At 44.8% G+C, this 57,671-nt stretch carries 50 protein-coding genes (1 of these 50 running past the window's edge); 23 read left to right on the top strand and 27 right to left on the bottom strand.

Annotated features, from left to right (window positions below; translation table 11 throughout):
- From D0C36_RS12760 to D0C36_RS12740, 5 genes are all read left to right on the top strand, one after another.
- Window positions 1-868: the 3' portion of a CVNH domain-containing protein gene (locus tag D0C36_RS12760; protein WP_117392012.1), read on the top strand. Its footprint begins 275 nt before the window's first position; the window shows 868 of its 1,143 coding nt (coding positions 276-1,143); its start codon lies beyond the left edge, outside the window; it ends in the stop codon at window positions 866-868.
- 175 nt (window positions 869-1,043) lie between these two features.
- Window positions 1,044-1,412, top strand: a complete 369-nt coding sequence (locus D0C36_RS12755; RefSeq protein ID WP_117392011.1) for a hypothetical protein — start codon at window positions 1,044-1,046, stop codon at window positions 1,410-1,412.
- A 68-nt stretch (window positions 1,413-1,480) separates the two neighbouring features.
- Window positions 1,481-2,863, top strand: coding sequence for a TolC family protein (locus tag D0C36_RS12750; protein WP_117392010.1), 1,383 nt, complete (start codon window positions 1,481-1,483; stop codon window positions 2,861-2,863).
- 19 nt (window positions 2,864-2,882) lie between these two features.
- Window positions 2,883-6,134 carry an efflux RND transporter permease subunit gene (locus D0C36_RS12745; RefSeq protein ID WP_317126772.1) on the top strand — a complete coding sequence of 1,084 codons (3,252 nt, stop codon included), beginning with the start codon at window positions 2,883-2,885 and terminating at the stop codon, window positions 6,132-6,134.
- Entirely contained in the window at window positions 6,124-7,218 is a 1,095-nt protein-coding gene (locus D0C36_RS12740; protein ID WP_233524480.1) for an efflux RND transporter periplasmic adaptor subunit, read from the top strand. The genes D0C36_RS12745 and D0C36_RS12740 overlap by 11 nt, the downstream gene beginning before the upstream one ends.
- Window positions 7,219-7,380: 162 nt before the next feature.
- Here the strand turns inward: D0C36_RS12740 and D0C36_RS12735 are convergent, their stop codons facing one another.
- Both D0C36_RS12735 and D0C36_RS12730 read right to left on the bottom strand, forming a co-directional pair.
- The gene (locus D0C36_RS12735) at window positions 7,381-9,243 is read right to left on the bottom strand and encodes an MGH1-like glycoside hydrolase domain-containing protein (protein ID WP_199502014.1); all 1,863 of its coding nucleotides are present in this window, start codon (window positions 9,241-9,243) and stop codon (window positions 7,381-7,383) included.
- 143 nt (window positions 9,244-9,386) lie between these two features.
- Window positions 9,387-10,016: a hypothetical protein gene (locus D0C36_RS12730; RefSeq protein WP_117392008.1), complete on the bottom strand. Its 630-nt coding sequence runs from the start codon at window positions 10,014-10,016 to the stop codon at window positions 9,387-9,389.
- A 115-nt stretch (window positions 10,017-10,131) separates the two neighbouring features.
- Between D0C36_RS12730 and D0C36_RS12725 the strand changes: the two genes are divergently transcribed.
- Window positions 10,132-11,463, top strand: coding sequence for a sigma-54-dependent transcriptional regulator (locus D0C36_RS12725; protein WP_117392007.1), 1,332 nt, complete (start codon window positions 10,132-10,134; stop codon window positions 11,461-11,463).
- Window positions 11,464-11,659: 196 nt separating this feature from the next.
- Here the strand turns inward: D0C36_RS12725 and D0C36_RS24790 are convergent, their stop codons facing one another.
- Window positions 11,660-11,863: a hypothetical protein gene (locus tag D0C36_RS24790; RefSeq protein ID WP_233524479.1), complete on the bottom strand. Its 204-nt coding sequence runs from the start codon at window positions 11,861-11,863 to the stop codon at window positions 11,660-11,662.
- On the opposite strand from D0C36_RS24790, the gene D0C36_RS24950 reads away from it, so the two are divergent.
- The 10 genes from D0C36_RS24950 (at window position 11,850) to D0C36_RS12675 (ending at window position 25,215) form a co-directional block, all read left to right on the top strand.
- A complete protein-coding gene (locus tag D0C36_RS24950) occupies window positions 11,850-11,897 on the top strand; it encodes a potassium-transporting ATPase subunit F (protein ID WP_394339845.1) in 48 nt (15 codons plus the stop codon). The two genes, D0C36_RS24790 and D0C36_RS24950, sit on opposite strands and share 14 nt — an antisense overlap.
- 6 nt (window positions 11,898-11,903) lie before the next feature.
- Window positions 11,904-13,622, top strand: coding sequence for a potassium-transporting ATPase subunit KdpA (kdpA, locus tag D0C36_RS12715; protein WP_117392006.1), 1,719 nt, complete (start codon window positions 11,904-11,906; stop codon window positions 13,620-13,622).
- A 46-nt stretch (window positions 13,623-13,668) separates the two neighbouring features.
- On the top strand, window positions 13,669-15,762 hold the full coding sequence (gene kdpB, locus D0C36_RS12710) for a potassium-transporting ATPase subunit KdpB (protein WP_117392005.1): 2,094 nt from the start codon (window positions 13,669-13,671) through the stop codon (window positions 15,760-15,762).
- Between the two features lie 72 nt (window positions 15,763-15,834).
- Window positions 15,835-16,386, top strand: coding sequence for a K(+)-transporting ATPase subunit C (locus D0C36_RS12705; protein ID WP_117392004.1), 552 nt, complete (start codon window positions 15,835-15,837; stop codon window positions 16,384-16,386).
- A 117-nt stretch (window positions 16,387-16,503) separates the two neighbouring features.
- Entirely contained in the window at window positions 16,504-17,580 is a 1,077-nt protein-coding gene (locus D0C36_RS12700) for a porin (protein ID WP_117392003.1), read from the top strand.
- Between the two features lie 21 nt (window positions 17,581-17,601).
- Window positions 17,602-18,735, top strand: coding sequence for a sensor protein KdpD (locus D0C36_RS12695; protein WP_117392002.1), 1,134 nt, complete (start codon window positions 17,602-17,604; stop codon window positions 18,733-18,735).
- Window positions 18,732-20,486: an ATP-binding protein gene (locus D0C36_RS12690; protein ID WP_117392001.1), complete on the top strand. Its 1,755-nt coding sequence runs from the start codon at window positions 18,732-18,734 to the stop codon at window positions 20,484-20,486. Before D0C36_RS12695 ends, D0C36_RS12690 begins: the two co-directional genes overlap by 4 nt.
- A 102-nt stretch (window positions 20,487-20,588) precedes the next feature.
- Window positions 20,589-21,917 (top strand): S41 family peptidase, encoded by a 1,329-nt coding sequence (locus tag D0C36_RS12685; RefSeq protein WP_117392000.1) that lies wholly within the window; start codon window positions 20,589-20,591, stop codon window positions 21,915-21,917.
- 108 nt (window positions 21,918-22,025) lie between these two features.
- Complete coding sequence (locus D0C36_RS12680; protein WP_117391999.1) at window positions 22,026-23,561, top strand: serine hydrolase domain-containing protein; 1,536 nt, start codon at window positions 22,026-22,028, stop codon at window positions 23,559-23,561.
- A gap of 70 nt (window positions 23,562-23,631) precedes the next feature.
- Window positions 23,632-25,215: a Na+/H+ antiporter gene (locus D0C36_RS12675; RefSeq protein ID WP_117391998.1), complete on the top strand. Its 1,584-nt coding sequence runs from the start codon at window positions 23,632-23,634 to the stop codon at window positions 25,213-25,215.
- A 13-nt stretch (window positions 25,216-25,228) separates the two neighbouring features.
- Here the strand turns inward: D0C36_RS12675 and D0C36_RS12670 are convergent, their stop codons facing one another.
- The 19 genes from D0C36_RS12670 to tssO (D0C36_RS12575) all read right to left on the bottom strand — a co-directional run bounded on the left by D0C36_RS12670 (window position 25,229) and on the right by tssO (D0C36_RS12575) (window position 44,355).
- Window positions 25,229-25,696, bottom strand: a complete 468-nt coding sequence (locus D0C36_RS12670; RefSeq protein WP_117391997.1) for a hypothetical protein — start codon at window positions 25,694-25,696, stop codon at window positions 25,229-25,231.
- 25 nt (window positions 25,697-25,721) lie between these two features.
- The gene (comJ, locus tag D0C36_RS12665) at window positions 25,722-26,285 is read right to left on the bottom strand and encodes a competence protein ComJ (protein WP_117391996.1); all 564 of its coding nucleotides are present in this window, start codon (window positions 26,283-26,285) and stop codon (window positions 25,722-25,724) included.
- A 9-nt stretch (window positions 26,286-26,294) separates the two neighbouring features.
- Window positions 26,295-26,912, bottom strand: coding sequence for an SMI1/KNR4 family protein (locus D0C36_RS12660; protein WP_117391995.1), 618 nt, complete (start codon window positions 26,910-26,912; stop codon window positions 26,295-26,297).
- A gap of 15 nt (window positions 26,913-26,927) precedes the next feature.
- The gene (locus tag D0C36_RS12655) at window positions 26,928-27,590 is read right to left on the bottom strand and encodes an SMI1/KNR4 family protein (protein ID WP_117391994.1); all 663 of its coding nucleotides are present in this window, start codon (window positions 27,588-27,590) and stop codon (window positions 26,928-26,930) included.
- A gap of 1 nt (window position 27,591) precedes the next feature.
- Window positions 27,592-29,286, bottom strand: a complete 1,695-nt coding sequence (locus D0C36_RS12645) for a Hint domain-containing protein (RefSeq protein ID WP_199502013.1) — start codon at window positions 29,284-29,286, stop codon at window positions 27,592-27,594.
- Window positions 29,287-29,290: 4 nt separating this feature from the next.
- Window positions 29,291-30,100 carry a hypothetical protein gene (locus D0C36_RS12640; RefSeq protein ID WP_117391993.1) on the bottom strand — a complete coding sequence of 270 codons (810 nt, stop codon included), beginning with the start codon at window positions 30,098-30,100 and terminating at the stop codon, window positions 29,291-29,293.
- Window positions 30,101-30,104: 4 nt separating this feature from the next.
- On the bottom strand, window positions 30,105-31,904 hold the full coding sequence (locus tag D0C36_RS12635; protein WP_117391992.1) for a type VI secretion system Vgr family protein: 1,800 nt from the start codon (window positions 31,902-31,904) through the stop codon (window positions 30,105-30,107).
- Between the two features lie 16 nt (window positions 31,905-31,920).
- The gene (locus D0C36_RS12630; RefSeq protein ID WP_117391991.1) at window positions 31,921-32,526 is read right to left on the bottom strand and encodes a hypothetical protein; all 606 of its coding nucleotides are present in this window, start codon (window positions 32,524-32,526) and stop codon (window positions 31,921-31,923) included.
- Between the two features lie 3 nt (window positions 32,527-32,529).
- The gene (locus tag D0C36_RS12625) at window positions 32,530-33,432 is read right to left on the bottom strand and encodes a hypothetical protein (protein ID WP_117391990.1); all 903 of its coding nucleotides are present in this window, start codon (window positions 33,430-33,432) and stop codon (window positions 32,530-32,532) included.
- A gap of 90 nt (window positions 33,433-33,522) precedes the next feature.
- Window positions 33,523-33,915 carry a type VI secretion system tube protein TssD gene (gene tssD, locus D0C36_RS12620; RefSeq protein WP_117391989.1) on the bottom strand — a complete coding sequence of 131 codons (393 nt, stop codon included), beginning with the start codon at window positions 33,913-33,915 and terminating at the stop codon, window positions 33,523-33,525.
- An 82-nt stretch (window positions 33,916-33,997) separates the two neighbouring features.
- The gene (gene tssD / locus D0C36_RS12615) at window positions 33,998-34,399 is read right to left on the bottom strand and encodes a type VI secretion system tube protein TssD (RefSeq protein WP_117391988.1); all 402 of its coding nucleotides are present in this window, start codon (window positions 34,397-34,399) and stop codon (window positions 33,998-34,000) included.
- Between the two features lie 117 nt (window positions 34,400-34,516).
- Window positions 34,517-35,086: an NAD(P)H-dependent oxidoreductase gene (locus D0C36_RS12610; RefSeq protein ID WP_117391987.1), complete on the bottom strand. Its 570-nt coding sequence runs from the start codon at window positions 35,084-35,086 to the stop codon at window positions 34,517-34,519.
- Between the two features lie 421 nt (window positions 35,087-35,507).
- Entirely contained in the window at window positions 35,508-36,896 is a 1,389-nt protein-coding gene (locus D0C36_RS12605) for a DUF5458 family protein (protein ID WP_117391986.1), read from the bottom strand.
- 32 nt (window positions 36,897-36,928) lie between these two features.
- Entirely contained in the window at window positions 36,929-37,369 is a 441-nt protein-coding gene (locus D0C36_RS12600; protein ID WP_117391985.1) for a type VI secretion system contractile sheath small subunit, read from the bottom strand.
- A gap of 95 nt (window positions 37,370-37,464) precedes the next feature.
- A complete protein-coding gene (locus D0C36_RS12595) occupies window positions 37,465-39,936 on the bottom strand; it encodes an ATP-dependent Clp protease ATP-binding subunit (RefSeq protein WP_117391984.1) in 2,472 nt (823 codons plus the stop codon).
- A 12-nt stretch (window positions 39,937-39,948) separates the two neighbouring features.
- The gene (gene tssR / locus D0C36_RS12590; RefSeq protein WP_117391983.1) at window positions 39,949-42,318 is read right to left on the bottom strand and encodes a type VI secretion system protein TssR domain-containing protein; all 2,370 of its coding nucleotides are present in this window, start codon (window positions 42,316-42,318) and stop codon (window positions 39,949-39,951) included.
- A 22-nt stretch (window positions 42,319-42,340) separates the two neighbouring features.
- Window positions 42,341-43,303: a PKD domain-containing protein gene (locus D0C36_RS12585; RefSeq protein WP_117391982.1), complete on the bottom strand. Its 963-nt coding sequence runs from the start codon at window positions 43,301-43,303 to the stop codon at window positions 42,341-42,343.
- Between the two features lie 39 nt (window positions 43,304-43,342).
- Window positions 43,343-43,831, bottom strand: a complete 489-nt coding sequence (gene tssO, locus D0C36_RS12580; RefSeq protein WP_147321989.1) for a type VI secretion system TssO — start codon at window positions 43,829-43,831, stop codon at window positions 43,343-43,345.
- 5 nt (window positions 43,832-43,836) lie between these two features.
- Window positions 43,837-44,355, bottom strand: a complete 519-nt coding sequence (gene tssO / locus D0C36_RS12575; RefSeq protein ID WP_117391980.1) for a type VI secretion system TssO — start codon at window positions 44,353-44,355, stop codon at window positions 43,837-43,839.
- A 218-nt stretch (window positions 44,356-44,573) separates the two neighbouring features.
- Between tssO (D0C36_RS12575) and D0C36_RS12570 the strand changes: the two genes are divergently transcribed.
- Both D0C36_RS12570 and D0C36_RS12565 read left to right on the top strand, forming a co-directional pair.
- Window positions 44,574-45,008 carry a GPW/gp25 family protein gene (locus D0C36_RS12570; RefSeq protein WP_117392742.1) on the top strand — a complete coding sequence of 145 codons (435 nt, stop codon included), beginning with the start codon at window positions 44,574-44,576 and terminating at the stop codon, window positions 45,006-45,008.
- A 5-nt stretch (window positions 45,009-45,013) separates the two neighbouring features.
- On the top strand, window positions 45,014-46,864 hold the full coding sequence (locus D0C36_RS12565; protein ID WP_117391979.1) for a type VI secretion system baseplate subunit TssF: 1,851 nt from the start codon (window positions 45,014-45,016) through the stop codon (window positions 46,862-46,864).
- Between the two features lie 93 nt (window positions 46,865-46,957).
- On the opposite strand, the gene D0C36_RS12560 is transcribed toward D0C36_RS12565, so the two are convergent.
- Window positions 46,958-47,893, bottom strand: a complete 936-nt coding sequence (locus D0C36_RS12560; RefSeq protein ID WP_117391978.1) for a type VI secretion system baseplate subunit TssG — start codon at window positions 47,891-47,893, stop codon at window positions 46,958-46,960.
- Between the two features lie 114 nt (window positions 47,894-48,007).
- Here D0C36_RS12560 and D0C36_RS12555 point away from each other — a divergent pair, with 114 nt between their 5' ends.
- Window positions 48,008-48,898 carry a TssN family type VI secretion system protein gene (locus D0C36_RS12555; RefSeq protein ID WP_117391977.1) on the top strand — a complete coding sequence of 297 codons (891 nt, stop codon included), beginning with the start codon at window positions 48,008-48,010 and terminating at the stop codon, window positions 48,896-48,898.
- A 17-nt stretch (window positions 48,899-48,915) separates the two neighbouring features.
- Entirely contained in the window at window positions 48,916-50,061 is a 1,146-nt protein-coding gene (locus D0C36_RS12550) for a hypothetical protein (protein ID WP_117391976.1), read from the top strand.
- A gap of 322 nt (window positions 50,062-50,383) precedes the next feature.
- Here D0C36_RS12550 and D0C36_RS12545 read toward each other — a convergent pair whose 3' ends face one another.
- The 4 genes from D0C36_RS12545 to metK form a co-directional block, all read right to left on the bottom strand.
- On the bottom strand, window positions 50,384-51,241 hold the full coding sequence (locus D0C36_RS12545; protein ID WP_117391975.1) for an ROK family protein: 858 nt from the start codon (window positions 51,239-51,241) through the stop codon (window positions 50,384-50,386).
- A gap of 38 nt (window positions 51,242-51,279) precedes the next feature.
- Window positions 51,280-52,209: an EamA family transporter gene (locus D0C36_RS12540; protein WP_117391974.1), complete on the bottom strand. Its 930-nt coding sequence runs from the start codon at window positions 52,207-52,209 to the stop codon at window positions 51,280-51,282.
- 34 nt (window positions 52,210-52,243) lie between these two features.
- Window positions 52,244-52,810 (bottom strand): tetratricopeptide repeat protein, encoded by a 567-nt coding sequence (locus tag D0C36_RS12535; protein WP_117391973.1) that lies wholly within the window; start codon window positions 52,808-52,810, stop codon window positions 52,244-52,246.
- A gap of 90 nt (window positions 52,811-52,900) precedes the next feature.
- Window positions 52,901-54,151 carry a methionine adenosyltransferase gene (gene metK, locus D0C36_RS12530; protein WP_117391972.1) on the bottom strand — a complete coding sequence of 417 codons (1,251 nt, stop codon included), beginning with the start codon at window positions 54,149-54,151 and terminating at the stop codon, window positions 52,901-52,903.
- Window positions 54,152-54,364: 213 nt separating this feature from the next.
- On the opposite strand from metK, the gene D0C36_RS12525 reads away from it, so the two are divergent.
- The 3 genes from D0C36_RS12525 (at window position 54,365) to pckA (ending at window position 57,466) form a co-directional block, all read left to right on the top strand.
- Window positions 54,365-55,258, top strand: a complete 894-nt coding sequence (locus D0C36_RS12525) for a diacylglycerol/lipid kinase family protein (RefSeq protein WP_117391971.1) — start codon at window positions 54,365-54,367, stop codon at window positions 55,256-55,258.
- 108 nt (window positions 55,259-55,366) lie between these two features.
- Window positions 55,367-55,702, top strand: coding sequence for a translation initiation factor (locus tag D0C36_RS12520; RefSeq protein WP_117391970.1), 336 nt, complete (start codon window positions 55,367-55,369; stop codon window positions 55,700-55,702).
- 159 nt (window positions 55,703-55,861) lie between these two features.
- Entirely contained in the window at window positions 55,862-57,466 is a 1,605-nt protein-coding gene (gene pckA / locus D0C36_RS12515; protein WP_117391969.1) for a phosphoenolpyruvate carboxykinase (ATP), read from the top strand.
- The last annotated feature ends 205 nt before the right edge of the window (window positions 57,467-57,671 follow it).

Genomic DNA, 57,671 nt, shown 5'->3' with positions numbered 1-57,671 from the left:
AAGCGATGAAGAACTATTTGATATTACTAAACTTTATACACCGTGTACAAAGGCTGTTGGTAAAGCAATGCTAAGCTCGGGCTTGTTTGTATTAAGTATGGTGGGTATAAGAACAAGTGCAAGTGATAGGATGTATCATGCTTTTTTAGCCGAATTTGGGCCGGTTGCCGATAAGTTTACGCGCTTGTTTAACGATTTTGACAAGGCAAATACCGCTTACCAAAAAGGCAAATTAATGTTTAAAATAGGCGGTGGTTTATTGAAGGCATCGTGTTTTAAGGCGATCCTGAAATCGTGGGCCGAAGAAGCCAGCTGGTTTGATTGGGTAACTGCATCGGCATTTGCTATTGCGCAATTTACGGTATGGTTTGCTACAGAAGGGGTTGCTTTTATTGCCGAAGTTGTATTGTTATTAGCAAATGCAGGTTTCCTTATAAAAGATATTGCCAATGCGGTATCTGTTTGTACTAAAGAAGAGTGTGCGCCCCTGGCTGCGCCTTCGGTAACGTTTACCGCTGCAGGCTCTTTTATAAATACGGCAGATAATGTTAAGCTTATACTATCGGCACAATGCAAGAATATCGAAGGTAAGTACATAGATTCGTCGCTTGATATTTCAAAACTGGCGGCCAATACGCAGATAGATAACAATAATGGCGTTTTGGTTATATCAAAAGCGGCAGGTACGCAGGCAGATACTTTTAAGCCGGTAGGTTCTTATCGCAACTCATCGCAAAATATCAAAGTTACCCTGTCGGCGTCTTGTCTAAACATGAAGGGCAACAGGGTTGATACTGCACTTGATGTTACCGATTTGGATATTAAACATGAGATTGCCAACTCCAACGGTCAATTAAAAGCAGAATAAGGGTTTTATAGCTCCTAATTGTATATAAAGTAGATAGTGTAAAGCCTGTAAGCCATAAACTTACAGGCTTTTTTTGTTGATGTGTTTAACCAGGGTGATGCCACATTTGCAACATTCGTGTTACGCATACACATTCTGATAAATTCTTTGTTGAATTTTGCGTTAACTAAACAGTATGTACCGCAAGGCTTATTTTAAATTGATATTAGCGCTGGCAGCAATTTTATTTATTGCCAAGCCTTTTATTGGCTTTGTTTTACATGCCCGGCTATCAGCCATTGATGAGCACCCTACCATACTGGTAAAAAGCTTTACCAAATATCGTATTGACAGCCTTAACGATACCGAGTTCTGCAAAGATGCCTCGGGCGAGTTATTCCCTGCACCGGTTATCCCTTTTTTGATGGGGATAGGTGCCTTGCTGAGTTTATTGTTTAGCCGTTTTGCAGCTGCAGTTGCCTTTAAAGCCGGGGACGTTTTCGCCAAAAAGCTGTTTGTGCCGTCGCAACCGGTGTATCTTACTACCCTTCGTTTATCGATCTGAATAAGAACTTTTATCACTGCTTTTAACAGCAGCGGTTTATTGTTTCATTATTCATATCACGACTAAAAATGTTCAGTATAAGAAAATGCTGGCTGCTTGTTTTATTGCTGCCGGCTACCGTTAATGCACAAAACCCTAAGAGCATTGGCTTAAACACGCTCTTAGATAAAGTATCATCCAACGCCCCCGCTTTAATGACCGATGCGGCGGCTATCCAGATAAAACAGGCGCAGGCCAATGATGTAAAAAGCAATTGGCTACCCTCACTTAAATTAAATTACCAGGCCGATGTGGGTACCAACAACAACGTTGCCGGGCCTTATTTTGCCTATGGTATAGTTCCGTCAAATTCGCGCGGGGTACGTACGGAGAGTAACTCATCAGCAACGCTGGTAAATCTCGGTATTGCCGCCCTTGACTGGGAAGTGTACAACTTTGGCGCCTATGGTGCAGCAAACAAAGCTGCCGCCGCCGATGTGGATGTAGAGCAAAAGCAATTTGAGCAATCAAAATACACGCTTGAGGCTACCTCTATTGATAGCTACCTGCAATTAGGCCTGTTGCAGGACCTCATCACCATACAGGAGCGTAATATTAAGCGCAACCAGGAAATAAGACGATCTATCCAGGCACTTGCCCGCAGCGGTATCCGTGCTGGTGTGGATACCAGTATTGCCGAGGCAGAAATTTCAAAATCGAGGTTGACTTATATCGACCTGGTGAACCAGAAAAAGCAGATCCAGATAAGATTATCGGCCTTAAGTAATATCCCTGCTGACAGTATTATTGCCGATACCACCACCCAGCAAACTCTGGCAAAAAATACCGCCGAGTTTAGCTTGTTTAATGCCGATACGGTAAACCATCCGGTTATCAATTACTACCGCTCGCTTTACAACAGCAGTGTACAGAAAGAGAACCTGGTAAAGAAAAGCTACTCGCCAAAAATTATGTTAGAGGCCGCTGCCTGGGGCCGCGGATCGAGTATTGATGCCAACGATAAATTTGGCCCGCTGGGTACCGGTTGGGGTTTTGACCGTGGTAACTACCTGGTGGGCGTGGGTATCAGCTATAACCTGTTCGATATCAACAAACGCAAGCTTAAATTAAATACCCAAAAGGCAAGCACCGTTTACGCGCAGAAAAAGCTGAACGAGCAAAAAGCGCTGATTGCTGCGGGCAGTAGCCAGGCTGATGCCAACGTAGCTTCGGCGCTTGACCGTTTGCACGAAATACCGAAGCAATTAACTGCAGCCAATGCGGCTTACCGCCAAAAGTTCAGCCTTTATAAAAACGGGTTAACCGATATCATTGAACTAAACGCAGCGCTTAACCTGCTTTACCGTGCCGAGAACGATTACACATCGGCAAAATTCAGTTACTGCCGTGCGCTGTTCCAGAAAGCGGTGATAGAGAATCAGGTTAGTGCCATCTTAAATCTTTTAAAATAATCAGGATAACAATATGTCAATGGTTACATCAGCACTTAAGCGGCCGGTTACCACGGTAATTATCGTGGTGAGCTTGCTGATATTTTCAGTGCTAAGTGCAATAAAAATTCCAATAGATATTTTCCCTCAGCTAAACATGCCCACTATGTACGTAATAGAATCGTACGGGGGGATGTCGCCGCAACAGATGGAAGGTTTCTTCTCCACCCGTTTGCAGGATCAGTTCCTTTATGTAAACGGTATAAAAAGTATTACCAGTAAAAATATACAGGGCTTAACCCTGCTAAAACTCAGTTTTTACGAAGGTACCGATATGGCCGAGGCCTCGGCACAGGTAGCCCTGCAGGTAAACCGGGCAATGAAGTTTTTCCCGCCCGGTGCATTGCCACCACAGGTATTACGTTTCGATGCCTCATCATTACCTGTAGGCCAGCTGGTAATGTCTTCAAAAACGCGTAGTTTGAAAGATATATATGATCTGGCTACTACGCGCGTAAGGCCAACGTTCTCGTCGGTAGCAGGTTTATCAGCACCGCCACCGTTTGGGGCCAACTCGCGCTCTATCATTATCAGCGTTGATCCTAATAAACTGCGTAGTTACAGTTTAACACCCGATGAGGTGGTGGCTGCCATGGCCAAATACAACGTAATGTCGCCGTCAGGTAACCTGCGAATGGATAATACCATGTTTGTGACCACCATGAACACGCTCATCAAAAATGTAGATGAGTTTGGCAATATCCCGGTGGTTACCAAAAACGGTACACCTGTATTTATTAAAGATGTTGCCCGCGTTGCCGATGGTGCCGACGTTACCGTGAGTTATGCTTTGATCAATGGCAAACGTTCAGTATACATCCCTGTGGTAAAAACGGCCGATGCTTCTACCTGGTCGGTAGTGCAATCGCTTAAGGCTAAGCTTCCGGATATCCAGAGTTTATTGCCCGATGATGTGAAAGTATCATACGAGTTCGACCAATCGGTATTCGTGATCAACGCGGTAAAAAGCTTAATGACCGAGGGCGGCCTGGGTGCCTTGCTTACCGGTTTAATGGTATTGCTTTTCCTGCGCGACTGGCGGAGCAGTCTTATCGTGGTGATCACTATCCCGGTTTCTATCCTTATCGGTGTAATGCTGCTGAGTATATTCCACCAAACCATCAATATCATGACCTTGAGTGGTTTGGCACTGGCAATCGGAATCCTCGTCGACCAGGCAACGGTGACCATAGAGAATATTCACCAGCACCTCGAAATGGGTAAATCCAAGCGGCTGGCCATTTATGATGCCTGTGAGGAGATCTCGTTCCCGCTGTTGCTTATCCTTTTGTGTATCCTGGCGGTGTTTGCGCCATCATTTATGATGAATGGTGTACCAAAGGCCATGTTCCTGCCGCTGTCGCTGTCTATCGGTTTAACCATGATCGTGTCGTACATCATTGCCCAAACTTTGGTGCCGATACTCAGCAACTGGCTGATAAAAGCCGAACAATATCAACACTACCATCACGAAGAGGTGCACGCCCATGCAGGCGAGGGTTTAGACCACCAGGAACGCGGGCAGGTAAACTCTCATACCAAAGAAGAACAGGAGCATCCCGAAAAGAATGATCTGTTTGAGCGGGTAAAAATGCGTTTCATGAATATCATTAGCAATTGGATGCCGAAGAAGCGTGCTATTGTGCCGGTTTACCTGGTGGCGGTATTTGTGCTGGCGGGTATTTGCTACGTGGTGATAGGTAAGGATATGATGCCGAAGCTGAATAACGGCCAGTTCCAGATCCGCATAAAAGAACCGGATGGCACCCGCCTGGAGCGCACCGAGGCCAAGTTTAAACAGGTGCTGAGCATTATTGATAGTACATCAAACCACCACGTGGCCATCAGCTCGGGCTTTGTGGGATTGATACCCAGCAGCTACGGTGTGAGTAACCTTTACGTGTTTAACACCGGTACGCACGAAGCTGTGATACAGGTGAATTTGGACGAGGATTACCATGTAAACATGGATGACTTTAAAGAAGCCCTGCGCAAGAACATGGCCTACTCGCTTCCCGAGATGCGCATAACTTTTGAGCCGATAGACATGACCGAGAAGATCATGAGCCAGGGTGCATCAACACCTATTGAGGTGACGGTTGCGGGTAAGGATGTAAGCCAAATACAAAGCTACAGCACCAAACTGGTTGATAAGCTGAAGCAAGTAGATTATCTGCGCGATGTGCAGATCAACCAACCATTGCGCTTCCCTATCATCGCCATAAAGCTTGACCGTTTGAAGATAGCCCAGATGGGATTGAACATTACGGATATTGCCCGCTCGGTTACAGCCAGTACATCATCAAGCCGTTTTACCGAGAAAAACCAATGGCTGGATGAGAAAGGTGCCAACACCTACCAGGTGCAGGTGCAAGTGCCCGAGTTTGTAATGAACACTATGGACGAGCTGCGCGAGATCCCGCTGGTACGCGGCCAGAGCAGCCCGGTATTGGGCGATGTGGCCGAGTTTAAAACCAACTACGTCCCCGGTGAGTATGACCGCCGCGGGCCACGCCGTTACCTGACAGTTAGTGCCAACATCAACCATAAAGATCTGGGTACCGCAACCACAGCCGTGCAAAAAGCCATAGATGCGATGGGCACCCCGCCAAAAGGTGTGGTGGTACGCACCGAGGGTATGTCAAACCTGTTAACCGAAACATTGGACAGCTTACAGAACGGGTTGGCGTTCGCCGTATTGGTGATATTCCTGTTGCTGGCGGCTAACTATCAGTCGTTAAAAGTATCGCTTACGGTACTTTCAACTGTGCCTGCGGTAATACTGGGATCGTTGGTAATGTTGTTAATAACAGGCTCTACCCTCAATTTGCAATCGTACATGGGCATGATCATGTCTACCGGTGTATCGGTAGCCAACGCAATTTTGATCGTTACCAATGCGGAGAAATTAAGGCTGGAATATCGTGATGCTACCCGCGCATCGGTCACCAGTGCATCCATCCGTTTAAGGCCGATATTGATGACCAGTTTAGCCATGATAGCCGGTATGATCCCTATGGCATCGGGTTTGGGCGAAGCAGGTGAACAATCAGCGCCGCTTGGCCGTGCGGTGATAGGCGGGTTGATCGCATCTACCATAGCTGCGTTGTTCATTCTGCCGCTGGTGTTTGCCTGGGTGCAAAACAAAACTACCTACATATCGCCATCACTTATGCCCGATGATGCTGAAACCGAAATCCAACTTAAAGAACCTCAATACAATGAAATATAAGATAATAATGATAGCTGCCGTTGCAGCACTGGCAGCCGGTTGCGGCGGCGCACAAAAGCCCGTTGACATAACAAAAGCCGAAGGTAAAGAGACCGCTAAAGACGCAAGCAAATTTGAAACAGGCACGGTGGTAGAAAAAGCCCTGTCGAGCTATGTGCGCCTGCCCGGGCAATTAAAACCATTTAACGAGGTTAACATATTTGCCAAGATAAACAGCTTTGTGAAACAGATCTACGTTGACCGCGGCTCGGTAGTGCACAAAGGCCAGCTGATGGCCGTTTTGGAAGCACCGGAGATGGTATCGCAGTTACAGGCAGCCAATGCCCGTTTGCTGCAAGCCCAGGAAAGTGCCGGCGCGAGTCGCGAGAAATATCGCCGTTTGAAAGAGGCCGCGAAAGAGGCCGGTGCGGTTTCGCCTTTGGATTTGGATAATGCTTTGGCCAAAATGAAAGCCGACGAAGCCGTTGCGCAATCTGAGAGGTCAAACGTAACCTCGATGAAAGATGTACAAGATTATCTGAACATCCGTGCGCCGTTTGATGGTACTATTGTGCAACGTAATGTTTCGGCAGGCGCACTGGTTGGTCCGGGCAAATCTGGCGACCAGCCTATGCTGGTTCTGCAGGACAACCAAAAGCTGCGTTTAGAGGTAATGATCCCCGAGAACTATGTGGATAAAGTAGACCTGAAACAGCAGGTAAGCTTTGTTTTTAACGCCATCCCGGGCAAGCAGAACAGTGCCTACATCAGCCGCTCGGCAGATGCTTTGGGAACCATGCGCTCTGAAGCCATTGAGATAGATGTGATAAACAAAAGCGGCGCCCTTAAGCCAGGTATGTACAGCGAGGTAAAGATACCGCTGCGCTCTGGTGCTAAATCATTGTTAGTACCAAGCAGCGCCATCGTGCAATCAACAGAAAGGCAATATGTGGTGCGGGTGAAGGATGGCAAGGCTGTATTCTCTGATATTAAGGAAGGCATTAGCACCGGTGATTCAACCGAGGTATTCGGTAACGTAAAGGCCGGAGAGAAAGTGGTACTCCACGCGGGCGATGAGCTAAAAGAGGGAACAGATATTAAGTAGCTCCTGGCGGCTCAGCAAATGTAAATTAACGGGAATAATTACCACGTAAACAATAGCGCCCTTAATAACTAAGCCGCCTTACGAAAGTAAAGCGGCTTAGTTGATATTGCCTGACAGCGTGCTGCTTAGGTAAATTTAACTTAATGCTTGCTTAGCAAATACTTAATTAGGTAGCTTAACAAGCAGATTGCCGTTTAGCGAAGCGCTGCTTGCGATTAGTTTACCATCAACCCAAACACATAATTTGCTTTGATTGCCGGATTTTTTGGCATCCCAGTCTTTTTTCCAGATGATATCAACATCGTGGTTATGGTAGCGGATATTGCCAAGGTAAAAATAATCCCATTTGCCATTAGGTAGCAGCGGTGCTACGGTAAAGCTGTTGTTGTGCGATGCCTTAAAACCCAGCAGATCTTCAATAATGATATCCGGGAAGGTAGAGTGGAAATAATCCTGTTCGCCACCGAAGGTTTTGCCATCGCTTGGTATATACCACTCGCCTATATTAAGTTGTTTATCGCCGTGTAATTTGGCCAGTTTTTCAATATGATCTAACAGGAGTTCTTTCTCGGCCTGTGTACTGTTCTTTTTATAATCCCTAAGGTAATTTGCGTAGCCCTTATACACTACTGAGTTTTCAAAAGGCCATCCGCGGCCATTCCAGGCGTAGGCACGCTCGTTGTAGTAGGGGTGTTGCTGCTCTGCGGTGGTCATGCCGGATGTATTGTAGAAACCCTTGCGCGACGAGAACATTTCCCATGCTTTGCCGTACTCTGTATAATTTTTGCCGGGGATGAGATCAAAATACCAGGGCGTATAGCCCACCGATTCGCGCACTTTTGCTTCATAGTCATGAGCACCATATTCATTGTCGCCGGCACTTAGGGTATTAAAAAACTGTTCATCTTTATCCCAAAGCACATTAAGCACTTTTTGCTGTAGGCGCTCAGCCTTTTTAGCATACATACTTGCCTTTTGTGCTTTTTTATCCTGCGGGTATATAGCCTCATCAACCGCGTATAAAGTGGCTAATGATTGCAGGTTACCGTACATGTAGCTATTGATAGATGGCCTTGCCAGGTAAAAATCAGGATAGCCTTTGCGGAAAGCTTTAGGATACTCTTTAGCCTGTTCTGATTTTGCCGCATTGTTATCGGTGCCCCATCCCAGGTAGTAATTGCGCCAGTTATCGGCGGTGTAAAGGCTGTAAGCTCCATCGCTGTGGATCAATCCTAAAACTGCCGAAAGACTAAATTCCATACCATCATACAGGTCTAAGATCTTATACATACCTGCTGTTTTGGCCGCCGGGTTTTTAACAGTGAACAGGCTGTCCCATACCTGCTGATGCTTCTCCAGGTAGGGCAGCTCGCTATGCAGCCATTTGTTATCGGGATGGATCTTAAGGAAAGCATCAACCCCGTTTATCATCCAGCTCGAAAAATGGTGGCTTTCCGGGCGACTCATATAGGTTAGGAAGTTGCCGTTCTCGCGCTGGTTAAGCTTTGATGCCGAGCCTTTCATAAAATAATCGGCATAAGATCTCAGGAATTTGCCGTCGCGCAGCCATCGTACATCATAAAACTGCTGGCCTGCGGGGCAGGTAATTGCCCCGCTGAGCGATGCCCATGGGCGCGGGCCAAAAAATTCTGTTACTACCCAGTACTGTTTATTGTCGTAAGGGTCGTTATACTGTTTCAGATGCTTGCTTATCATCCACCAACGGTAGTTATATACCTTGTTAATAGTGCTGTCTGACGCAAGAAACAATGGCGTATTTTGAAGCAAGAAAGCTTTGTTGTTGGTTTTATTAAAAGGCCCGTCAGACTCGGGGCGGTCTGTGTAATTGTTAAACTCATCAACCTGGGCAGACAGCTTAAGCCTGGCCGCCGCTTTTAGTTTTAAAAGCTCCTTGTTATATACTTGTTGTTGCGCATAACAAACTGATGTAGAGCAGAACGTTACCAATAGAGCAATGGCGGTTAGCAAACGCAATTGGTTGCACAGTTTAAATGAGTTATTCATACGTACAACAAAAAAACTAATATATACTGATAATTACACACAATTAAACAACATCGTTAAGAAACAGGCATACTGAAATTTATAAAAAAATAAAGGCCGGTTATTTACTCCCGGCCTTTATTTTTGATGCTTTAAGCAGAAACCTATCGGGCTATGTTAAAGCCATAAGCAGCTCTTATACCTGTGAAAAAGTTAAAATCGCGGTTAACGCTCATACCTTCGTAACGAATGCTGAGGTCTAAATAATTTTTATTTTTTGATGGGATAAGGATACCGAACGATGGCGCAAAATTAAATAGGGCACCCTTTATCTGGTATGAGTCTCTTACAAAAAGGTTAACATCATCAATACCTTTTACACCAAGGCCAATGGTAGTACCTACTTCGCCTGCTAAATACACATAATCAGAAAGGCCAAATTTCATCCCAACTTTAATAGGAATAAAGTTTGCGCGTACGTTAACCGGGGCATTGTTGCCGGGTAAAGCCACTTCGCCTTTAAAGGTATTGTAACCGGCACTTACCAGAAGGCTTTTGTATTGTGCAACGCCAAACCTGTATCGTAACGCACCGCCAAAACCGTTCTTGTACACGTTTCCAAAATCGCCGCCACCCGGTAGTAGATACTCTGCGCCTACTTCAAATGCATTTGTGCGGGTTTCAACGCCGTATACGTTTGTGCGCTTATCCCAACCGCCGCCCTGGTCTTGTGCTGATGCTCTAAAACAAAAGAATGTTCCGAAAAGAATAATGAGGAGTAATTGTTTCTTCATATATTTTATATTGTGATAATTAACTTCAATGATACAAAATTAACGGGATATCTACCCTCTGCTATTTTGATGGATTAAATCAATTCTGAACAATAAATCATACTATTGCATAAGAATGCAGCACACCATCCTCATCATCGACGACGAAAAGAAACTGAACGATCTGCTCTCGCGCATTATCGGGCTGGAAGGTTTCAGGGTGTTGCAGGCTTTTACCGGTAAAGAAGGCCTTAAGCTGCTACAGCAGGAAGATGTTCTGCTGGTACTAAGCGATGTAAAGTTACCCGACGTAAATGGCGTTGACTTGGTGAAAACCATTAAAGAGAAGAGGCCTTACATAGAAGTAATTAACCTTACGGCCTATGGTACTATTGCCGATGGCGTAAAAGCTATCCAGAACGGTGCTTTCAACTACATCACTAAAGGTGATGATAACGATAAGATCATCCCGCTTGTAAGCCAGGCAATAGAAAAAGCTGTATTGCAGAAGCAGGCTTTTGATCAGCAAAGGAAAGCAGGCGCTAAAGTTAGTTTCGCCAATATCATTGGCAATTCAAAAGCTTTACAGGAAGCTGTCTCCCTTTCTCGCCGCGTTGCAGTAACCGATACCACTGTTTTGCTTTTGGGCGAGACAGGCACAGGTAAAGAGGTTTTTGCATCAGCCATCCATCACGAGAGCGAGCGCAGGCAGATGCCATTTGTGGCTATTAATTGCAGCAGTTTTACGGCTGAGCTTTTAGAAAGCGAATTATTTGGTTACAAAGCCGGCGCCTTTACAGGTGCCTTAAAAGATAAAAAAGGTTTGCTGGAAGAGGCACAGCACGGCACCGTTTTTTTGGATGAGATAGGCGAAATGAGCCTCGATCTGCAGGCCAAACTGCTGCGTGTGCTGGGAAGCAAAACCTATATCCGCGTTGGCGATACACAGTTAACCAAAGTGAACATCCGTATCATAGCTGCCACCAACCGCGATCTGCAAACGGAAGCCGAAGCAGGTCGTTTCAGGCTCGATCTGTTTTACCGCTTATCAGTCTTCACCATCACCCTGCCATCACTGAACGAGCGGAAGGCTGATATTGCACTGCTTGCGAATTACTTCCTCAAGGATTTCTCGGCCAAAGCCGGTAAGAAACAACCTAAAATGGATGAGGAGTTTGCGTCGCTTCTGAACAGCCACAACTGGAAAGGTAATATCCGCGAACTAAAGAACGTGATGGAGCGCGTAACCATACTGGCAGATAGCGATACCCTCACTGCCGACTTGCTCCCGCCCGATTTTAAATACTCCAACACCGACCCCAATGCCGTTAACCTGGCCACCATCGAGCGCCAGCACATCCAAAAGATCCTGGCCCGTACCCACGGCAACAAAGCGGAGACCGCCCGCCTGCTCGGCATTGGCGTAACCACACTTTACCGCAAGCTGGACGAGTACAAGATCAACTAAGAAATTCTAAAAGCCAAGCCCAGTGCGATTCCCCTCTCGAGAGGGGTGCAGGGGTGTGTTCTTTAAGCGATATAACACCCAACGCTTGCGGTAGCAATTAAAATCATTTCATCATCCCAAAATGATATTAAACCCTTCCAAAATGGAAGGGTTTTTTGTTGGTCGATATTTTGACTATATGTTATTTTATTGAAAATCAATTAGTTAAATAATTGACAATCCCGCTGGCATCCCCGTTGCCAATGGTGGTGAAAACAATAACAAAAATGATCACCATCGCCCTTTTGCTTGCATTGCTGGTTTGCTGCAGGTTCTTCTTTAAATCAATCGACTGGTTCGAAAAAATCTGACACATCATGATCGCACTATTTATCATTTCCATTGCAGTGTTTGCATACATGGTGTATGTACTGCTTAAACCCGAAAAATTTTAACACAAAATGAATACTGAACTATCGGGGATCTTAGTCTCCTTTACAATAACGCTGCTTATTGCCATACCGCTGGGTAAGTACCTGGCCAAAATGTTCGCCGGTGAAAAGGTGTGGACCGATTTTATGAAGCCCATAGAAAGCGGCATCTACAAACTATCAGGCATCAACCCTAACCAACCCATGAACTGGAAACAGTTTTTAAAAGGCATGATAACGCTCAACTCGCTGTGGCTCATCTATGGTTTCTTTATGTTGATGTACCAGGACAAGCTCCCGCTAAACCCGGATGGTAATCCCGGCATGTCGGCCGATTTGGCTTTTAACTCTATCGTCAGTTTTGTGGCCAATACCAACCTGCAGCACTACAGCGGCGAAACAGGTGCTACCTATCTTATACAACACTTTGTGCTGATGTTTTTACAATTCACAAGTGCAGCTACAGGTATAGCCTGTGCGGTGGCAGTATTTAAAGCCCTGCACGATAAAACCACTACCGACGTAGGCAACTTTTGGGTTTACCTGGTTCGCGCAATTACACGATTGCTATTGCCGCTATCAGTAGTTATTGCCTTGATATTGGCTTTTAACGGAACACCTGCAAGCTACGCGGGCAAAGATCAGTTCATCTCTATGCAAGGCGATACGGTAAATGTATCTCGCGGGCCGGCAGCGCAATTCATCGCTATCAAACACCTGGGTACAAATGGTGGCGGCTGGTTTGGTGCAAACTCGGCGCACCCGTTGGAGAACCCTAATTACATCACCAACATCACTGAGATCGTATCGCAAATGATCATCCCAATTGCAATGGTGTTGGCCTTCGGGTATTTCATCCGCAGGAAGAAGCTGGGCTGGGTGATATTCGGCGTGATGACGTTGGGTATGTTCATGCTGATGATCCCTACCATAAGCAGCGAGCTTGGCGGTAACCCTGCCATCGCTAAAATGGGCATCAGCCAAACCACCGGTGCTATGGAAGGTAAAGAGGTGCGCATTGGCCCTATGGCTACCGCTTACTGGAGCACGCTCACTACCATTGTATCAACCGGTTCTGTAAACGGTATGCATGACAGTACCATGCCTTTGACGGGCTTATGGCAAATGCTGGGCATGATGATCAACTCCTTTTATGGCGGTTGCGGTGTTGGGGTGTTGAACTACCTCATCTATCTCATCATTGCAGTATTTATCTCCGGCCTTATGGTTGGCCGTACGCCCGAGTTTTTAGGGCACAAGGTTGAGGCGCGCGAAGTAAAAATTGCTGCTTTGGTAACATTGCTTAGTCCGTTTTTAATATTGGCAGGCACGGCACTTTCCAGCTACGTGTTCACCAATCACGGTGCGGCCGACTGGGCGGTTAAGCCTTCGGCATGGTTAAATAACCCAGGCTACCATGGTTTTTCGGAGATGTTGTATGAGAACACTTCATCTAACGCTAACAACGGCTCCGGTTTTGAAGGCCTGGGCGATAACAATATTTTCTGGAACGTTTCAACTGGCTTGATCATCTTGCTGGGCCGCTTCCTGCCGATAGTCGGCCCGGTGGCTATAGCTGGTTTGCTTGGGCAAAAGAAATTCATCCCCGAATCTGCCGGTACGCTTAAAACCGATACCATAACCTTTGGTATGATGACCCTTGCGGTGATATTGGTGCTCAATGCATTATCATACTTCCCGGCGCTGGTTTTAGGCCCTATAGCCGAACACTTTTCAATGCTTAAATAATGCCTCACCTTAAATCTCTCCAAAAGAGAGGGACTAAAGAATTAAAATGAAAACTTCATCTAATAAATTATTTGAACCTGCTTTAGTGCAAACCGCGCTGAAGGAGTCGTTCATCAAACTTAACCCTAAAACCATGATGCGCAACCCCGTGATGTTCACGGTGGAGATTGGCACGCTCATCATGTTATATGTAACCTTTTACAGCTTTACACATGCAAGCCAGGGTTCGTTTGCATACAACTGCAGCATATTTATCATCCTGCTGCTCACCCTGTTATTTGCCAACTTTGCCGAGGCTATCGCCGAGGCGCGGGGTAAGGCACAGGCAGACAGCCTTCGCAAAACCCGCGAAGATACACCTGCAAAAGTGCTGCTCGAGGATGGATCGGTAACCACCCGCTCATCAAACCAGTTGCTTAAAGGAGATGTGTTTGTTTGCGAGGCCGGCGATACCATCCCTACCGATGGCGAGATCATCGAGGGTTTAGCTACTATCGACGAATCGGCCATTACCGGTGAATCCGCTCCTGTTATCCGCGAGGCTGGTGGTGATAAATCATCGGTAACAGGTGGTACAAAAGTACTGTCAGACAATATAAAGGTGGTGGTAACCACCCAGCCTGGCGAGAGCTTTTTGGATAAGATGATTGCCCTGGTAGAGGGTGCATCGCGCCAAAAGACACCTAACGAGATCGCCTTAACTATCCTGTTAGCAAGCTTTACACTGGTGTTCATTATTGTGTGTGTAACCCTGCAACCATTTGCAGCCTATGCTAATACCACCATCACTATTGCTGCGCTCATCTCGCTGTTTGTATGTCTGATCCCAACAACCATTGGCGGTTTATTATCTGCCATTGGTATAGCCGGTATGGACAGGGCGTTGCGGGCCAACGTGATCACCAAATCGGGCAAGGCAGTTGAAACTGCAGGCGATATCGACGTATTGTTGTTGGATAAAACAGGCACCATTACCATCGGTAACCGCAAGGCCACTCACTTTTGGCCGGCTCCGGGCATTGCCCAGGATGATTTTGTAAGAGCTTGCGTGCTATCATCATTAGCTGATGAAACACCTGAAGGAAAGTCTATTATAGAGTTAAGCCTCTCCCCGACCCTCTCCAAAGGAGAGGGGGTTGAAAGAGAACTCCATAAACTGGTTGATCAATATAAAGCCCTCTCCTTTGGAGAGGGTTTGGGTGAGGCATTTGAGTTCATCAAATTCTCTGCTGAGACCCGTGCCAGCGGTATCAATACGCCAGATGGTACGCGTATCCGCAAAGGTGCTTTCGACTCGATCAAAAACATGGCGATCAATGCCGGACACAAGTTTGATAATGAGATAGAAGAACGTGTGAAAGCCATTTCCTCAAAAGGTGGTACCCCGCTGGTAGTTGCCAAAAACGAAGAGGTGATGGGTGTGATAGAACTGCAGGATATCATTAAGCCGGATATTGCCGAACGTTTTGAGCGCCTGCGCAAAATGGGTATCAAAACCGTAATGGTAACCGGGGATAACCCGCTCACTGCAAAATTTATTGCTGAGAAGGCTGGTGTAGACGACTTTATAGCCGAAGCAAAACCTGAAGATAAAATGCGCTACATCAAAGCCGAGCAGGCCGCCGGTAAACTGGTAGCCATGATGGGCGACGGTACTAACGATGCCCCCGCCCTTGCCCAGGCCGATGTGGGTGTAGCCATGAACAGTGGCACCCAGGCAGCTAAAGAAGCCGGCAACATGGTCGACCTGGATAACGACCCTACCAAACTGATTGAGATCGTGGAGATAGGCAAGCAATTGTTGATCACCCGCGGCACGTTGACCACTTTCTCTATCGCGAACGATGTGGCTAAATACTTCGCCATTGTGCCCGCCTTGTTCATCGCATCTATACCGGCTTTGCAGGCTATTAATATCATGCACCTGCATAGTCCGGAGAGCGCCATCCTGTCGGCAGTGATATTCAATGCTATCATCATCCCGATGCTGATACCGCTGGCTTTAAAAGGCGTGGCTTATAAGCCGATAGGCGCAAGTGCCCTGTTACGCCGTAACCTGCTGATATACGGCTTGGGTGGCGTGTTGGCACCTTTCATCGGTATCAAATTAATTGACTTATTAATCTCTGTAATGATATAATTACCCCTACACCGTCACGAGCTGAAAGCTCGCGACGGTGTAGGATTTCTAAAACATAAAATCTAAAAAGCAATGAAAACGCTCATACAATCCATCAGATTAACCCTTGTGTTAACTGCATTATTGTGCATCATATACCCTGTATTTATCTCCTTCGCCAGCAAGCTGTCAAAAGGCAAAGGCGGTGGCGAAACCATTTCTGTAAATGGTAAAGTGGTTGGCTATGCCGCTATAGGCCAAAAGTTTGATCAGCCCAAATATTTCTGGAGCCGCCCGTCGGCAGTAGGTTACAATGCTGCCGGTTCAGCGGGCTCCAACAAAGGCCCTTCTAACCCCGATTATCTGAAAGAGGTTAGCAACCGTATTGATACCCTGTTGAAATACAACCCCGGCATTAAACGCAGCGATATCCCTGCCGATCTGGTAACCGCATCAGGTAGCGGTTTGGATCCGGATATCTCGCCGGATGCTGCCCGCGTACAGGTGAAGCGTGTGGCCGCCATCCGCAAACTGGATGAGCAGAAAGTTGCTGCCCTGGTAAAAAGCCATACCGAGGAGCCAATGTTCGGCCCGGCAAAAGTGAATGTGCTGAAGCTGAATGTGGCTTTAGATGAATTAAGGTAAACCCCTAACGTCATGCTGAACTTGTTTCAGCATCCCACAAGCCGAGTCGCGTGAAAAGCTTAGCAAATGAGATCCCGAAACAAGTTCGGGATGACGTGACTATTGAACTATATCATCATGAAAAAAATCATATCAACATATATCCTCTCCCTTTGCATAACCTCATTGTTTGCACAGGACACCGTGAAAAATAACTTAACCATTAGCGGTTATGCCGAGCTATATTATGGCTTTGATTTTAATAAACCGGCTAATAACACCCGCCCGGGCTTTGTGTATTCACACAACCACCATAACGAGGTGAATTTGAACCTGGGTTTTATAAAAGCCAATTATGATAACGGCAACATTCGCGCAAACCTGGCTTTAATGGCTGGTACCTACGCCAACGCTAACCTCGCTGCAGAACAGGGTGTATTTAAAAATGTGTTTGAGGCCAATGCAGGCATCAAATTATCTAAATCGGCTAATTTGTGGCTGGATGCCGGTACCTTCTCATCACACATTGGTTTTGAAAGCGCCATCTCTAAAGATTGCTGGGTACTTACCCGGAATATCGCATCAGAAAATACCCCTTATTATGAATCGGGTGCTAAGTTGACTTACGCGACCAATGATGGTAAGTTAACTTTAACGGGTTTATACCTTAACGGCTGGCAACGCATCAGCAGGCAGGATGGTAACAGTAGCCCCGCCGGTGGTGTGCAGGTTACCTATAAACCAACAAATAGCATCACGCTGAACTACAGTAACTACCTCGGTGCGGAAGGTGCGGATTCTGTCCGCGTGCGCCGTATCTATCATAACTTCTATGGCATATTTCAGTTGAGCAATAAATTCGGGATCACTGCCGGGTTTGATTATGGGGTGCAGCAGAAAGCTAAAGGAAGCGATGATTATAACCACATTATCTCGCCGGTTGCTATTGCCCGTTATCAGTTTGCCGCTCAATGGGCTTTGGCCGGCAGGTTTGAATATTACCAGGATAAGAACGGTGTTTTTATAGCCACCGGGACAACCAACGGGTTTGATACCAAGGGATACTCACTCAACATAGATTACGCGCCAATTAAAAATGCACTGATCCGACTTGAAGGAAAAGTGTATGATAGTAAGGACGAGATATTTGTAAAACAAACCGGTTTAAGCAACCATAGTCCGTTGGTTACAGCAAGTTTTGCCGTATCTTTTTAAGAGATAAACATCAGCCAGAAAATGCCAGAGGAAACAAGCAACGGTAATTCGGTAAAGGATTTTATTGATCTGGTGAAGAAGTCGCGCCGGGGTAAGCTCAAAGTTTATATTGGGATGAGTGCCGGCGTGGGCAAAACCTACCGTATGCTGCAGGAAGCGCATGCGCTGAAACGCAATGGCATAGGCGTACAGATAGGTTTTGTAGAAACACATAATCGTGCTGAGACCCACGCCCTGCTGGCGGGTCTCAGTGTTATCGAACGCCGTAAAATATTTTACAAAGGCAAAGAACTGGAAGAGATGGACCTGCAGGCCATCCTTAATAATCACCCAGAAGTAGTGGTGGTTGATGAGCTGGCCCACAGCAATATCGAGGGCAGCAAAAACGGCAAGCGCTGGCAGGATGTGTTCGATATCCTTGAGGCAGGCATCAGCGTAATTACCGCGGTGAACATTCAGCACCTCGAAAGTTTGAACGAGGAAATTGAACAGATCACGGGCATCCCTATTACCGAACGCATCCCTGATAAAATACTGGAAAGTGCAGATGAGATTGTAAACATCGACCTCACGGCCGATGAACTGATAGACCGGCTAAAGGATGGTAAGATCTACGATAGCTCTAAAATAAAACGCGCGCTGGAGAATTTTTTCCAGAACGATAAGATCTTGCAGCTACGCGAGATAGCTTTGAAAGAAGTTGCGCATTACCTGGAGCGGAAGATAGATATTGAAGTACCGAGGCAGATCAAACTCAGGCCCGAGCGCTTCCTCGCCTGTATCTCCACCAATGCCGAGACGGCCAAAATTGTGATCCGTAAAACTGCGCGACTGGCATCGTATTATCGCTCGCCGTGGATAGTTTTGTATGTGCAGCAAAGCAGCGAAAGTATGGAGCGCATAAAACTGGATAAACAACGACATTTGATCAATAACTTTAAGCTGGCCATTGAGTTGGGTGCCGAGGTGATCAAATTAAAAAGCGACCGCATTACCCAAACCATAATGCAGGTGGCCGAAGATCGGGATATCACCACCATTTGCATTGGCAAGCCGCATTTAAACCTGTGGCAGGTGATCCTGAAAACAACGGTATTTAATGAGCTGCTGAAGAACATAGCAGCCCGCGAAACTGATTTAGTGATACTATCATGAAAGTAAAAAATAAACTGCGCCTGGGCTTCGGCTTTTTGTTTGTGGTGGTGATGTTTTTCGGCGCATCGTCGCTTTATTACATTAACCAGATCTCAAACAGCGCAAAAGGCATCCTTAAGGATAACTACGAAAGTTTAAGCTATTGCCGCGAGATGCGCAGTATTCTGGATGATAACCAATTGCCGCTGAGTGCATCGCTCTCTGCAAAATTCAACTCGGCATTGGTTAAAGAGGAACATAACCTTACCGAAAAAGGTGAACGTGAGGCTGCTGACAGTCTGCGCAAAACGTACGAATTATTACAGGCCACACCGAATGTCATTGTTAACACTAATCTATCTGAGCGCCAAGTGCGCAAATACCTGAGGCAGGTTGAGGCCATCAACATGAAAGCCATTGTGCGCAAAAATGATATGGCACGCACATCTGTTGATGAATCGCTTACTATTCTCGGCTTTGCAAGCTTGCTGGCTTTTGTTATCCTGTTCACGTTTACGGTCAACTTCCCCGGTTTTATCATCGATCCGCTAAACAGGTTATTGTCGGGTATCCGAGCTATCGGGCCAAAAAATTACAAAGAACGCATCCATTTTGATAAAGACGATGAGTTTGCCGAGGTAGGCAAAGCCTTCAACGAAATGGCCGAACGTTTGAACGAGTGGGAGAACAGTAACCTGTCAAAGATCATGTCTGAAAAGGTACGGATAGAGACCATCATCGAGCAGATGCATGATGCTATTATCGGTATCAACGAGAAGCAGGAGATCCTGTTCATCAACACCGCGGCAAAGAACATTCTGAGCATCAACACCGATAAATTAAAAGCAGGTACCGTTGCAGAGATCGCTAAGGATAATGACCTTTTTAAATCGATAACTGCCGAAAACAAAGCAGGCAAGCCATTTAAAATTGTGGTTGATGGCAAAGATTCTTACTTCCAGTTAGAGGCACGTGAGATCAATGTGCCTAACATGGATAACAATACTTCACGACCATTAAACATCGCCAAAACATCGGCAGGCAAAGTGTACATCCTACGCAACATCACTGAGTTTAAGGAGCGCGACGAGGCCAAAACCAATTTCATTGCTACCATATCGCACGAGCTGAAAACGCCTATCTCATCCATTAAAATGAGCTTAAAGCTGATGAAGGATGAGCGCATAGGCAAGATAAATACCGAGCAACAACAACTGCTGGAGCACATCAGTGACGATAGCGAACGTCTCTTGAAAATCACCAGCGAATTGTTGGAGCTTTCACAGGTAGAGACCGGCAATATACAACTGAACTTTATCCCCGTAAAGCCAGAGCAGATCGTAGAGTATGCCATTGCCTCGGTAAGTTTTCAGGCAGAGCAAAAAGGCGTTAAGATCGAGGTAGTAAAAGATGCCAGACTGCCCGATGTAAATGCCGATGTGGAGAAAACCGCCTGGGTGCTGGTCAACTTTTTATCGAACGCGTTGCGCTATAGTTCGGAGAGGTCAAAAATTACAGTATCTGTGAAAAGCACAGGTAACGGCGTAGAATTTTCCGTAACCGATACCGGCAAAGGCATCGAAGAAAAATATCAGAAGCGTCTGTTCGACCGCTATTTTCAGGTACCAACAGACGGGCAGAACAAATCGGGCTCAGGCTTGGGTTTGGCCATTTCCAAAGATTTTATTGAAGCACAGAATGGTAAGATCTGGCTCAAGAGCGCCATTGGCGAGGGCAGTACTTTTGCGTTTAGTTTGCCGGTTAATGGTTGATAGACAGTTTGTTTTGTTAAAGTATGTTAAAAGGAAAGCGCAATAGAGCTGATTAGTTAATTTAGTTTTGGTAAGGAATATATATCCACCTAAAACTATTAAATGAAGAAAACTGTCATCGGCCTTGCCGCACTGTTAATACTTACGGCTACTCATATTTTTGGTCAATCTGCGGTTAAACTGAAATCAGATCCACTTACCTCTAAACAGATTAGATCTATTGTTGATACCGTTTGCAGCCGTGTTGAACAAGTTTACGTTTATATAGATAAAGGCAAACAAATAAGCGATCATCTGCACGCACAATTAAAAGCCGGTGCTTATAATAAATACACTGATCCTAATGATCTGTCTGTCATCATCACCAACGATATGCGCAAGGTTTGTTATGACGGGCATCTGGCTGTACAAGTTGACGGCTCCGTACCTAAAGGCCCTGTAACCAAAGCACCTGCTAATCCCAAGCCGGAGCCTCAGCCCAAGCCAAACGACGAAGAAAATTTCAACCTTAAAAAGATAGAGATACTACCCGGCAATGTAGGCTACTTTAGACTGGATGGCTTTACAGCAAACAGGGATGTATGGCCGGTGTTGGAGAACGCTTTACATTTTCTGGAACGTAGCCGCGCTTTAATTTTTGATGTAAGGTACAATGGCGGCGGTATGCCCGGTACGGTAAACCTATTGGAGTGCTATCTCTTCAACAAAAAAACCGAAATGAATGGCATGATAGATCGCTCGGGTAAGGATACTACACATATTGAGGCCGACCCCGAAGCTGTTAAAAACTTTACTTTAAATATGCCCATTTACATCATCACCAGCCGCAGAACATATTCGGCCGCTGAGGATTTTGCTTATGGCATGCAAAGCGTGCATCGTGCGCAGATAGTGGGCGATACCACGGGCGGCGGTGCGCATCCGGTTCAAACTATACCGGTTGGTTATGGTTTGTCGGTACGCATTCCGTGTTTGCGGTCATACAACCCATATACACATACTAATTGGGAAGGCACCGGTGTAATACCCGATATACCTTGCCCCGAGGATTCGGCCATTGATGTTATATTATCAAAGGTGTATCAACAGGTAATTGCGGAGAGTACCGACGCCGCTGAGAAGCATAAATACCAGTGGCTTAAAGATAAAACAGACGCAAAAAAGGTAGTGTTAGCCCCCCAAATATTGCAGAATTACACCGGCACCTTCGGCAGGCGTTTTAGCCTGTCTGTTAAAGATGGCCGCTTGAACTGTACTGATCTGCAGAAGAAATACGATTTCGAACTCTACCCTGCAGGTGCTGATACCTTTTACAGCAGCGTAGAGAACGGCATCAAGTTAACTTTCATCAAATCCTCAACCGGAACGTATTCATCTTTTAAAGCCATTGGCCTCGGCGGGCGCGAAGCGGTGATGGATAAAGCAGAATAATAATAATCAGTTCAGATCATTGTTAACATAGAGCGTTGGCGGCAAGTTTATCATCTACAAACACAAGCGGTTAATTTTATGTAGATTAGTAAATCAATCAAAACCATCATGCCATCATTTTTACGTTCAGTTGCTTGTTTTGCTGCCTTGCAGGCCGCTTTTATATTGCCATTAAGCGCCCAGCATTTGCCTCATAGTTTACCCGAGGCCGAAGGGGTAGATTCAAAAGGTATACTCAATTTTGTAAATGCTACGCGTACCGGCAAAACCGAGTTCCATAGCTTTATGTTGCTGAGGCACGGTAAGGTTGTGGCCGAAGCATGGTGGAACCCATATAAACCCGAACTGCGCCATACGCTTTACTCGTGCAGCAAAAGCTTTACTGCCACAGCCGTTGGTTTTGCCATTAGCGAGAAAAAGCTGAAGTTAAGCGATAAAGTGATCTCTTTTTTCCCCGATCAGTTGCCAGCTAAAGTGAGCGATAATCTGGCTGCCTTATCTGTAAAAGATGTACTGATGATGGCCGATGGACAAGACCCTGAGCCTATTCGTGTTGGTTTGGACAGCAATTGGGTAAAAGGCTTTTTAGCTGCGCCAATTGTGCATAAGCCGGGCACGGTTTTTCTTTACAATTCGGTAGGTACTTATATGCTATCGGCTATTGTGCAAAAGGTTACCGGGCAAACGGTGTTGGAGTATCTTAAACCAAGATTGTTTGCACCGTTGGGTATCAGCGGGATGGATTGGGAAACCGATATTAAAGGCATAAACACAGGTGGCTGGGGTTTGCGTTTAAAAACTGAGGATATGGCCAAATTTGCCCAACTGTTTTTACAGAAAGGTAAATGGAATGGCAAACAAATATTACCGGTGGGTTGGGTAGAAGAAGCCAGCAGTGTAAAAATCATCCAACACCCGGATATGCCGCAGACTAAACGCGACTCGAGCGATTGGGAGCAAGGTTATTGCTACCAAATGTGGCGCTGCCGCAACAATGCGTATCGTGGCGATGGTGCCTTTGGCCAATACATGATAGTAATGCCCGACCAGGATGCGGTGCTTGCTGTAACGGCAGAAACTGCAAATATGCAGGAAGAAATAAACCTGGTTTGGCAATACTTGCTACCAGCCATGAAATCAGGCAAATTACCTGCTGATAAAGCTACAAACGCGCAGTTGCAAAAAGCTATAAAAGAACTGGCCTTACCTGCCTTTGCAAAAAGCAAAGCATCTTTCGCCGGCAACATCAATAATAAAACTTACTCGCTTGAGCCAAATAGTTTAAAATTCAGTAACATCAGCTTTAGTAATACCAACGGCACCTGCCAGGTAACCATAAAAGGCGATACCGCTACCTACAAACTTGATTTTGATAACGGTGACTGGCACCTGGGTAAAACTAACAAGCCCGGCCCATCGCTTACGGCCTTTACACGCGAAATAAGGACCATGTTGTTCCCGGCCAAAGTTGCAGGCACTTACAACTGGGAAGACGACCATACACTGCAACTAACTTTGCGCTACATAGAAAGCCCGCATACCGAAAGGTTTACTTGTGTGTTTGATAACAACAAAGTAACCATACGCCAGTATAACAGTTTTGAGAAGGGAAAGGAAACAGTATTGAAGGGAATGAGCCTTTGATGTTGATTGGGCAAACAAATTTTATTTAATTTAGTGGCACATTGCCCCTATTGGGCTTAAATAAAAGCCGATGCACACTATACTACCTTTCTTACTCTTAATGGTTGCCGCTGTTGTTTTGCTGGAGATGTGGGCCGGCAAACTCAAAATAGCCTACCCAATATTATTGGTTGTGGCGGGCCTGGTAGTAAGTTTTGTGCCCGGCCTGCCACCTGTAAAAATAGACCCTGATCTGATCTTCTTCATCTTTATGCCGCCTATACTGTTTGAGGCGGCATGGTCGGCATCATTTAAAGAGTTAAAAAAGTGGTGGCGCATTATTACCAGCTTTGCGTTTTTGGTAGTGTTTTTTACGGCGCTTTCGGTAGCGTTGATAGTTAACCACTATATCCCCGGCTTTACCCTGCCACTGGGCTTTTTGTTGGGCGGCATAGTTGCCCCGCCCGATGCAGTGAGCACTGCTGCTATAACCAAGTTTGTTAAAATCCCTAAAACCACATCGGCCATTTTAGAGGGCGAGAGTTTGCTTAACGATGCCTCATCGCTGATCATTTTTCGCTTTGCATTGGTAACGGTGGGCACCGGGCAGTTTATATGGCAGGAAGCAGCCACCAGTTTTGTGTGGATGGTTGTGGGCGGTGTTGGTATTGGCCTGTTGCTGGGTTGGGTATTTGTAAAAATGCACAAAGGCTTAAAAATGGATACCTCATCAAACATTGCCTTTACACTTATCGAACCATATTTTATGTACTGGCTGGCAGAGCAGGCGCATTGCTCGGGCGTGCTGGCCGTAGTAACCGGGGGGCTGTTCATGTCAACCCGTAGGTTACAGTTCTTAAACAGCAGCAGCCGTATACAGGCTTTCAGTGTTTGGGAAAGCTTTGTGTTCATATTAAATGGTATTGTTTTCCTCATTATAGGGTTAGACCTGCCGGAGATTGTTGAGGGCCTGCGCGCCCACGGCACGCCGTTAAGTACAGCTATAGGCTACGGCGCTATTGTTACAGCGGTGCTGATAGGTGCCCGCATTATCAGTTCGTACTGTGCTATGCTGGCTACTTATATCTTCAGGCCGGGCGTGGCGCCAAGGGCCGGCAGCAGGTCGAGGTTATTAAAATTGCCGCTGATACTGGGCTGGTCGGGTATGCGGGGAGTAGTGTCATTGGCGGCAGCGCTGGCTATCCCGGTAACACTGGATAGCGGGGCCGAGTTTCCGCAGCGTAACCTTATCCTGTTCATCACTTTTGTGGCCATATTGCTTACCCTGGTGGTGCAGGGGCTTACATTGCCGCTATTTATCAAATACTCTGGTGTGTTTAACGGTTTAATGAGCGAAGAAGCCAGCGAACATGCGCGGCAGGAAATGAAGAAGGGCTTAAAACAGCATATCTACAAATTTCTTAAGGAAAAGCATGATGGCGAGTTTCATGGCCATGCCGGGATTGAAAAAATGCTAAAGATATGGGAAGAGAGAACAAGTAGTACCGAGGACACTTTTTCTAATGTGAAAACAAAAGCAATTTTTGTAGAACTATTGGAAAGCCAGCGCCAATACCTTGCCGAACTGAATAAAGACCCAAAAATAGATGAGGAGCTTATCCGCGTACAACTATACCAGATAGATTTGGAAGAAGAACGATTGAAGATAATTTAATTTATCAGTTGTTTTATACCGGTGTGTATTGCGACTTTACATCATCAAACCAACCGTCGAAAACGCTTGCCGCTGTTTTAACAGGGTCGTTTTTATAAAGATCCTCATATCCCATTTTGTTGTTAAAATGGCCGGTTTGCGGTTCGTAAATCATTTTCATGCTTTTAGGCACTTCACGGTTGTGGTCTTTAAACAGCGTTTCCATTTCGGCCAGCATGCCATTGCCTGCATGTAGCAAGTCCATCATACGGGTGGGTGCCAAATCATATTGCTCGGTAGAAACTGCGTTTATTTTGTTGATGTTGACTACGGTGCCGTTTATGCGGTAAAATACATTGTAGAAACAGCCCATTTCTAAAGAGCTGAAAATATAGATAGCTTCTACCTCATCATCGTTACGGTTTACAAACTCAAAAGCTATCTCTACCATGCCGGTAAAAAGGGTGCTGAACTTATCATCAAAGTCCTGTATAGTGTTCATAAGGTTGTGGTTAGGTTGATTTATTTTAGGTGTTAAGTATCGGCAATTGAGTTGATGTATCCCATCCGTAATCATCGGCTATCAGCGCCTTAAACTCCGGGTTAGCCGTTTTGATGAAGTTAAAGCGGTAGTATACTTCTTCATCATCGATTCCTACTCCCGGCGGTATGCCCACACAAACCTGGAAGTGAATATTATACTTACCCGGTTCTATGTTAAGATCGGCACCGCTATTAAGGGGGTAGTGGTTTCCGCATTTTCGCTCGTGTTCAATATCTATGCTATCATCCCTGAAAAGGTAAACAGCTTCTGGTACGGTACTGATACAAAGCTGATCTGCATCGGTCACCTCAAAGGGGATCAGTGCAGAGCGTTGCGCGTTATTATCTTCTTTAATTTCTGATGAGCTTTCGATGAGGAAATAAGCACCGAAGCCGCCTTCAACCAACGGGTCGAGCGAGAGGTAGTTCTTGTGCCACACCATGCCAAACTCAACGCTGGTATCGTTCCATTGCTCCATTTGCAGATCGTGTGGGATGGATCTGATGACGATCTGGTTATGAGATACCGCTATGTTGATACTGATCATAAGGTTTGTTTAGGCTATTATATTTCTGTACTTGTCAATGGGCGGAAAACCTGCCTTATTTCGATTGGCATTTATGCGGGTTAATTCATCGTCAGAAAGTGGTTCTTCGTCTGTTTCCTCGTCTTCTTCTCCAATAAACAGTGTATCAATAAAGTCAGAAAATGAGTTTGAAATCAGCGTATCCGGCGCATCAAGCTCACCTTCGTGATGCCAGTAAAATATTTTGCCGAATGTATCCTGGTTTAAAGAATAGTAAATAACATCACCGGGATAGCCTTCAAATAGTGGGAAGAACCGGGTATTCAATTGCTCTTCAATATTGTAAGTATTGATGATCTCTCTTATGCCGGTATGGGTGTCGGGCCAGCCATACACGGTGCCTATATCGATGTCTTCTGTATTTAAAAAAGAAGATGTGTTGGCCGTTTTACCAAACACATTCTTCTTAAAGTAGCTGTTGCCAAAATCAGTAATAAAATCTATCACATCGGCTTGCGGCAACACACCCATTGTATCTTGCACCACTTGTAGGGTTTGCACCCGCTGTGCTTTCAACTCTTCTGCAGCTATTTGGCTGATGAAGTCTACGCCACCAACTGATCTTATTTTATCCCGGAAACGGCTCATGGTATCGTTGCCGGCTTAATTGGTTAAACCAATTTCGATCCACGAATCAAGGAACGACCAGAAGCCGATATCCAGTTTTGGTGCTTTATCAGACCAGAAAATAAGATACTCAGGGTTATCCGGATTGGTTACGTTAATACATAAGTAACCTGTGCCCGCATTGTGGAAGATGTAAAACACTTTGTCGAGGTCAAAATCAGGAGCAGGGATATCTTCTAAAATGCCCCATTCCTGGTCGCTTAACCACTCAATGTCTTGCAGTGGTAAGAAGCCAAGGCCACCGCTTATTTTTTCGTACCAGCCATTGTGTACAGTTTTATAATAGGCTGCAATATCTTCAGGCATTTCATCAAGGAAAGGGCCTTCGGTAGTTGGTAAATGGCCTACGTATACCGATACAAAATCATCTATATTGATGAGATAAACCATGCGGTATTCGCCGCTTTCTTTTATCACCACGACATCTTCAAGATGATGGTTAATGAGTGATAATGTTTTAGCTAATTTATCAGCAAAAGGGCTCCAATAGGTATTGACGATGGCCTTTTTATCTGAAAGGTTGTTTGCCGAAATTATCTTACGCCAGGCATCGGGCAGGTCGGCATTATCGTTAACCGATGTCACAATTTCGAAATCGAAAAAATTATTGTCTGTTAATATTTCCTGTAAGTTATCCATATCAGCCTTTTAATAAACCTTGAATTTGCTCTTGTAACGCTTGGCGGGCCTCTTCTGTTTTCTTGATCATCTCCTCTCTAAAGGCCGGATCCACATCTATGCCGCCCTTTTTATAGCGCGTCCATTGTTCGTATGTTTTAGCTCCTTTAGATGTATTGGCCGTTCCGCTTAAGCCTATAAAGTTCTCTTTATTATTTAAAACCGCAAGTTGCTGTTCCCTGGTTAGTTGTCCAAATCCGTCCATGCGGGTAATTTCGTCCATCGGTACAATGTGGTCGGCATGCAGCGGTTTGTCAACTTTTAAGCCAGGCAATGCACGGTCATCCATACCAGGTTTGTAACCTTTATTCACTTCGGCCCTTATCTTCTTGCTTGGCGTTTGCGCCCTTAACTCGTCGTATTCGGCCTGTGTTATCTGGCGCTCATTAGGCGGTTTGGTACCACCACCTTCGGGCTCTGTTTTTGGTTTTTTGCTGTAGCCGTTGTGAACCAAAACACCTTCTTCGGTAACAAAGTAATTCTCGTTGTCTTCAACATCAAAATTAAACACATTGGCCGATTTACTTACCAGTGCGCTGTTTTTAAGTTTTATCTTTTCGCCATCAACCAGCTCCAATTCTTCTCCTGTAGCAATATGCTCAATGGCAACCCACTCATCGTTTACAAAAAAGCGGTGCTCTGGTGTAACTTCAAATATGTTGCCGTTATCCAGCTCAATCACCATCATGGTTAAGGTGGTGCGGCGATGGATGCCCTTTACCGCTTTAAGCTCGCGGTCGCCGGTAGCTTCATTCATGGTCCATACTATTGAACCTACGGCAATGCTCTCAATTGGAACTAAGCCATTATTGGTATGCACCAATGTACCCGCCGGGAAGCAAACCAATGAAGCGCCTTTTGCGGCAAATACAGAAAGGATAAGCTCCTGCCCGCTTGCCAGTAGTTTTTCGGCAGCGTTTTTATCAGGGTCGCTCCAGATATCGTATTGCGTTTTGTAGCTGGCGGCCATACCCAGGCCACGCATGCTACGGCAAAACCATCCCATTTTACCAAATAGGGTTGCAGGGTTAAACATATTACCCATCTCGGCGCGTGCCACCTGCAAAAACTCGGCACCGGCTGCCCGTAAACCCGATGTTGCGGCGGTACCTGCCATGCTACCCATACCGCGCCCGGCCAAAAAGCCAAACGCAAAGTTGGCAATGTGGCCAACATTGTTCATGGTAGTGCTGGCCATTGCTTCCCAAAATGTTTCCTTGATATCTATCATGGTACCTTCGGGCACGCATGATAACTGGCTTTGTTTAACCACCAGGCCCTCATGGCCGTGTATCTTTAAATTGGGAGATGAATTTACCCACACGCGTGAGCTTGCGTTGGCTTTGCATTTTAAATAACCAACACCAATGGCCAGCAATAATGCTGCACCAATTATAAGCGCAAGGGCCCAACCGGCTACCGGTACGGCCATAAGCGCTAATGCTGCCACAAGTAAACCCGCTGCTGCACCTGCAGCAAATGCGGTACTACCCAGGCATAAAAAAACATTATCCTTCATGGTATCGGCCGTAGTGGCCGCAAGGTTACCGCTAAAGGTGACTTGGTTTTGACTGGTCACCTTCATCTGCTTAAACATTACACCCTTTGGGCATACCAGGTAATGCTTCTCAGTTAACCACTGTAAGTCCTCAGCCATAATTTTATATACTTTCCAGATCCAGGTATAGGTCTGTTTTGTAATCGTTATTTAATTGCTCAAACACCTGCATGTGTGCCGATAGCAGGTTGCCCTGCACATCGCGCTCAAAGGTTGCTTTAGTGTAATGCTTTACATCTAATTCTTTCTCGCCGGTAACCTGCGTAATCAGCTTTTTGTCAAGCTCGTTGCTTTTTTCGTTCAGTACCGATTCTGTTGTGGTAACATATTTGCCATCAGTAAGCTCGGTTGTGTAGGTTACATTTACCGGGAACAGAAAGCCAATGCCCATACGGTCGCGACTTTTGCGGCTTTCTGTATAGGTAACATTATCTGCCGTAGCATTATAGCTATACAGGAACAGATGCATAAAGTGCGAATTGGCCAGGTTGTCGATCAAATCTGGCGGGTTAGCCAGTTCCCGATCCTTGTGGCGTATCACCTCAAATGCAGCAATAGGGTTGGTTTGCATCAGCTCTTTTTTGAGCGTATCCCATTTGGTTTTTATTTCGGGCAGGTTTAACAGGCCTTTAATATCGCCACTGCCGCTAACACAAACATGCTGGCGGTTGTAGATGCAGGCTATTTTATTTACGTATTGTATAATTTGGAAGGTGTTAGGGTCATGGTACTCGGTAAGTTTTACCTCATGTTCCTCAAGCATGTATTCCTTCAGTTCGGGGCGAGGCCCGTGGTAGCCAAAATAGGATAGCGTATACTCGCCGGTGGTGGCAAAGCTATCAACCATTTTCAGCATTTTGGCATTACCGCGCACGGTAAGCTTATATCTGTTTTCTGAAACTTTGTTTTCCATTGTTTTACGAGTTGATCTTTACCGGTTTACCGTCAATTACTGTTGATGTACCTACAATGTTCACTGCTGCACTGTTCAGCTTGGCATTTGCCTCGCCACTCATGCTCAGATCGTTCTTTACAGATATATCCAGCTTGGTATCAAAGCTCATACTTCCGTTTTTGGTTGGGCCACCATCACCTGAGATAGAGAAGTTCTCGGCTGCGCGGATCTCAATATTCTTAGCCTGCAGCACTATCTTATCTTCTTCTTTATTAAGAGTTATCATTACCCCGCCGGTTTGCAGGTTAACATTGTTATCAGCAGTGGCGGTTATGGCATTGTTACCATCAATAAAAATGTGGTTTAACCCGGTTTTATCTCGCACCAATATGCCCGCGGCATCATCCATAAAAATGGTGTGACCGCTTTTTGAGGTTACGCTTTTGCTGTTATTGCTCGCCGCACCGCCCGAGCCATTTTTACCATGGAAAACGCTTCCCAAAATAAACGGACGGGCAATGTTACCTTCTTCAAAAGCTACAACCACCTGGTCGCCCACCTCGGGGATGAATACGAAACCGCGGTTCTTACTTACTTTATCAGAGTTACCTGCATCGGGCGTCATCACGCGCAGCCACTCGGTGTTATCATTTGAGGTGCACTGCCATTTAAATTTCACCTTAACGCGGCCCTGGCCCTGCGGGTCGGTATTGTCAACTACGTTGGCCAGTTGTATATCGGGCATTGGTTTTTCGGCATTGCGCACGGGTAGTTTTTCGCTGTCGGCAGATACGCCTTCAAAGGTATTTTGGTAGTGGCCAACGCCATCTAACTGATGGTAAACCGCTGTTACCAGGAACTTACCAAAATCCTGCACCTGGAAACCGCTCTCGGCACGCATACTGGTGCTGATGTTTACTATAGAGCCTAATTTAACGTGAGGATTATCGCCATTGCCCATGATGCTCAGCAACTCAGATACGATGGCTTTATGCTCATCGTTCACAAAGGTGTCTATCTCTTTCTGATTGTTCACGCGTACATCAAGGGGCTCGTTATATTGTTTACTATAAACCTGGTTTGATGCCGATATAACATGCGAAAGATCGGGATTGCCGCCATTTGATGGAGACGGTTGCGAACTCAGCAGTTGATCTTCTGGTGAATGATAAGCAAACTTCTGATATTTAAGTGGCGCTATCTGTAAACCATATTGAAGGCTGTGCAGGTCGCGGCCATATATCAATGGTACTTCATCCAGTTTTGAGGGTTTGCCAAAGTTTAGTTTTACGCCATCGTAGTAAAACCATTCGTGGTACTCGGCAGAGAGGCGGTTGATGAAATCAAAATCACTTTCGCGATACTGGATAATGTAATCAATAGGCGAAGTGTATGCCGGATTGATGTTGAAATTCAGATCATTCTTCGGTGCGTCCTCAGTTGCTTTCTGAACAATGGTTTTCAAATCCTTGTTAAGATATGATCCCAGATCGGGCCCGCGGTCAATAAGTACGGTAGGGCTAAAGCCGCTTATCACAATATCACCCTGAAAGCCGTGGCTTTGGGCTATCTCTACACGGGTTATTTTACCGGTGAACTGATGTTCGCTCTCTTCGCCGCGGCCAAATTGTACGGTAAGGTTTTTGCCGATAAAATCCTTAGATTTTTCAAGCGTTACCTTGTTGGTGTTCTCAATTTGATGGTGGTTAAAACGCAGCTGAAACGACTGATGCTCGTTAAAGCGTTGCTCAAGATTAAATGATGAGAAGTGCGTTATTGGCGTACCCTCAATGCTAATATCTACTTTGATCTTTGTTTCCATAATAATACGCTTAGGTTTAGTCTTTTAATGGCCATGGCCTGTAATAGCTTATAACCTTGTAACTGCCCTTAACCTTGCCAAACACAAAACCAAATGAAGTTTCCTGCCCGTTATCCTGGGTATATTGTTTCTCCAATTCGTATAGGGTACTTCCCTTATCGGTAATGGGCATTAATTTTTTATAGTAATCTTCGGTAGTGGTTTTATCAATTTCAGAAAGGTCATCCTCTACACTGGCCGGGATAAGCTTTACGGCATCTTTTGTAAAAATATCGGGATAGAAAGCGGCAAATTCAACGCCTGTTAAAAGCCCCGACTTATAATCAACTTTACTGTTTTTCAGATCCTCGTTACTCCACTGCGGGTTAGTTTGAAGGGGGAAGTTGAACATAGATTGTATCTGTGTTTTGTTCTGTGTTTTTATAACATTTTTAAACTTGCTAAAAAAAACACGGAACAACTGTTCATCTGTTAATGCAGCCGGCTTTGTAGTATTTGCAGAACTATCGCGCGCAGGTTTAACTGCAGGCGATGTTGCACCGGCGGGTTGGCTTTCGCACCCGTAGGCAACCTGCAGCAATAGCACTGTGGCAATAAGTCTGATATATTTTTTTACCCGCATTGGTCAATTTCTTGGGATACTGATAAGGGCACGGTCTTCCATCCTTTTCAGGATAACGGCCGCACCCATTTGTGATGAAACAGCATCGGCATCAAACTTACCGTCTGACACGTATTTGCCTTTTACATAATGGTTTGAGAAACTCCACAGATAGGGCGTTTTAACCCCTCTGGCGTTATATCCAAAACCATTGTAGCCTTCAAGTTTTAATAAAATATAAGGCAGGCTCCAGTTGGTTACCTGGTCATACTTCATAAACTTAATAGCATCAACAGCACTTTCCTCAAATGTGAACGGTGGCGGATGCCCAACTTTAGGCCTGTGCGCCGGCACGTGAACGGTGTAGCCTGTTAAAGGGTCGCCGTTGTGTAAGTGTTTTTTAAAGCTGAAACTGCACTCCATATAATGTACGCAGGCTATAAAATACCATGGTACTGATGAACTGTTAAAAAAACCGGTAGCAAACAAATCTCGGTTTAAGCCAAATTTGCTATCAGTAGTTTCAGTAAATTTTCCTTGCAACAGATCAAAAGCACTACCCGTGTTTAGTTTAAATGAGGGAGCTGTAAGGGTGGCGTTGTTTGTTATAAGGCTATCGGTTGATGTTAAGCGGTCTAAAGCACCAAACCTGTTGTAAAAAGGATTGGGTTGCTGAAACAAAGGAGGGCTGCCAAACAGTAAAGTGTTTGAGCCGCCGCCACGTACTAAGTTTGAGATCTGATCGTAACGGTTGCGGTTGGCTACTATTTTATCATCAATTATCTTATCAACCTCTGCAATCTTCTCTTTCTTTATCTCGCACTTGTTAAAAAGATCAATGTACTCCATAGCCGTTGGCGTTGAGGATACTTTTTTCTTCTTAGTGGTCTTTGCTGCCGGCTTAATTATTCTTTTCTTTTTCTGCATAAAAAATAAAGAACTAATTGGAAAAAAAAGGAGGAGATAGACTTTGTATCTCCTCCGTATCATTTATAACGAAAGGCTGATCGTCAGATCTTATTTAGGCCAATCGTTCTCATGCTCGGCATTACCAATTTTTAGGGTGCGTGCCGAGATAACAAAGCTCAACGACATTGGGGCGTTACCTATAATAGATAAACCCTCATTGTATTGGATGATGTAACCATCCTGAAAGCTTAACTCTTTCATTTTGGCGTCTTCTTCTGATTTTTTGAAGGTGATAGTACCTGCAAGTGGTTTGTACTGGTTGTTTACCATTGATTCGATAACCGAAGTATCTTCGGTAGATTCAACTTCAACCTGGATAGTACCACCATAAACGCCCGATGATGGGCGGCCTTTTGCATCAACATCTCTGCTTAGGGCATAGCTGCATTGTAGTACGTCAAACTCTTTTGAGCCTATATTAATTCTTGCTTTAAAAGCCATTTTAGTAAAATTTTAATGTAATACCTTTAGAGAAGGGCTGTTGGCCACATCTCCCTTAACTGATCAAAAAAACTTTTGAGGGTTATGCGTTAACGCCCGGCCAGTCATTCGTATGCTCTGCACTACCTAATTTTAGTTTACGGGCAGAGATTGTGAATTTGTAGCTCATCGGCGTATCGCCTGTGATATCCAAACCTTCAGAATACTTCACAATGTAGCCGTCTTCAAAAGTCAGCTCTTTCATTTTTGCATCTTCTTCAGATTTTTTGATCAACAAGGTACCAGCGAGAGGTTTGTACTGGTTGTTCACCATTGATTCGACAACTGAAGTGTCTTCGGTAGACTCAACTTCTATGTCAATTGTGCCGCCATAAACACCTGAGGACGGGCGTCCTTTTGAGTCAACATCGCGGTTAAGGGCATACGAGCAATTAAGCACATCGTACTCTTTGCCCGAAAAATTTAATCTTGCTTTGAAAGCCATAACGATAAATTTTAAAGGTTAAATGTAAAATACCGACCATCGGCATCTATATTATTAACTACAAATGGGGTAAAGTATTGTTTTAGAGAAAGTAATTATTTTTTGGCGAGAGGTTTTTTAAATGATTTTTGCGCCAAAGTTAAAGAGTTTTTTAAGCCATTTTTGAGTGTATTCATTCTCAAGCGAGTACAGATGGCCAATAGTGCTGGTATGTACCGGGTGGATGCGGCAGCGCTCCAGTACATTTTTTTTAATGGATAGATAGGTTGGCTTCTGGTCAGTTTGCCAGTCGGCCCAGGCCTCTTCGTCAAGGATGGAGACGATGCGAGCCGTGCGTCCCCTGAAATCATTATTAAAATTCCCCTGGTTCACCACAAAAACCTGGTCGGGTTGAAAAATGCGGTCAAAGAAACCCTTTATCTTAAAATTGATAGAGCTTTTATAAACAGGGCAAAAGATGATAATGTGGCTGGCCCACTTCATTTTTACCATGGCATCGGTAAGGTCTGTTTCCGGATCGGCCATGCGGCCCATGAGTGGTTTGTTGGGGTTAAATTTAAGGTCGGCAATAACAATGTCTTTTACAGAGGCCGAGACACCCACGGCACCTTCGCGGTAAGCCTCAATAAGGGCACGCGTAGTTTCGGTTTTATTGATGTCTGCGTTTACAATTACTACCTGCTTCATATTTAACAGCAGCAAAAGTAATTGAATTTAACAATAAAGACAGGCAGAGATAAAGTTAATGTAATGTTGTTGGCGAAGACATCAACAAGTTGGGGTAATATCCAACACTGAATGTGGAATTGTGAATGATGAAGTGTTTTTAACTCCGTAGGAGTTAAAGGTCGGTAGCATATTGATATCGTTTATGATCGCTCTGTTAGGTACGAAACTATCAGAGTGGCGTACCTACGGCAAGCAGGTATTTCTAATGATTATTTTCTACCGACCTTTTGCACCGCTGGTGTAAGTAAACACTCGAAAAGGCGACGTTGTTGATGGTGTCCTCTCCAACAATCAACGCGAAAGCTCCTCATTCAACTATTTTAAACCAAGAAAAGCCGGAAGATCATCTCTTCCGGCTTTCATTAGCATATAAATAAGCTTATTGCTGTTTGTAATCAGTTTCCCAACTGGTATTACCATCATCGCCTTTGTGGCCATCAAGCTTAACCACGAAGCTTTTGGCAGGGAAATAAGGGGTGATGTTGATATCCAGGTGGATGCGGTCTTTCTGTACCTCATCGCGTTCAAAACGCAGGATCTTAAAACGCTCTATCAGCCTGTCTGGTCCTTGTATGTTATCCAGGAATTTTACTATCTGGCTACGCAGATCCTGCTCAGTTTTTGAGTTCCAGTTTTCAAACGCACGGCGGTTCAAAAAGTCGAATAGCACTTTGGTGATATAATCGAACACGCGCACTACAGAGTAGGTTTGCAGACCGATATTATCGCCGTTGAATAAAGTTTTGGCAGAAAATGCCATTACTTTACCGTACTCATTAACCATAGGCACTAAACCAATTCTTTCCAGGTGCGATATCTCGCTTTTCTTCAAATCAAAACGTACGCCATCAACCTCATTTACGGCACCATGTTTTTTACCAGCCGTAACCTGCGACATTAAGGTGTAGTACATTTTACCGGCCAATGCAGCAGAGCCCGGTATGTACAGGTTATCTTCCTCACCAACTTCGGCTACTTTATCGCGGCCTACAACCCAGTTACAGGTCATGATGGTATTTGATTTAAAGGCGTCGCCACCGGTAAGGTTGGCTGCGGTGAACAGGTCAACCACGTCATCCGGCTGGTCAAGGTCGGCAAAGTCGGTTACCAGCATCACTTTATTATCGTAAGCAATTTTTGACCAGCGCTCAACTACTTTGTTCGATCCCAGGTAACCAGGGATAACCATAATAGAGTAGTTTTTACGAAGGTCTAACCTGTCGTAATTCTGTTTCAGCTCGTTACCCACGTACTCAATAAAGCGGGGGTTATCCAGCTCTTTCAACTGGTCAAGGCTGGCATTCATTACTACCACATTACGCAGCTTATCGGCCTCTGTGTTTTTGTAGAAAAGGTGCATTGAGCGATAAGCCTGCTCCAGTTCTTTGGTAGTTTCAAGGGCTTCTTTAACATTGCTGTTGAGGTTTTCTTCAGCAAGTTGAAGTTTCTCGTTGCTTTTTTCAACCATCTCACCAACAGATGAGCCTTCTTCAAGCGCGGTTATCCACTGGCCAAGTTTCAGCCTCAGTTCTTCGCGCTCTTGTTTCTTCTCATCATCGGTTAAAAATATCTGTTTACGTGCTTTGCGCTCGGGGTTAAGGTTTTGCAGTCCATCAATGGTTGTCTCTAAAAGATCAAAACCACCAACACGCGAAAGTTTATCAAGGCTATCTTGTAGCGATAGCTCTTTGGCGGCCGGGCGTTCAGCGGGCTTAAATGCCTGTTCTGCTGATGTATTGTTTACGGCCTGCTCGTTAGTTGTTGCCATAGGTATGTAGCGTTAAGGTTATGGGAAAGATGTTATTGCTCAAGCTCTTTTACAAAGTTTTTAAGCGCGCTTACAAAAGCTGCACGCGTTTCTTCGTTATCAAGCGTGGTTTTTAATGTTTTGTTGGTTTTAAGCTGCTTAATAATGTTCATATACATTTCGCGCTCAATGTTCAGCTTACGCAGGTAACTGCTTTGCTGTACAATACGTTTTGCACTAAAATCGCTAAGCGTACCAAATTTGATGTTCTCGGTGATGGTTGATCCATCCTGGCGGTTCAAATTAAGGTTAACATTAGGTTTGTAATGATCAAAAACCGCTTCTACAGTGGTTAATCCTTCTACCTTTTCGGGGCGCAGCGGCTCGTTATCTGTAAGTTTTTGGATAAATAAAGTTTTATTGGGAGCTATCTCACCAAATGCTTCTGAGGTATCTACTTTTACTTCGTTCCCTCCAATTTCGTAGTTAAACATATAATAAAGGTGTGAGGTGTAACATTTGTATATTTTACTATAACTTAATTTGTTTTAAAATGTTTTGTAGCGATAATGCATTAACTGGTTAGCAATTAATTAATTGTCCACGTTAGTTCATCGCTTTCGGCTTCTTTGCCAATACTAATAGTATGGCCTTTCTTTAACTCGCCCGAAATAATATATCGCGATATTGGCCTGCGCAAGCGGTTGCGGATAACCCCCGATAACTGCCTTGCACCATATTTAGGCGTGAAACCACCAAGCGCCAGCATGCTCTTTGCTTCTTCGCTTATCTCGAAACTGATACCCATTTTATCTAGCGACTCAATAAGGCTCTTCAACTGGATCTCGAAGATGCGCACCACGTTATCTTCTGATATCGGTGCAAACGGAACTATCTCTGATAGCCTTGCCAAAAACTCAGGGCGGAAGTGGCCACCCATGATCTCCATCAGTTGGGTTGAGGTTGGCATAATGCCCTTTGTAAGCTGGTCTGCCACCCACTCACTGCCAATGTTTGAGGTGAACAGTACCAAAGCATTTGAGAAATCTCCCTCTTTGCCCAAACGGTCATGGATGTGTCCTTCATCAAGTATCTGTAAGAAAATGTCAAATACCGATGGATGGGCTTTCTCTATCTCATCAAACAATAGCACCGCATAAGGTTGCTGGCGAATTTTGTTCACCAGTAAACCGCCTTCTTCGTAACCCACATATCCCGGGGGCGCTCCGTAAAGCAGGGCTGCCGAGTGTTCTTCTTTAAACTCCGACATATCAAAGCGAATCATCGCCTTTTCATCGTTAAACAAAAAGTCGGCTATGGATTTGGCCAGCTCTGTTTTACCGGTACCGGTTGGGCCCAGCAGGAAGAATGAACCAATAGGCTGCCCCTTCTTGTTCAATCCACTCCGCGATTCCAGTATGGCATCAGATACAGCCTTCAAAGCCTGGTCCTGGCCAACAACGCGTTTCTTCAGGAAGCTTTCCATGTTCAGTAAGCGTTCCTTTTCCTGCGCCTGTATTTTTCCTATCGGGATGCCGGTTTTGTGGGAGATGATAGCCGCAATATCCTGCTTATCAACGGTGCTGGTTTTCTCTTTTGCAAACTCGCCCAGCAGTGGCAGGTTCTTATCAAAATAGCCAATGTATTCATCTGCCGTTTCAAAAGCGCTTACCTGTGTTTCATCTTCCAGTTTGCCTAAAAGAACGGCGCTGGTTTTGTTCTGCATGAGGTTGTACAGCCACTTGTAATCGGCAACGGTTGAATCTTCAGCAGTTTTCAGCTCTGTGAACTTTTCGTTTAGCTCATCCAACGTCATGTCTGATGTATCGTTCATGAGCCTTATGGCGGCCATGGTACGGTCCATCAGGTCAAATGCCGAATCGGGCAGGCGGCGGTCTTTCATGTACCGTTTTGCTAAACGCACACAATCTTTAACTGCTTCGTTATCTATTTTAAGGCCGTGGTGTTCCTCGTAATAAGGCACCAGTTTCTCCAGCATTTTTATGGCGGTATCAATATCCGGCTCGGCCACCTGCAGTACCTCAAACCGGCGACTAAATGCCTGCTCCGGCTCAATGATCTTGCGGTACTCATCCATGGTGGTTGCACCTATAACAGTGATCTCGCCACGGGCAAGCTCGGGCTTCAGCAGGTTGCCTACGCCACCACCTATTGGGCCCTTGTTATCCAACAGCGTATGAATCTCATCAATAAACAGGATGGCTTTTTCCTGCTGTTTTAACTCGCGAAGAATGTTCTTTAGCCTGTCCTCTATCTCGCCCTTGTAAGATGCACCGGCAATGAGCGAACCCAGATCCAGCTCAAACAAACTCACGTTCTGCAGCGATTGCGGCACTTTGTTATCAATGATATCCAAAGCAAATCCATCAACTAAAGCGGTTTTACCCACGCCTGCATCGCCTGTAATAATTACGTTTGGTTTGGTGCGGCGGCTCAGGATCTCCATGATCATGCGCGTTTCTTTATCGCGGCCAATGATGGGGTCTATTTTGCCTTGTCGGGCCAGGTCTGTACGATCAATGGTATATTTTAACAGGGCGTTGCCACTTTTGCCGCTACTGGTATCCGCTGCATCGGCAACGGATGGAGCAACGGCCTGTTGAACACCTTCGTCCTGTATATAAACATCAAGGATGTCTTTCTCTTTTACGGGGAAAGACTTCAGCTGGCCGGTATCAAAACCTACGTTTGGCTTGGCTAATGCAACCAGGATACAAACCGGAGTAACTGAATCTAAACCAAGCTTTACGCGCACGTTGTCTGCTTCTTCAAAAACAGCTTTTACGGCATCGTTGCCCAGCATTTCGTCGGGTACGTTGATGGCTTGCGGGTAATCTTCTATACGCACGTCGGCCCAATCGCCAATGTAGGCGGCATCTTTACCTATCGAGTTGAGGAAGTTCTTTAAACCTACTTCCTGGTGCAGCAATCCTTTCAAAAGGTGAGCCGGGCCAAATTCCTTATGGTGGTATTCTTTGGCCAGCGACTGCGCAACCCTAACCGCCGTTTTAACTGAATCGCTTAAATTGAGTACACTCATGTTCTGCTATTATTATTGCTGCCAGTTAGCCTGGGTTACGTAGTAGTATGTTTTTCCGTTTGATATGAAGCGCTGTTGCAAAAGTGCCTGCTGCCTTATGGTGTTGCGGCATTTTATCAGGTAAGCCAGGTAGGCCTCAAACTGTGGCTGTGGCATATCGCTGGTGCTGCTTAGGTTACCTACTTTGTATTTGCCTAAAGCCTTGGCGCTTGGTAGTACAAGACCTATGGTTTTACGGATATAATCAGACAGCAGCATATCTTTAATATCACCGCTGCTCATTTTTAAGCCCATGTTTTTCTTGATGATATCGATATAATTGCGGCGCAGTTTGCTGCGGAAATTACCGGCATCCGGCTCAAGATTTTCACCTATCATCAGCGAAAGCACATCGTTCATTTCTTTGTACTCATCCTCGTTAAGGATAATAAGATATTGCAATTTGCCGGGATTGTTGCTCACGATATTTGACGGCGCATTTGCTGCCAGGAAATATTTGAAAGCATTATGCGGCATATCGTCACCTAAAGTTTCAGACGGTGAAGTGAACTGCGACATTACCACCGGTGTTACGTAACGGTGCTCGCGACCGGTTAGCCTGAATACGCTATCCAGTGAGCGGGTTTGCATTTTTATATCAGTTTGGGTCTCGGCCATAAAGCGTTTAAGCGATGCTTCCATAGCCTGGTTGGTTTTAACCGTTCCTTTCGGCGGGAATATCACCGCACCCTGGATGAGGCTGTTCCTCGGGAAATCCAGGTAGAATGAGATAGAATCTGACAACGATACGTTGAATTGCTGGGTATTACTCAAGCCTTCACCCACCACCATGCGGCTCTTTTTACGATCGGCCAGTATAGCTGCCGACTCGGAAACCAATTTGCGCGATTGGATAACGAAATCGTTATAGATAGAGCTGTAGTCGGCATAAACCTGGATGGCCAGGATGCGGGCATCAGCCATGGCAATTTCTGTTGAGAGATCTGATACTGCGTTGGCGTCGGCGTTAGCATTACCTGTGCTGCCTATTAACACAACAAGATTTGTCTCATTTTTATGGTTGGCAAACATGCCCAGCGCACTACGTATACCATCAAACACAGGCTGGCTGTTGGCGGCAGGTGTACACGTATTGGTTACGGCAGATTGCTTTTCTAAAAAGTTGATCACTTTGCGGTAATCGGTATTAAAATCCTGGCGCTCTACACCGCCTGTATTACAATTGGTTTGGCTGCGGTAAACGGCAACACCGTAATTGATCTTGCGGCCACGGTTATAATTATCAAAAACATTCTCGAATGATTTTACCGAGCTGGTGATGCCCGAGTAATAGTTACGCATTGATGAGCCACCATCAACCACAAATACCACGTTTATTTTGCGGATATTTTTGCGGATAGCCAGATACTGCTTGTAGCTGATGTGGCCGCCTTTAATGTTGATGATGCTATTATTTGATTTATCATAAACATCTGTAGCTATACCCAGTTGCATTGGCGAGCCGGTATTGTATTGTATAACCGGTACGCTGCGCAGTACAGGCTGATCAGGATCTATCAATGGATCGAACACAAATTTGGCGTTAGTTGTGGGTGCCGCAAACTGCAATGATTGATTGATGGCTGCTGCCACAGAATCATCAGCATCTACCTCAAATGGTTTGGCAGAGCCGATGTATAGCCTATCTCCCCAGCGGTGCACGGCATCGGCAGGTACCCAGCCAAATACGCTATGCGCTGCGCTATCAGCCACCAGTTGAGGGTCTGAGCCGATTAGTAAAGTTTTACCATCTGCCGATTTTTTGAATACGTATAGCAGCTGGTTTAATGCAACCTTTGTTTTCTTATGCTCTAATTCAGGAGTATTGTATACATATAACGAGTCGGTACGGTCATAATAAACATCCGGATTATTTAGCGCGTTGGCGCCCGATACAATGGTGATGGCTTTCTCAGGATAGCCACTTGCCGAACTTACGTAGGCCGATTGCCAAAGCAGCATCTTATTTTTGCTTATCCAGCCGTAGCTTTGGGCAGCTTTTTTATTGGTAAGCTTGCGGCCCTGCACCATACCTGCCTGGTATTTTATGAGTTTTATATAGCCATTGCGCGATTCGCTTACATAAAAAGGCTCCATAAATTTTATCTTTTTCATTACCAGAGAACCGCCGGGAGCAGTGGTGGTAAAATTCTCTTCGCGGTCAGAGAATACTATCCATGGCAATGAAGTTCTTTTGCCATCGTCAAATACGTTGGTTTTATCGTTGGGTTTCTCAAACGCAGCCGGAAGGGTAGCTACTTTTCTGCTTATTGACACCGGCGACTGCGCATTAACCGCAGTAGTGGCAACCAAGAGTGAGAAAATGCAAAGTATGTTTTTCATGTTAGTGTTTGGTAAAGGCTAATTATTTTGAACGTTTAATACCCGGTGTAGCGGTAGCAGAGTGCTGCTTAACCGTTAACAAGCTTGAGCAGGTCGACTTTGGTTTCAGCGTTATTTGCGCTTCGTCAACATAAATACCGCCGCCAAAGGTTAGGCGCATACAGTATGAGTAAAAGTCGGTTTGTTTCTTATCTGCGTTTGATTCGAGGTTAACGGTAACCTTTTCATCACCACAAAAATATTTGTTAACCAGGTAGTAGTAATGGGTATTAAAGTCGGCGCCGTTGGCTATAGCTTGCAGGTGCGCGCGGATATCATCAATAACGCGTTGTTCGCCCTCGCCGGGGGTAACCATGGTATTAAAAACCGAATCGGGATTGGTAACCAATATCTTATGATACGCCGGGTGGCCTTTGTCTGTATTCAGTTTTACAAAATAGGTGCCGGGGTTATGGTAAGTATAAAGCGCTGTAGGGCCTTTTACATCCACACGGCCCGTTTCACCGAACGACCACTCGTAGATACGGGCTGTGCCCTGTGCTTCAAGCCTTACCTGCTCATTTACTATACCTTGGGTAGGGCCGTTAACGGTGATCAAGGTATCGGCGTTTACAGGTGCCGCGGTAACTTCTTTCACATCAACCGGGAACTGTTGCTGTAGCTTACCATCAACCGTAAGGCGTACAATGTAAGCGCCGGGTTTGCTATAATGGTAAGTGCCGTTTTGTTTGGTTGATTTATCGCCATTGCCAAACTCCCACAGCCAGCTGTTGGCGCTTTGTGTGTTATCTGAGTAGATAAGGTCTTCATCGAGCAATATTTCGTCCTTAAGGATCTTTGCGTTTACAGTACGCTTATCAAAAAGCGAACTTTTGAATAAAAAGATCAACCCCGCCAGCAGCAGGATGCTTACTACAATATATAGAAAGATGTAGCCCTGTCTGTTTGTGCTGATTGATCTACCGTAGTTTTGATCGTCTGCCATTGTGTTTAGTGATAATTATTAAAGGATTGGGATTTATTTTTACCGGTGGTTGCTCATGCTTTGCTGCAGCTGCCGGCTTGATAGTTTACAGTCTTCTGATAGTTTATTTAACCTGTTGATATCGTTGTAGTTGCCACGCAGTTCGCTTTTGTCATAAAACAGGTTCTCCTGTATTTTTGATGCGTAAACAAAAAACTTGTAGCGGTTATCATAAGAGCGCGCATTGTAGAACGAGCGGATGGCGGCTATCGAGTTTTTGATATCATTTTCAAGGAAAAGCGCCTGCACATTGGGGTTAAATTTTACAATGCGGGCGTAGCTGGTATCAATAGTAGGCTCGGCATCGGCACAAACGCTTTCAAAACGGTCTTCTTCCTGCAAGCGTTTGGCAAAATCGGCTTTTGATATCTCGCTGCTATCGCCATAATTATAAAATATAGCTGTACATAATACAGCTGCTGTGAACGCAAAAAGGCACAGAAAGAACAGAAACTTTTCGCGTTTTTCTTTTAAGCTAAACTTCATCATAGGTGTTATCGTCCAAAGCGTCCTCTGATACGGTTTACTGCAGATTGGTTGGCCCTGTTACATGCCTCTACCTGCGAGCGTAAACTTTCTATCTGGAAACGGGTAGTGAAAAGTGAATCTTTAATGTTTGCGGCAGTAGCTACATTGTCGCTTAGCTTCTTGTACAGGTCAAAGCTTTTAAGCGGGATGTGGTTATCCTGCAGCTTGGCCTGTATCTTCATGTTATTTTCTTGTATATCATTCAGGATAAGGTTTTGGTTGTTCAGTTCAGACGAGTTCATCTTGGTATACTGCGATAGCTGTTGCATGCGCAGCATAATAAGGTCAAACTTGGCGTTGATATCAGTACGTGTCGCCATTAGCTTGTTTGATTGCTTTACCCTTGCATTAAGCATCAGCACCTCGCGGTTAGCTGTCATAAAAAAGAAGTAAACAGCCACTACGCTAAAAACTAAAAGAAAAGCAAAGTAGGATAGGAATTTGATATAGGCCCTGCGCAACTCGCCATTGTTGATCGGCTTCATCTATGTGATTCTATTTATGGTTAAGGATATTTTTGTTATCTGTCAGCCTTCTGCACGGTAAGCAATAAACTTTCTCTGTTATGCTTAAAACAGTCTATTTATTTTCTTGTTGATAAATAGATTTTCAACCTACACGACGCAAATACAACCATTTGCGAAAAGAATTGTTTACGGTAGATGAAAAAATTAACCTTATAACTGTTTTTTTTAACCGGCTAATGTCTACACCTCTCTATAAAAAGCCTTTACGTTTTAACCGGCTCATGCAGGGTCGCGATCTTGAAGCGCATGACATAGGTGCCTCAATTTCGCAGTACCTGGAGCTGCTGATATTTACCCGTTTTGGCGAACATCGTTATAAGCCCGATTTTGGCTGCGAGATATGGGAACTTGATTTTGAACTTATCGTAAGCGAGAGTACCTGGGAGGAGAAATTGCGCCAATCGTTATTAAAATCTATCACCACGCATGAGCAGCGCATTTATGATGTACAGTTGGATGTGCATATAAAAGAAGTAAGCAAGTTTTACCCCCTGCGCAATGTAAGCGAAATTAAAAAACGTGTAGAAATTGTAGTAAAAGGCAAGGTTCACCAAACCGGCGAAAACTATGTATTCTCTACCGCACTTTACCTAAGCCCACTATCAACCTGAATTTTATGAGCACGATTTTTTTCAATAGCAAAGAAGATATACGCACGCGCATGCTGCGCAATGCAATGGATTTTTGGGGTACCACCAACGTAAACGATATGGACCCCATGGTGAAGTTGCTGATAGAGGCATTAAGCACCGAGATCTTCAACGTATCAAACGATGTAAAAAATCTGGAGAACCGCGTGCTCAATAAAATCTCGCGCATACTGGCCTCAGATTACCTTACATCGGCTTTGCCGGCGCACGGTGTATTAAAAGGGCAGCCTATTGAAAACCATGAGATGCTGCGCACAAATAACCATTTTTTTTACCGCAGGCCTGCAACCAAAGAAACTACCAAGCAGGGCCAGGAAGAAAGTGATGTTTTCTTTTCGCCGGTAGGCGATGTGGCTGTTTTTAACGCAGGCATACGCTATACATTTAGCGGCAGGCATTTGTATGAGCACCAGGATGCATCACACAAAAGTTTGATCTTAAATGCATCACAAGGTTATGGTGCCGAAGTAAATACCCTTTGGGTAGGTATTGAGTGTGGCCCCCAGCTAACCAACCTTACCAATGTAGCTTTGTTTTTTGAGTGGGCCGATTACACCACCAGCGATGATCTATACACCCTGCTATCGGTAGTTAAAGGTTACCTGGATGATAATGAGCTGGAACTTAGCCCCGGCCTTAAATACCACGATGAGCAGGATATAAAGAACCGCCCGGTTTTTCATGAGCAAAATATCATCAACCTGCTTACCCGCGATATTAAGGAATACTATAACAACCGTTTCATTACAATAACTGATAGTAAGCTGGGCGATATCACAAATCAAAGAAAGCTTTATCCGGTAGAGTTTGCAGGTACTTTCAATGCATCAGAACTGGCGCGATTAAAACCATGTGTTTGGCTTAAGCTCACTTTCCCGGCTGCCATGTCTGCCGCGGCAATTGATGAGCTGCAGTTGTCTTTAAATTGTTTCCCGGTGGTTAATCGCCGTTTGTACGAACAAAAATATAGATTGAAAGACACCAACAATATTATCCCGGTTAAACCTTCAGGTAGTGAGTTGTTCCTTTCGGTGAAAGATCTGTTTGATGATAAGAATACTTATTATTCTGAAATACCCTATACCCAGGCCGAGCATAACTTTGAAGGCAGCTATTCTATCCGCAATGGCGGTGCCGAGCGTTTTGATAGCCGTAGCGCACAGCAATTGGTTGAGTATTTGTTTGAATTATTGCGTGATGAAAAGGCGGCCTTTGCCAGCTATGGCAGCGATTTTTTAAGCGGGATGCTGAAAACCCTTGAACAGAATTTGGCGCTTATAGAACGTAAATCGCGGATGACCAAGGATAAGGCAGGAGCATTCAATTATTTGATAGTAAAGCCCGGTAACAAAGCCACTATGCTGTATCTACAGTACTGGACAACCCTTGCCGATGCGGCCAACAACATACGCCGCGGTACAAAACTGCAGCAGTTTGAAATGCTGAAGATCCGCGATGAAAGCCTGCGACTGATGACCAGCACCACCGGTGGCCGTAACAGCCTTGGTGCTACCGAGCGTATCCAGGCCTACAAATATGGCCTCACTACAAAAGACCGCATAGTTACCCAGGCTGATTTGGTGAGCTTTTGCTATTATGAACTGGGCAACAAAATAACAGATGTTAAAATTGGCAAAGGTGTGGTGGTATCGCAAAACCCCAAAGAGGGTTTTCAGAAAACGGTAGACATTTACCTGAAACCTGTTGACAACCTACGTCTCTCTGCCGAAGAATGGGATATGTTGCTGGAGCTGCTGAAATCAAAACTGGTAAGCCGCAGTGTGCTCAACTCGCACTACAGGTTGTTCCTTAACTAATTGCCGGCTGTAAATCATACTCATTGCCGTTAACTTTAGCCAACGGAATACAAAGTGAGAGGGTTGGCAGCAATGAAATATTTACTTGCTTAATTAGTTGCCAAGGTAAGTGGTAACACCCAGGCAGGAATTTTCCTGATCGGGGCCGAGTAATAGTTTTTGATACTCCGGCCCGGCTACGTAATGGGTTACATACCCCGTTTGCAGCGGGATGAAATAAGATAGTAAAACTTCTAAAGCCTTTGCCGTTCGCGTGCCCGGCAAAAAGCCCAGCATCTCTTTTGAATTAAGCGGGCCTATAGTTATAGATAGCTCCTCTTCGGGTTCCTGTACGTAGCCTGCAATAAAGTTTACACCTAAAATGCCCTGGCCAAGTTTGGTCTGCAATGCTTCGGCCTCTGGTGATGGGCTGGCTTCTTTAATGCGGTACTCTAACTCAAAATGCATCTCAAACATAATCCCCAGCACATTACTGATGAAAGGCAGGTTATTGCGCTGCTCGTGTATCACCGGCAAAACGTGCATCAATATCACCATTTGTTTATTGGTGAAGCATTTAAACTCCCGCCACTCGGTTAAAAAGATGTTTACCAGCTCATCGTATTCGCTTTTCTTGTCCAACCGGCTCTCGTAAAGCTCAACAATGGTGCGTATATGATAAAGCTCGGCCTCAAAAGGGGCAAAGAAAGCGCGTGCGTATTTTTCTTCCTCGCGGCGGGCCGCAATGTCTTTTATCATGCCTTCTTCATCCAGCCCTTCGCTTGGTTTTGGAGGCGAGTGGAACAAACCTTCGGGCAGCATATCATACAAACCCTCGCGGTTAATGCGGATGGCTGTCATGGGCCTGTCGCGAAAGGCCGAGATATAGGTGCTTATTTCGCGTACCTCTTTGGCGTATGCGCGTTCCTGCGGGCCAACCGGCAGTACAATCACTTTGTCGGCATCCACCTCGCCCTGCTCAATTAACTCTGCAGCAAGGGTTACGGCTTTAAAGTCGGTATTGAAGCGGTTAGCTCTTTTTTGTGGCATTTTAATGTTAATATTTCGTCTTACTTAAAACAATAACCACAATTATTGGTAATTGATTATACAAATTTCACTTTTTTAATTTTCAGTGAATTTGAACCACAACCCTATTGCTGTATGGACGTTAAATCGTTTTTTATAAGATACCTGCTTTTCCCCCTCGTTGTAGTTATTTCCACTGCGGTAATGACTATTTTAAACAAAAAGAACAAGCTACTAAACAACAAGAAACTTATTGTAATTATTCTGCTTACCGGCATTGTACTGGGCCTGCCCGGTTTGCTCGGTTTTTTAGACCTGCAGTTTATGCCCTGGGGCTATATCTTTTGCCAGTTCTATTACCTGGTTATAGGTACCCTGTTTGTATGGCAGGCTGGGGTTTATTATGAGCAGATGTTGTTAGAAAAACGTGTGTTTTTCTTTGTCTGCTGCCTCATATCGTGCATTCTCGGTGTATTTCTGTTTAAACTGGGCTTTAACTGGCTTAACAACCTGGGTTATGGCGTTTGGGCATCATCATCGGTGTTTGTTTTCCTGGTGCCTGTTGTTTTCTGGTGGGCGTATGTTGCTTTCCTTAACATCCCGATGGAGATATACAAAGTATGGCAGTACCCGCGTGTGGCTGAAGACATCAGTATGGAGCACCTTGATTTTAATAAATTGCTGGTGTTAGAGGTAAACCTATATAAGCACACCGCTGATGAAGAGCCGCTTAAGGTGAAAGCCAAGGCTCCGCGAAATATGAACTTTGGCTTATGGTTCCAGAAGTTTATTGATGATTATAACCTGAAGTTCCCTGAATCTAAGATCGAGCACTTATATAATAATGAAAGCTATAAATGGATATTTTACATTAAACCGTCGTTTTTTAAGCAGCGACAGTTTATTGATCCCGACCTGGATATTGAACAAAATAAGATAACTGAGAAGTTCCCGATCTTTGCAAAGCGGGTATCTGAGATTGTAAGCACGCCTGAAAAAGCGGGCGACCAGGCTGTTTATTTATAATACCAAAACTTTAAAGTATGATTTTGCCTATAAAATACCGCGCTGTAAACTGGGTTGATGGGATGAAGATCTCCAGCGACCATTTTGTACAGACTGATGACTTTATACAGGACATTGTTAGAGACAGCAATTCGCTTACACTAAACACTAACAACTTTGGTTTGCTGCCCCCTTTTAACGGTGAACAGATATCGCTTGATATACAGGTAACTGAAAGGCCCGCTAACAGCATCCAGATAAAAATTAAACAATGTAATGCCGTAACTGCCGAAGGTTACCGCATATTTATATCTCCTGCAGCCATGGGCGAAGAAATGGTGTTTAACCATTACTTTAGCAATGAGCTGGGTAGCGATGGCGCCGAGACCTACTATATTATTTTAACTGTAGATCCTCACCAGCGCGTAGCCTCGGGAAAGCCAAACGCCGAGGAATCTCCGTTGAGATATCCTGAGGTGGATAACCAGTACGGTATTACCATATTGCCGGCATCACAAATAAGTGCCCGCAGCAATAATTATTTGGAAGTGGGCAAGTTTGTGCGTAACGGTGCAGGAATTGAGGTGGTAAAAAGCTATATCCCGCCATCAACCTGTATCCTGAGCAGCCCCGATCTGATCAAATACTACGAACACTTTAGCAATCAACTCAACGATTTTCAGTTACTGTCATTCCGTATTATTGATAAGATCACCTCTAAGGATAATATCTCAACCATCGGTAAAAATGTAAAAACGCTTTGCGATAAGATGCTTGATTTTATTGCGCGCATTTACTTTCCTTACCGCAATATGGTACACCACCAGCCACCGCTGGTAATGGTGGGTTATTTTTCTGAGATGGCGCATGTTTTTTTCAGCACCATAAAAAGTATTGCCGGTAACGAGCGCGAGGAGTTGCTAAAGTATTTTTACGAGTGGAAGGATGTTACCCCCGGTAATTTTGAAGAGCTGCTGGCGCGATTGATAGAGATAGTATACAACCATCATGATATTGGCGCCGCCATGACCACTATTGAAGAGTTTATGCGTGTTTTAATAGCGTTGTGGAACAAATTGAGCACGTTAGAATATATTGGCCAGCGCAAAGAAAACATTGTTGTTGCCGAGCAGCAGGTTGTACAAGCCGTACAAGCCAAGCGAACATGGACATTACTTGATTAACAACCGTTATTTATGGAAGCCGCCTTATGAAAATAAGGCGGCTTTTCTTTTTTATCCACCCCAAAAGCCTCGAAGATTAAATGCTAAACTGACATATATCTGTTTAGCAGGCAAAAAAACAGGCTTCTTTTCTTGTTTTTTAGAGATTACGCGAATAAAATACCATGTTTTGTAAAATTCAGATTAGAATTTCATTAAATGGCTGTAAAAGCCAACTATAAATTGTTACTTTGCGGTTCATTATACCGGCATCCTTGCCGGGTAATTGTGATAAGGTTTAGGTTGAAATCCTCTGGTGGCGAGCACCGGGGGATTTCGTTTTTTATACCCTTGCCGAATCAAGATATAGGGCCGCTGCCCCAAGTATGCCGCTGTTTTCTAATGCCGATACTTCTATTCTTAAATTTTGTACGGCACGCGGATATGCGAGGGTGTTGATCTCTTGCCACATGGTTTTTTCAAAAAACGGGTAACCCTTACTTGCCGAGCCACCAAGTACTATCAGTTCAGGGTCGTAAGTGTACATAATGGCTTTTATAGCGTAGCCCACATGGCGGCCATACTCTGCATAAAGTTCAAGTGCCTGTGCATTGTTCTGTAATGCTTTCTGATAAACTTCTTTACCGTTAATGCCTTTGGTGAGGGTAAAGAACGAGCCGCCTGCATAAAAATCCAGCACGCTATCCATGTAAGGCAGCAGGCCAAACTCGCCGGCGCCACAGTTGCGCCCGCTGTACAGATGTTTGTTTACGATGATGCCTGCTCCCAGGCCGGTGCCTTGGGTAAGGCCTATCATGCTATCATAGCCCTGCCCTTTGCCATAGTAATATTCGCCTATGGCAAAGCAGTTGGCATCGTTGTTTATATATACAGGTATATTGTATTTCTCTTCGAGGATGTGTTTCAGATGCACTTCTTTCCATGAGGGGATATTTTGCACATCGTACACAATGCCTTCTTTAACATCAACCATGCTGGGTACACCAATGCCGATGGCTTTGGCAAGCTGCTGACTTACCAGAGTATCTATAATGCCGCAGATATCATCCAAAACATCCCTCTCGCTACCCTGGCTTTGGATGGGCGACGCTATAATTTCAGATAGATTGCCATTGTTTACTATTGCGCCGCGCACGTTGGTTGCGCCAAGATCGATACCGATGATGTTTAAACCGTCCATAATTTAAAGATGCAGGAAATTGTTGAGCAGTGAACAAGTCAGGCAGATATTTCCTGTTTCTTTTTCATGTAGCCGGGCACGTTAACCAGTAATATACCCACCAGTATGATGAGCAAGCATAAAAGCTGTTGCCCATTTACCGGCTCGTTAATAAACAGCCAGCCCAAAAGTACGGCCACTACAGGGTTAACGTAAGTATGGGTGCTTACCACAGCAGGTGGCTTAATGCCGATAAGCCATATAAACGAAAGATAGGCCACCAATGACCCCATCACGATCAGGAACAATAATCCACCCCAGCTTTCCATACTTACTTTGCCGAAAGAAAAGCCGATGTACTCTCCTTTTATGGCGATGATGATGGCGCAAGCTATCCCCGCCGAAATTAATTGCACCGAAGCGTTCATCACCGTAGAGCTGTCGCCTTTTGCATCTTTGGTAATTAACGATCCTAACACCCAGATCAGCGCGCTGATGATAACCACCACGCTGGCAATAATGGCCATTGATGAGGTATTGGTTTCGGTAACGCCGAGTTTAAGGAACAAGAAGATGCCGGTAAAGCCGATGACCAATCCGCTGAGGATGTATTTATTGGAAAAATATTCGGGCCAGCGCTTTTTATCAACCAGTAAAAATATCAGTGGCTCGGTAGCCACCAGTATGGCTGCCTGCCCAGAGCTGATGTATTGCTCGGCCCAGGCTATCATGCCTGTGCCGCCAACCAGCATCATGGTGCCACTGAGTGCATGTCGCCAAAGATATTTCCACTTTGGGAGTTTCTCTTTTTTGATCTTGCACCAAGCCATCAATATCAGCCCCGCCGCGGCATAACGCAAGCCCACCAGTATAAAAGGCGGTATGGTTTTTAACCCGTAAATCACCGCCAAATACGTAGCACCCCACACCACATAAATAGCGAAGAAGGCAAACGCTACAAGAAAAGCTGATGGGGTTTTATTGGTCATGGTGAGTTAACGCCGGTTCTTAAAAAAATGTAAATCAGTTACAATCCAAAAACTCTTTATCTTCCGCAACTTTTGGATCCAAACCTAAGGCTTTTTTGTAATCGATACAGGCTTTATCTTTTTCGCCCAGTTTCCAGTAGCACATGGCACGCCCCGAATAAAGATTAGCTTGATTTTTGTCGAAGGGAATAGTTTGATTATAATCCCTTATCGAGTTTTTGTACTGCCCAAGACGATAATATGTTCCAGCTCTCAGTTCACGTAGCATCAGTTTCTCAGCCGGAGCGCAATACCGTATGGCTTGTGTCAGATCGTAAAGCTCATTTTTGTAGTCTTTGAGTTCTGAATAAAGCCATGCCCTGTTTGCATAAGCACCACAGAAACGAGGATTTAATTTGATTGCTTTTGAATAAAGCTTTATACAGCTCCTGAATATAGAGTCTACGTAAGGATTTCCAGGAGAAACTTTTTCTCTTATTAGCGCCTCATTGAAATAATAATTAGCATCCTTTTTTTTCCTTTGTCCGTACACTGCAATTGTGCTCGTAATGAGGAAAAGCAGCAGGCAAAGGTTAATTGTCAGTTTAGGCTGTAGTTTCATAACACTAAGTTGCTGATAATTGGCGCTAAACAAAAATAGCGACGGGTAAAACCCGCCGCTATTCTGAAAAATCTATATCGATATATAATATTACAAACCGAAGGCGCTTTTAACCTGGTCTACGTAGTCAAGTTTCTCCCAGGTAAACAGTTCTACCTCGCGGGTTACTACGCTGCCATCGTGTGCGTTAAATGATTTGGTAACCGTTTCGTTAGGGCGACCGAAGTGACCGTAAGCAGCAGTTTCGCTGTAGATAGGGTTACGCAGTTTAAAGCGGGTTTCGATAGCGTAAGGGGTCATGTTAAAGATAGCTTCAACTTTTTTAGCGATCTCGCCATCAGTTAAACCAACTTTAGCAGTGCCGTAAGTATTTACGTAAATACCCATTGGCTGCGCCACGCCTATAGCGTATGATACCTGTACCAACACCTCGCTGCAAACACCGGCAGCTACCAGGTTCTTGGCAATGTGGCGGGTTGCATAAGCAGCAGAGCGGTCAACTTTTGATGGGTCTTTACCAGAAAAAGCACCACCACCGTGTGCGCCTTTACCACCGTAGGTGTCCACAATGATCTTACGGCCGGTTAAGCCGGTATCGCCATGCGGGCCACCAATAACAAATTTACCGGTTGGGTTAATGTGATATTTAATATCGTTGTTAAAGAAGTGTGCGTATTTTGGATATTTAGCCTTAACACGAGGGATCAAAATGCTGATGATATCGTTTTTGATCTTTTCTAACATTTCTTTCTCTTCAGCAAAATCATCGTGCTGGGTTGATATAACAATGGCATCAATGCGTTGTGGCTGGTTGTCGTTGTTGTACTCCAAAGTCACCTGTGATTTTGCATCCGGGCGAAGGTATTTGATGTCGGTGTTTTCGCGGCGGATAGCAGCAAGCTCGCGCAATAAAGCGTGAGCGATATCCAGCGCAAGCGGCATATAGTTGTCGGTTTCGCTGGTAGCGTAGCCAAACATCATACCCTGGTCGCCGGCACCTTGCTCTTCTTTGCTTGTGCGGTCAACACCCTGGTTAATATCCGGTGATTGCTCGTGGATAGCCGATAGCACACCACAAGAGTTACCATCAAACATATATTCGCCTTTGGTATAACCAATACGGTTAATTACATCGCGGGCAATTTTTTGAACGTCTAAATAAGTTTTTGATTTTACCTCGCCGGCAAGTATCACCTGGCCGGTAGTAACCAAAGTTTCGCACGCTACTTTTGATTCCGGGTCAAAAGCCAGGAAGTTATCAATTAACGCATCAGATATTTGGTCGGCAACTTTATCCGGATGCCCTTCTGAAACAGACTCCGATGTAAATAAATATGACATATAATAATGTATAAAACGTTAAAGCCGAAAGGTAAGAGATTTATTGTTGAATCGCTGTAAAAAGGAGAGCAGGGTTAGCACTTTTTTACGTGGTTGCAATCCAGCCTTTGAGTATGTAAAGGCATTAAATCAGTCCACTTTCGGGTGGCAAAAATAAAACAATTTTCCACAAAGCCGAAAAACATTTACTTTTGCCCGCTCAAACATAGATAGTTGAAAAGGAAAGCTTTATTTATAATAAACCCCGTATCGGGCGGTAAGAAAAAGGATGACGTGCCGGGGCTGGTAAAGCAACACCTTGACCCATCTATTTTTGAATACGATTTTGAGTTTACCACCGGTATTTTCCACGCGCATGATCTGGCTGTAGCCGCAGTGGGCGAATATGATACCATAGTAGCCGTTGGCGGCGATGGTACTGTAAACGAAATAGCATCGGGCATAGTAGAAACTGACACCGAACTTGCTGTTATTCCTTTTGGCTCCGGTAACGGGCTGGCCCGCTTCCTGGGCATCCCTATGGGAACGGTTGATGCCATCAAGAATATGAACATCGGTCGCAGCATTGTGATAGACGCGGGTAAAATGAACAATCAGTGGTTCTTTAATATGGCGGGTATGGGTTTTGATGCCCACATCAGCCATGTTTTTGCACAGGGGAGCGAAAAGCGTGGTTTTGTAAACTATTTTAAGTCATCTGTACAAGAAATATCACAGTACCGCGCCCAGGAATACCATATTGAGGTTGATGGAACGCCATTAGACCGCGAAGCTTTTATGTTGAGCATTGCCAATTCATCACAATATGGCAATAACGCACACGTATCGCCAACGGCCTCGGTACAGGATGGTTTGCTGGATGTATGCGTGATAAAACCTTTCCCGCTTTGGCGATTCCCTGAGATGGGTTTAAGGATGTTCACCAAAACGGCAGATAAATCAAAATACGTAGAGATCATAAAGGGGAAACACGTAGACATTACCCGTGTAAAACCGGGGCCTATCCACCTGGATGGCGAGCCGCAATCTGCCGATGTAGATATTAATATAGATGTAGTGCCATCGGTACTAAAAGTTATAGTGGGGAGTTCGTATAAAAGTAATTGACCCTAAAAGTACGCGTCATTGCGAGGAACGAAGCAATCTCCGAATTTGAAGAGCGGCTCTGTATAGCATAGAGATTGCTTCGTTCCTCGCAATGACGCCTGAATAAATATGGCAAAGAAAAACTACACCGGCATAATGTATTCTACCGATCCTGATTTTCAGTACCAGGAAGAAGGTAATGGCCAGCAAGATACGCTGCCACCCCAGCAGCAAAATCTAAAGATATTTCTTGATCGTATAAAGGGTAACAAACTGGTAACCCGTGTAAGCGGTTTCATCGGTACTGATGCTGATCTGGAGGCCATTGGCAAAAAGCTGAAAAGTAAATGCGGTGTGGGTGGTTCTGTTAAAGATGGAGAGATACTGCTGCAAGGCGATTTTCGCGATAAAGTATTAACCATGCTGCAAACCGATGGCTACAAAGCCAAAAAAGCAGGTGGATAGTGTATTGAGATAAAATATTTATTAAACATAAATATCTATAAATCAATTATTTGCATGGTGTGTAAAAAATACATCATGTAAATAAATTGCTTTTTTGTACTTGGGTGTTGGTGTTAACCGATACTAAGTTTGGAGTAACAAAACAAAAATTACCCTTACATGAAAAGCGTACCCACCTTCGCCAGTCCATTAGCCGCTTTAGGCATTCACCAATCAACAATATTTTACCAGTTAGCTCCTGCTGCTTTGATAGAAGCAGCTCTACAGCGTAATGAAGGCGTATTAACCGATACCGGCGCCCTTGCTGTTGATACCGGGAAGTTTACAGGCCGCTCCCCTAAAGACAGGTTTATTGTTGATGACAGCGTATCGCACAATAATGTTTGGTGGGGTAAGGTAAACTATAAAATGGATGGTGCACATTTTGTGGGTATCCAAAAACGTATGATGGCCTACCTCAATGGCCGCGACCTGTTTGTGCGCGATTGCAGCGTTTGCGCCGATGAACGCTATAGCATGAGCGTAAGAGTGATAACAGAGACCGCATACCAGAACCTGTTCGCGTACCATTTATTTATTCGCCCTGATAAAAGCGATATTAATAATACTATGGACTGGACAGTTATTGCTGCTCCGGGTTTTGAAGCCGATCCCGAAACGGATGGTACCCGCCAAAAGAATTTTACTATCATCAGTTTCAGTAAGCGTATTATTTTGATAGGTGGTACGGGTTATACCGGCGAAATTAAAAAGAGCATCTTCTCGGTACTTAACTTTACCTTACCTTATTATAATAAGGTATTGCCAATGCATTGCTCTGCCAACGTTGGGCCGGATGGCGATACAGCTATTTTCTTCGGTTTATCAGGCACCGGTAAAACCACATTATCTGCTGATACCAACCGCCGCCTGATAGGCGATGATGAGCATGGCTGGAGCGATGAAGCCATATTTAATTTTGAAGGGGGATGTTACGCCAAATGTGCCGGGCTAAGTGCTGAGAGCGAACCGCAAATATTCAACGCCATACAGCAAGGCGCCCTGTTAGAGAACGTTAGTTTTATAAAAGGTACTAATGAGGCAGACTATAATAATATATGTAAAACCGAAAATACGCGGGTTGCCTACCCTGTGCACTATATTAATAATGCATTGATACCATCGGCGGGTGAAGCGCCTAAGCATATCTTCTTCCTTACGGCTGATGCGTTTGGTGTATTACCACCTGTTGCTAAACTAACTGTTGAGCAAGCCATGTATTATTTTATATCAGGCTATACAGCAAAGGTTGCTGGTACCGAGGCCGGTATTAATGAACCTGTAGCAACTTTCTCAGCCTGCTTTGGTGAGGCCTTCCTGCCGTTGCACCCAATAGAGTATGCCAATTTGCTTGGAAAGAAAATAACGGAACAAAATGCAAGTGTTTGGCTCATCAATACCGGCTGGACGGGCGGGCCATACGGCACCGGCGAACGTATAAAGCTGTCTTATACGCGGGCAATGGTGAATGCCGTGTTAGATGGAAGACTGGGCAAGGTGGGTTTCCGCACTGATCCGGTTTATAATATGAACATACCGTTAAGTTGCCCGGGCATACCTGATGATGTGTTAGATCCCCGCAATACCTGGGCCGATACTGAAAAGTATGAAGAACAGGCAAACAAGTTAGCTTTAGCCTTTGTTAGTAATTTTGAAAAATATGTGGTAATCAGCCCGATAAACCTAATAAACGCAGGCCCAAACACAGTTTCGGCAGTATTTTAGACTGTACTATATCAGTTTAGTTACACATTTTTTATGTGTTATAACTTGCGATTATTAAAAATTATCGGTTTTATTGTAAAAAATTGTCTCGGTAAAAGACAATTTTTCTGTTTAATAGCGTTATGTAAAAACCAATTTGCAGAACGCTTTTTGCTGAATATTAAATTATTATAAAGAATTACAGAAATAGTTTTTTTATTTCATA

The organism is Mucilaginibacter conchicola, from assembly GCF_003432115.1.
GTDB classification, from domain to species: Bacteria; Bacteroidota; Bacteroidia; order Sphingobacteriales; family Sphingobacteriaceae; genus Mucilaginibacter; species Mucilaginibacter conchicola.
Note: the sequence above shows the minus strand (reverse complement) of the source record. Positions and strands in the feature narration are given on the sequence as shown.

Excerpts from the sequence above, each read along its gene's own strand:
- D0C36_RS12755 (WP_117392011.1), top strand. The coding sequence starts at position 1,044 with ATGTACCGCAAGGCTTATTTTAAATTGATATTAGCGCTGGCAGCAATT.
- D0C36_RS12750 (WP_117392010.1), top strand. The coding sequence starts at position 1,481 with ATGTTCAGTATAAGAAAATGCTGGCTGCTTGTTTTATTGCTGCCGGCT.
- D0C36_RS12745 (WP_317126772.1), top strand. The coding sequence starts at position 2,883 with ATGGTTACATCAGCACTTAAGCGGCCGGTTACCACGGTAATTATCGTG.
- D0C36_RS12740 (WP_233524480.1), top strand. The coding sequence starts at position 6,124 with ATGAAATATAAGATAATAATGATAGCTGCCGTTGCAGCACTGGCAGCC.
- D0C36_RS12735 (WP_199502014.1), bottom strand. The coding sequence starts at position 9,243 with ATGAATAACTCATTTAAACTGTGCAACCAATTGCGTTTGCTAACCGCC.
- D0C36_RS12730 (WP_117392008.1), bottom strand. The coding sequence starts at position 10,016 with ATGAAGAAACAATTACTCCTCATTATTCTTTTCGGAACATTCTTTTGT.
- D0C36_RS12725 (WP_117392007.1), top strand. The coding sequence starts at position 10,132 with ATGCAGCACACCATCCTCATCATCGACGACGAAAAGAAACTGAACGAT.
- D0C36_RS24790 (WP_233524479.1), bottom strand. The coding sequence starts at position 11,863 with ATGTATGCAAACACTGCAATGGAAATGATAAATAGTGCGATCATGATG.
- kdpA (WP_117392006.1), top strand. The coding sequence starts at position 11,904 with ATGAATACTGAACTATCGGGGATCTTAGTCTCCTTTACAATAACGCTG.
- kdpB (WP_117392005.1), top strand. The coding sequence starts at position 13,669 with ATGAAAACTTCATCTAATAAATTATTTGAACCTGCTTTAGTGCAAACC.
- D0C36_RS12705 (WP_117392004.1), top strand. The coding sequence starts at position 15,835 with ATGAAAACGCTCATACAATCCATCAGATTAACCCTTGTGTTAACTGCA.
- D0C36_RS12700 (WP_117392003.1), top strand. The coding sequence starts at position 16,504 with ATGAAAAAAATCATATCAACATATATCCTCTCCCTTTGCATAACCTCA.
- D0C36_RS12695 (WP_117392002.1), top strand. The coding sequence starts at position 17,602 with ATGCCAGAGGAAACAAGCAACGGTAATTCGGTAAAGGATTTTATTGAT.
- D0C36_RS12690 (WP_117392001.1), top strand. The coding sequence starts at position 18,732 with ATGAAAGTAAAAAATAAACTGCGCCTGGGCTTCGGCTTTTTGTTTGTG.
- D0C36_RS12685 (WP_117392000.1), top strand. The coding sequence starts at position 20,589 with ATGAAGAAAACTGTCATCGGCCTTGCCGCACTGTTAATACTTACGGCT.
- D0C36_RS12680 (WP_117391999.1), top strand. The coding sequence starts at position 22,026 with ATGCCATCATTTTTACGTTCAGTTGCTTGTTTTGCTGCCTTGCAGGCC.
- D0C36_RS12675 (WP_117391998.1), top strand. The coding sequence starts at position 23,632 with ATGCACACTATACTACCTTTCTTACTCTTAATGGTTGCCGCTGTTGTT.
- D0C36_RS12670 (WP_117391997.1), bottom strand. The coding sequence starts at position 25,696 with ATGAACACTATACAGGACTTTGATGATAAGTTCAGCACCCTTTTTACC.
- comJ (WP_117391996.1), bottom strand. The coding sequence starts at position 26,285 with ATGATCAGTATCAACATAGCGGTATCTCATAACCAGATCGTCATCAGA.
- D0C36_RS12660 (WP_117391995.1), bottom strand. The coding sequence starts at position 26,912 with ATGAGCCGTTTCCGGGATAAAATAAGATCAGTTGGTGGCGTAGACTTC.
- D0C36_RS12655 (WP_117391994.1), bottom strand. The coding sequence starts at position 27,590 with ATGGATAACTTACAGGAAATATTAACAGACAATAATTTTTTCGATTTC.
- D0C36_RS12645 (WP_199502013.1), bottom strand. The coding sequence starts at position 29,286 with ATGGCTGAGGACTTACAGTGGTTAACTGAGAAGCATTACCTGGTATGC.
- D0C36_RS12640 (WP_117391993.1), bottom strand. The coding sequence starts at position 30,100 with ATGGAAAACAAAGTTTCAGAAAACAGATATAAGCTTACCGTGCGCGGT.
- D0C36_RS12635 (WP_117391992.1), bottom strand. The coding sequence starts at position 31,904 with ATGGAAACAAAGATCAAAGTAGATATTAGCATTGAGGGTACGCCAATA.
- D0C36_RS12630 (WP_117391991.1), bottom strand. The coding sequence starts at position 32,526 with ATGCGGGTAAAAAAATATATCAGACTTATTGCCACAGTGCTATTGCTG.
- D0C36_RS12625 (WP_117391990.1), bottom strand. The coding sequence starts at position 33,432 with ATGCAGAAAAAGAAAAGAATAATTAAGCCGGCAGCAAAGACCACTAAG.
- tssD (WP_117391989.1), bottom strand. The coding sequence starts at position 33,915 with ATGGCTTTTAAAGCAAGAATTAATATAGGCTCAAAAGAGTTTGACGTA.
- tssD (WP_117391988.1), bottom strand. The coding sequence starts at position 34,399 with ATGGCTTTCAAAGCAAGATTAAATTTTTCGGGCAAAGAGTACGATGTG.
- D0C36_RS12610 (WP_117391987.1), bottom strand. The coding sequence starts at position 35,086 with ATGAAGCAGGTAGTAATTGTAAACGCAGACATCAATAAAACCGAAACT.
- D0C36_RS12605 (WP_117391986.1), bottom strand. The coding sequence starts at position 36,896 with ATGGCAACAACTAACGAGCAGGCCGTAAACAATACATCAGCAGAACAG.
- D0C36_RS12600 (WP_117391985.1), bottom strand. The coding sequence starts at position 37,369 with ATGTTTAACTACGAAATTGGAGGGAACGAAGTAAAAGTAGATACCTCA.
- D0C36_RS12595 (WP_117391984.1), bottom strand. The coding sequence starts at position 39,936 with ATGAGTGTACTCAATTTAAGCGATTCAGTTAAAACGGCGGTTAGGGTT.
- tssR (WP_117391983.1), bottom strand. The coding sequence starts at position 42,318 with ATGAAAAACATACTTTGCATTTTCTCACTCTTGGTTGCCACTACTGCG.
- D0C36_RS12585 (WP_117391982.1), bottom strand. The coding sequence starts at position 43,303 with ATGGCAGACGATCAAAACTACGGTAGATCAATCAGCACAAACAGACAG.
- tssO (WP_147321989.1), bottom strand. The coding sequence starts at position 43,831 with ATGATGAAGTTTAGCTTAAAAGAAAAACGCGAAAAGTTTCTGTTCTTT.
- tssO (WP_117391980.1), bottom strand. The coding sequence starts at position 44,355 with ATGAAGCCGATCAACAATGGCGAGTTGCGCAGGGCCTATATCAAATTC.
- D0C36_RS12570 (WP_117392742.1), top strand. The coding sequence starts at position 44,574 with ATGTCTACACCTCTCTATAAAAAGCCTTTACGTTTTAACCGGCTCATG.
- D0C36_RS12565 (WP_117391979.1), top strand. The coding sequence starts at position 45,014 with ATGAGCACGATTTTTTTCAATAGCAAAGAAGATATACGCACGCGCATG.
- D0C36_RS12560 (WP_117391978.1), bottom strand. The coding sequence starts at position 47,893 with ATGCCACAAAAAAGAGCTAACCGCTTCAATACCGACTTTAAAGCCGTA.
- D0C36_RS12555 (WP_117391977.1), top strand. The coding sequence starts at position 48,008 with ATGGACGTTAAATCGTTTTTTATAAGATACCTGCTTTTCCCCCTCGTT.
- D0C36_RS12550 (WP_117391976.1), top strand. The coding sequence starts at position 48,916 with ATGATTTTGCCTATAAAATACCGCGCTGTAAACTGGGTTGATGGGATG.
- D0C36_RS12545 (WP_117391975.1), bottom strand. The coding sequence starts at position 51,241 with ATGGACGGTTTAAACATCATCGGTATCGATCTTGGCGCAACCAACGTG.
- D0C36_RS12540 (WP_117391974.1), bottom strand. The coding sequence starts at position 52,209 with ATGACCAATAAAACCCCATCAGCTTTTCTTGTAGCGTTTGCCTTCTTC.
- D0C36_RS12535 (WP_117391973.1), bottom strand. The coding sequence starts at position 52,810 with ATGAAACTACAGCCTAAACTGACAATTAACCTTTGCCTGCTGCTTTTC.
- metK (WP_117391972.1), bottom strand. The coding sequence starts at position 54,151 with ATGTCATATTTATTTACATCGGAGTCTGTTTCAGAAGGGCATCCGGAT.
- D0C36_RS12520 (WP_117391970.1), top strand. The coding sequence starts at position 55,367 with ATGGCAAAGAAAAACTACACCGGCATAATGTATTCTACCGATCCTGAT.
- pckA (WP_117391969.1), top strand. The coding sequence starts at position 55,862 with ATGAAAAGCGTACCCACCTTCGCCAGTCCATTAGCCGCTTTAGGCATT.